66 protein-coding genes, 2 pseudogenes and 1 other annotated feature (1 of these 69 cut by a window edge) are annotated in these 55579 nt (G+C 53.7%); of the genes and pseudogenes, 7 read left to right on the top strand and 61 right to left on the bottom strand.

Annotation, left to right across the window (positions count from 1 at the left end):
* The 20 genes from CLV97_RS13625 to CLV97_RS13530 all read right to left on the bottom strand — a co-directional run.
* Positions 1-266 carry the 5' portion of a hypothetical protein gene (locus CLV97_RS13625; RefSeq protein WP_106346077.1) on the bottom strand. Its footprint begins 49 nt before the window's first position, so 266 of the gene's 315 nt are visible here — the first part of the coding sequence; the start codon lies at positions 264-266; the stop codon falls past the left edge of the window.
* 16 nt (positions 267-282) lie between these two features.
* Positions 283-519, bottom strand: a complete 237-nt coding sequence (locus CLV97_RS13620) for a hypothetical protein (RefSeq protein ID WP_106346076.1) — start codon at positions 517-519, stop codon at positions 283-285.
* Positions 520-554: 35 nt separating this feature from the next.
* Positions 555-905, bottom strand: coding sequence for a hypothetical protein (locus CLV97_RS13615; RefSeq protein ID WP_146130498.1), 351 nt, complete (start codon positions 903-905; stop codon positions 555-557).
* A 5-nt stretch (positions 906-910) separates the two neighbouring features.
* Positions 911-2236, bottom strand: a complete 1326-nt coding sequence (locus CLV97_RS13610) for a Gp37-like protein (protein ID WP_106346074.1) — start codon at positions 2234-2236, stop codon at positions 911-913.
* A gap of 3 nt (positions 2237-2239) precedes the next feature.
* Positions 2240-5218 (bottom strand): phage tail family protein, encoded by a 2979-nt coding sequence (locus tag CLV97_RS13605; RefSeq protein WP_170070538.1) that lies wholly within the window; start codon positions 5216-5218, stop codon positions 2240-2242.
* Positions 5219-5281: 63 nt separating this feature from the next.
* Positions 5282-9628, bottom strand: coding sequence for a phage tail tape measure protein (locus CLV97_RS13600; RefSeq protein WP_106346072.1), 4347 nt, complete (start codon positions 9626-9628; stop codon positions 5282-5284).
* A 169-nt stretch (positions 9629-9797) separates the two neighbouring features.
* The gene (gpG, locus tag CLV97_RS13595) at positions 9798-10175 is read right to left on the bottom strand and encodes a phage tail assembly chaperone G (RefSeq protein WP_146130497.1); all 378 of its coding nucleotides are present in this window, start codon (positions 10173-10175) and stop codon (positions 9798-9800) included.
* Positions 10176-10228: 53 nt separating this feature from the next.
* Positions 10229-10813, bottom strand: coding sequence for a major tail protein (locus CLV97_RS13590; RefSeq protein WP_106346070.1), 585 nt, complete (start codon positions 10811-10813; stop codon positions 10229-10231).
* A gap of 14 nt (positions 10814-10827) precedes the next feature.
* Positions 10828-11193, bottom strand: a complete 366-nt coding sequence (gene gp17, locus CLV97_RS13585) for a tail completion protein gp17 (RefSeq protein ID WP_106346069.1) — start codon at positions 11191-11193, stop codon at positions 10828-10830.
* Positions 11190-11567, bottom strand: a complete 378-nt coding sequence (locus CLV97_RS13580; RefSeq protein ID WP_245891585.1) for an HK97-gp10 family putative phage morphogenesis protein — start codon at positions 11565-11567, stop codon at positions 11190-11192. The genes gp17 and CLV97_RS13580 overlap by 4 nt, the downstream gene beginning before the upstream one ends.
* Position 11568: 1 nt before the next feature.
* Complete coding sequence (locus CLV97_RS13575) at positions 11569-11901, bottom strand: phage head closure protein (RefSeq protein WP_106346067.1); 333 nt, start codon at positions 11899-11901, stop codon at positions 11569-11571.
* Positions 11888-12091 carry a hypothetical protein gene (locus tag CLV97_RS13570; protein WP_106346066.1) on the bottom strand — a complete coding sequence of 68 codons (204 nt, stop codon included), beginning with the start codon at positions 12089-12091 and terminating at the stop codon, positions 11888-11890. Before CLV97_RS13570 ends, CLV97_RS13575 begins: the two co-directional genes overlap by 14 nt.
* 16 nt (positions 12092-12107) lie before the next feature.
* Positions 12108-12395, bottom strand: coding sequence for a head-tail connector protein (locus tag CLV97_RS13565; RefSeq protein WP_106346065.1), 288 nt, complete (start codon positions 12393-12395; stop codon positions 12108-12110).
* 14 nt (positions 12396-12409) lie between these two features.
* Complete coding sequence (locus CLV97_RS13560) at positions 12410-13558, bottom strand: phage major capsid protein (RefSeq protein ID WP_106346064.1); 1149 nt, start codon at positions 13556-13558, stop codon at positions 12410-12412.
* A 2-nt stretch (positions 13559-13560) separates the two neighbouring features.
* Complete coding sequence (locus CLV97_RS13555; RefSeq protein ID WP_106346063.1) at positions 13561-14295, bottom strand: head maturation protease, ClpP-related; 735 nt, start codon at positions 14293-14295, stop codon at positions 13561-13563.
* Positions 14296-14301: 6 nt separating this feature from the next.
* A complete protein-coding gene (locus CLV97_RS13550; RefSeq protein WP_245891583.1) occupies positions 14302-15546 on the bottom strand; it encodes a phage portal protein in 1245 nt (414 codons plus the stop codon).
* A gap of 4 nt (positions 15547-15550) precedes the next feature.
* Positions 15551-17242, bottom strand: coding sequence for a terminase large subunit (locus CLV97_RS13545; RefSeq protein WP_106346062.1), 1692 nt, complete (start codon positions 17240-17242; stop codon positions 15551-15553).
* Entirely contained in the window at positions 17223-17579 is a 357-nt protein-coding gene (locus CLV97_RS13540; RefSeq protein WP_106346061.1) for a P27 family phage terminase small subunit, read from the bottom strand. Before CLV97_RS13540 ends, CLV97_RS13545 begins: the two co-directional genes overlap by 20 nt.
* Before the next feature lie 122 nt (positions 17580-17701).
* Complete coding sequence (locus CLV97_RS13535) at positions 17702-18016, bottom strand: HNH endonuclease (RefSeq protein ID WP_106346060.1); 315 nt, start codon at positions 18014-18016, stop codon at positions 17702-17704.
* Between the two features lie 56 nt (positions 18017-18072).
* Positions 18073-18258, bottom strand: a complete 186-nt coding sequence (locus CLV97_RS13530; protein ID WP_146130496.1) for a hypothetical protein — start codon at positions 18256-18258, stop codon at positions 18073-18075.
* A gap of 89 nt (positions 18259-18347) precedes the next feature.
* Here CLV97_RS13530 and CLV97_RS13525 point away from each other — a divergent pair, with 89 nt between their 5' ends.
* The gene (locus CLV97_RS13525) at positions 18348-18554 is read left to right on the top strand and encodes a hypothetical protein (RefSeq protein ID WP_106346058.1); all 207 of its coding nucleotides are present in this window, start codon (positions 18348-18350) and stop codon (positions 18552-18554) included.
* Positions 18555-18806: 252 nt separating this feature from the next.
* Here CLV97_RS13525 and CLV97_RS13520 read toward each other — a convergent pair whose 3' ends face one another.
* The 23 genes and pseudogenes from CLV97_RS13520 to CLV97_RS13425 form a co-directional block, all read right to left on the bottom strand.
* Positions 18807-19232, bottom strand: a complete 426-nt coding sequence (locus CLV97_RS13520; protein WP_106346057.1) for an ArpU family phage packaging/lysis transcriptional regulator — start codon at positions 19230-19232, stop codon at positions 18807-18809.
* A 312-nt stretch (positions 19233-19544) separates the two neighbouring features.
* Positions 19545-19706, bottom strand: a complete 162-nt coding sequence (locus CLV97_RS18230) for a hypothetical protein (protein ID WP_170070536.1) — start codon at positions 19704-19706, stop codon at positions 19545-19547.
* An 18-nt stretch (positions 19707-19724) separates the two neighbouring features.
* Positions 19725-20039, bottom strand: coding sequence for a hypothetical protein (locus CLV97_RS13515; RefSeq protein WP_106346056.1), 315 nt, complete (start codon positions 20037-20039; stop codon positions 19725-19727).
* A gap of 49 nt (positions 20040-20088) precedes the next feature.
* Positions 20089-20649 (bottom strand): sigma-70 family RNA polymerase sigma factor, encoded by a 561-nt coding sequence (locus CLV97_RS13510; protein ID WP_106346055.1) that lies wholly within the window; start codon positions 20647-20649, stop codon positions 20089-20091.
* A gap of 22 nt (positions 20650-20671) precedes the next feature.
* The gene (locus tag CLV97_RS13505; protein ID WP_211295758.1) at positions 20672-21040 is read right to left on the bottom strand and encodes a Gp49 family protein; all 369 of its coding nucleotides are present in this window, start codon (positions 21038-21040) and stop codon (positions 20672-20674) included.
* A gap of 36 nt (positions 21041-21076) precedes the next feature.
* Positions 21077-21292 carry a hypothetical protein gene (locus CLV97_RS13500; RefSeq protein WP_106346054.1) on the bottom strand — a complete coding sequence of 72 codons (216 nt, stop codon included), beginning with the start codon at positions 21290-21292 and terminating at the stop codon, positions 21077-21079.
* Positions 21293-21297: 5 nt separating this feature from the next.
* A complete protein-coding gene (locus CLV97_RS13495; protein ID WP_106346053.1) occupies positions 21298-21594 on the bottom strand; it encodes a hypothetical protein in 297 nt (98 codons plus the stop codon).
* Positions 21594-21875 carry a hypothetical protein gene (locus CLV97_RS13490; protein ID WP_106346052.1) on the bottom strand — a complete coding sequence of 94 codons (282 nt, stop codon included), beginning with the start codon at positions 21873-21875 and terminating at the stop codon, positions 21594-21596. Before CLV97_RS13490 ends, CLV97_RS13495 begins: the two co-directional genes overlap by 1 nt.
* Before the next feature lies 1 nt (position 21876).
* Complete coding sequence (locus CLV97_RS18225; RefSeq protein WP_170070535.1) at positions 21877-22050, bottom strand: hypothetical protein; 174 nt, start codon at positions 22048-22050, stop codon at positions 21877-21879.
* A gap of 295 nt (positions 22051-22345) precedes the next feature.
* The gene (locus CLV97_RS13485; RefSeq protein WP_245891581.1) at positions 22346-24181 is read right to left on the bottom strand and encodes a DUF3987 domain-containing protein; all 1836 of its coding nucleotides are present in this window, start codon (positions 24179-24181) and stop codon (positions 22346-22348) included.
* A gap of 60 nt (positions 24182-24241) precedes the next feature.
* Positions 24242-24727, bottom strand: a pseudogene (locus CLV97_RS18975) (bifunctional DNA primase/polymerase); the annotation flags it as partial.
* Positions 24728-24751: 24 nt separating this feature from the next.
* On the bottom strand, positions 24752-26368 hold the full coding sequence (locus CLV97_RS13480) for a DEAD/DEAH box helicase (RefSeq protein WP_106346050.1): 1617 nt from the start codon (positions 26366-26368) through the stop codon (positions 24752-24754).
* Between the two features lie 53 nt (positions 26369-26421).
* Positions 26422-26910 (bottom strand): DUF669 domain-containing protein, encoded by a 489-nt coding sequence (locus CLV97_RS13475; RefSeq protein WP_146130495.1) that lies wholly within the window; start codon positions 26908-26910, stop codon positions 26422-26424.
* 5 nt (positions 26911-26915) lie between these two features.
* Positions 26916-27635: an ATP-binding protein gene (locus CLV97_RS13470; RefSeq protein ID WP_106346048.1), complete on the bottom strand. Its 720-nt coding sequence runs from the start codon at positions 27633-27635 to the stop codon at positions 26916-26918.
* Positions 27636-27695: 60 nt separating this feature from the next.
* A complete protein-coding gene (locus tag CLV97_RS13465) occupies positions 27696-27905 on the bottom strand; it encodes a hypothetical protein (protein WP_106346047.1) in 210 nt (69 codons plus the stop codon).
* Entirely contained in the window at positions 27898-28152 is a 255-nt protein-coding gene (locus CLV97_RS13460; protein WP_106346046.1) for a hypothetical protein, read from the bottom strand. Before CLV97_RS13460 ends, CLV97_RS13465 begins: the two co-directional genes overlap by 8 nt.
* Before the next feature lie 51 nt (positions 28153-28203).
* Positions 28204-28551 (bottom strand): hypothetical protein, encoded by a 348-nt coding sequence (locus CLV97_RS13455; RefSeq protein ID WP_106346045.1) that lies wholly within the window; start codon positions 28549-28551, stop codon positions 28204-28206.
* Positions 28552-28605: 54 nt separating this feature from the next.
* Positions 28606-29136 carry a host-nuclease inhibitor Gam family protein gene (locus CLV97_RS13450; RefSeq protein ID WP_170070534.1) on the bottom strand — a complete coding sequence of 177 codons (531 nt, stop codon included), beginning with the start codon at positions 29134-29136 and terminating at the stop codon, positions 28606-28608.
* 13 nt (positions 29137-29149) lie between these two features.
* Positions 29150-29419, bottom strand: a complete 270-nt coding sequence (locus CLV97_RS13445) for a DUF7667 family protein (RefSeq protein WP_106346043.1) — start codon at positions 29417-29419, stop codon at positions 29150-29152.
* Positions 29420-29506: 87 nt separating this feature from the next.
* Positions 29507-29740 (bottom strand): hypothetical protein, encoded by a 234-nt coding sequence (locus CLV97_RS13440; RefSeq protein ID WP_146130494.1) that lies wholly within the window; start codon positions 29738-29740, stop codon positions 29507-29509.
* 5 nt (positions 29741-29745) lie between these two features.
* A complete protein-coding gene (locus CLV97_RS13435) occupies positions 29746-30051 on the bottom strand; it encodes a helix-turn-helix domain-containing protein (protein ID WP_170070533.1) in 306 nt (101 codons plus the stop codon).
* Positions 30052-30070: 19 nt separating this feature from the next.
* Complete coding sequence (locus CLV97_RS13430; RefSeq protein ID WP_106346088.1) at positions 30071-30685, bottom strand: BRO-N domain-containing protein; 615 nt, start codon at positions 30683-30685, stop codon at positions 30071-30073.
* A gap of 222 nt (positions 30686-30907) precedes the next feature.
* The gene (locus tag CLV97_RS13425) at positions 30908-31147 is read right to left on the bottom strand and encodes a helix-turn-helix domain-containing protein (protein WP_106346040.1); all 240 of its coding nucleotides are present in this window, start codon (positions 31145-31147) and stop codon (positions 30908-30910) included.
* A 277-nt stretch (positions 31148-31424) separates the two neighbouring features.
* Between CLV97_RS13425 and CLV97_RS13420 the strand changes: the two genes are divergently transcribed.
* Genes CLV97_RS13420 through CLV97_RS13410 form a run of 3 tightly spaced genes read left to right on the top strand, consistent with a single transcriptional unit; the run spans position 31425 to position 33596 of the window.
* Complete coding sequence (locus CLV97_RS13420; protein WP_170070532.1) at positions 31425-31763, top strand: helix-turn-helix transcriptional regulator; 339 nt, start codon at positions 31425-31427, stop codon at positions 31761-31763.
* Positions 31764-31792: 29 nt separating this feature from the next.
* Complete coding sequence (locus CLV97_RS13415) at positions 31793-32434, top strand: ImmA/IrrE family metallo-endopeptidase (protein ID WP_170070531.1); 642 nt, start codon at positions 31793-31795, stop codon at positions 32432-32434.
* Between the two features lie 16 nt (positions 32435-32450).
* The gene (locus CLV97_RS13410) at positions 32451-33596 is read left to right on the top strand and encodes a site-specific integrase (RefSeq protein ID WP_106346037.1); all 1146 of its coding nucleotides are present in this window, start codon (positions 32451-32453) and stop codon (positions 33594-33596) included.
* 82 nt (positions 33597-33678) lie between these two features.
* Here the strand turns inward: CLV97_RS13410 and CLV97_RS13405 are convergent.
* The 18 genes and pseudogenes from CLV97_RS13405 to hemA form a co-directional block, all read right to left on the bottom strand.
* Positions 33679-33876, bottom strand: a pseudogene (locus CLV97_RS13405) (RraA family protein); the annotation flags it as partial.
* 37 nt (positions 33877-33913) lie between these two features.
* Positions 33914-35308, bottom strand: coding sequence for a UDP-N-acetylmuramate--L-alanine ligase (murC, locus tag CLV97_RS13400; protein ID WP_106346087.1), 1395 nt, complete (start codon positions 35306-35308; stop codon positions 33914-33916).
* Between the two features lie 5 nt (positions 35309-35313).
* A complete protein-coding gene (locus CLV97_RS13395; RefSeq protein WP_106346035.1) occupies positions 35314-36681 on the bottom strand; it encodes a bifunctional folylpolyglutamate synthase/dihydrofolate synthase in 1368 nt (455 codons plus the stop codon).
* Between the two features lie 104 nt (positions 36682-36785).
* Positions 36786-39437: a valine--tRNA ligase gene (locus CLV97_RS13390; protein ID WP_106346034.1), complete on the bottom strand. Its 2652-nt coding sequence runs from the start codon at positions 39435-39437 to the stop codon at positions 36786-36788.
* Positions 39438-39483: 46 nt separating this feature from the next.
* Positions 39484-39721 (bottom strand) — a binding site (T-box leader).
* Between the two features lie 63 nt (positions 39722-39784).
* Positions 39785-39943, bottom strand: a complete 159-nt coding sequence (locus CLV97_RS18220) for a hypothetical protein (RefSeq protein WP_170070530.1) — start codon at positions 39941-39943, stop codon at positions 39785-39787.
* A 130-nt stretch (positions 39944-40073) separates the two neighbouring features.
* Positions 40074-40241 carry a hypothetical protein gene (locus tag CLV97_RS18215; protein WP_170070529.1) on the bottom strand — a complete coding sequence of 56 codons (168 nt, stop codon included), beginning with the start codon at positions 40239-40241 and terminating at the stop codon, positions 40074-40076.
* Positions 40242-40256: 15 nt separating this feature from the next.
* Entirely contained in the window at positions 40257-41381 is a 1125-nt protein-coding gene (locus tag CLV97_RS13385; protein WP_106346033.1) for a phosphotransferase, read from the bottom strand.
* The gene (locus tag CLV97_RS13380) at positions 41378-42709 is read right to left on the bottom strand and encodes a LysM peptidoglycan-binding domain-containing protein (RefSeq protein ID WP_245891584.1); all 1332 of its coding nucleotides are present in this window, start codon (positions 42707-42709) and stop codon (positions 41378-41380) included. The genes CLV97_RS13385 and CLV97_RS13380 overlap by 4 nt, the downstream gene beginning before the upstream one ends.
* 377 nt (positions 42710-43086) lie before the next feature.
* Complete coding sequence (locus tag CLV97_RS13375; RefSeq protein ID WP_170070527.1) at positions 43087-43416, bottom strand: GNAT family N-acetyltransferase; 330 nt, start codon at positions 43414-43416, stop codon at positions 43087-43089.
* Positions 43383-43613 (bottom strand): hypothetical protein, encoded by a 231-nt coding sequence (locus CLV97_RS13370; protein WP_106346030.1) that lies wholly within the window; start codon positions 43611-43613, stop codon positions 43383-43385. Before CLV97_RS13370 ends, CLV97_RS13375 begins: the two co-directional genes overlap by 34 nt.
* A 53-nt stretch (positions 43614-43666) precedes the next feature.
* Positions 43667-44953, bottom strand: coding sequence for a glutamate-1-semialdehyde 2,1-aminomutase (gene hemL / locus CLV97_RS13365; protein ID WP_245891577.1), 1287 nt, complete (start codon positions 44951-44953; stop codon positions 43667-43669).
* A gap of 128 nt (positions 44954-45081) precedes the next feature.
* On the bottom strand, positions 45082-46134 hold the full coding sequence (gene ahbA / locus CLV97_RS13360; RefSeq protein ID WP_106346086.1) for a siroheme decarboxylase subunit alpha: 1053 nt from the start codon (positions 46132-46134) through the stop codon (positions 45082-45084).
* Positions 46134-47114, bottom strand: a complete 981-nt coding sequence (gene hemB / locus CLV97_RS13355) for a porphobilinogen synthase (RefSeq protein ID WP_106346028.1) — start codon at positions 47112-47114, stop codon at positions 46134-46136. Before hemB ends, ahbA begins: the two co-directional genes overlap by 1 nt.
* Positions 47111-48661, bottom strand: coding sequence for a uroporphyrinogen-III C-methyltransferase (cobA, locus tag CLV97_RS13350; protein ID WP_106346027.1), 1551 nt, complete (start codon positions 48659-48661; stop codon positions 47111-47113). The genes hemB and cobA overlap by 4 nt, the downstream gene beginning before the upstream one ends.
* Positions 48658-49584: a hydroxymethylbilane synthase gene (gene hemC, locus CLV97_RS13345; RefSeq protein ID WP_106346026.1), complete on the bottom strand. Its 927-nt coding sequence runs from the start codon at positions 49582-49584 to the stop codon at positions 48658-48660. The genes cobA and hemC overlap by 4 nt, the downstream gene beginning before the upstream one ends.
* 21 nt (positions 49585-49605) lie before the next feature.
* The gene (locus tag CLV97_RS13340; protein ID WP_170070526.1) at positions 49606-50292 is read right to left on the bottom strand and encodes a precorrin-2 dehydrogenase/sirohydrochlorin ferrochelatase family protein; all 687 of its coding nucleotides are present in this window, start codon (positions 50290-50292) and stop codon (positions 49606-49608) included.
* Positions 50293-50306: 14 nt separating this feature from the next.
* A complete protein-coding gene (locus tag CLV97_RS13335) occupies positions 50307-51122 on the bottom strand; it encodes a cytochrome C assembly family protein (protein WP_106346024.1) in 816 nt (271 codons plus the stop codon).
* A gap of 12 nt (positions 51123-51134) precedes the next feature.
* A complete protein-coding gene (hemA, locus tag CLV97_RS13330) occupies positions 51135-52511 on the bottom strand; it encodes a glutamyl-tRNA reductase (RefSeq protein ID WP_106346023.1) in 1377 nt (458 codons plus the stop codon).
* 204 nt (positions 52512-52715) lie between these two features.
* On the opposite strand from hemA, the gene CLV97_RS13325 reads away from it, so the two are divergent.
* Genes CLV97_RS13325 through CLV97_RS13315 form a run of 3 tightly spaced genes read left to right on the top strand, consistent with a single transcriptional unit; the run spans position 52716 to position 55387 of the window.
* Positions 52716-53741: an ABC transporter substrate-binding protein gene (locus CLV97_RS13325; RefSeq protein ID WP_106346022.1), complete on the top strand. Its 1026-nt coding sequence runs from the start codon at positions 52716-52718 to the stop codon at positions 53739-53741.
* Between the two features lie 36 nt (positions 53742-53777).
* Positions 53778-54548, top strand: coding sequence for an ABC transporter ATP-binding protein (locus CLV97_RS13320; RefSeq protein WP_106346021.1), 771 nt, complete (start codon positions 53778-53780; stop codon positions 54546-54548).
* Positions 54545-55387: an ABC transporter permease gene (locus CLV97_RS13315; protein ID WP_170070525.1), complete on the top strand. Its 843-nt coding sequence runs from the start codon at positions 54545-54547 to the stop codon at positions 55385-55387. Before CLV97_RS13320 ends, CLV97_RS13315 begins: the two co-directional genes overlap by 4 nt.
* The last annotated feature ends 192 nt before the right edge of the window (positions 55388-55579 follow it).

Raw genomic sequence — 55579 nt, 5'->3', positions numbered from 1 at the left:
CTCACCCACACTCCCCATTGTCTGTCCTCAAGTCTTTTCACCTTTTCGTTGACTTGTGCCACCTTCTCGTCAACTTGTTCTGTTTTTTGATTTGCTGCCCTCGCCAATTCCAAAGCCTCTCTACTTCTTTCATCTGCTTTGTCTGCTACTGCAACCTGATCCTTGAGGTATCGCATATCCGCTTTGATCTCCTGAAGATTCGCGTCCACCTTTCGCAAAAGCTCATACATCTCCTTTGGAGAGATGGTCACACTGCCATCAGGCAAGCGAATCACCTCCTTATCAGGATTGTTGGTTCGCCCATTCCTCAACGAGGAGATTGTACGCTTTACGGCATGCCTCCTCCTTGGTGGCGGCTGTAATCCCTGTGTCTTGATAAGTCTTCCTCAGAACCTTGTATCCGTTGGTTTCGTCTCCTTCTACCAAACAGGTCTCGTGCAAAATATCATTTTCCAATCCCTCATCAAGAAGAACAAAGGTCTTGTCTGTAAACTCGAATTTTTTCATGCTCACGCTCATTACTCTCTCCTCCTATTGACTCAATAGCCGTTTGCTTAAGTCATTTGGGTCGTTTTTTCTAAGAACAAATAAAAATAAGTAGTGTCATTAAGATGATAAACCACTCGGAAGCCTTGACTGGAAAATTGGTTCATTTCATCTGTTGCGGCTTGATTGTCATAAGGAGGATAGTAGATTTTATACTCATAGATATTGTTATCTCCAGGTTGTTTTCCCATCACAACTTTATAGATACGACCGTGGTAATGTGAACAAGCTACAAATTTATATCCATTTAATCCCTTTTCGTTCAAATCCCGTTCCAAATCTCCCCTGCCCAACCGATATTCAGTGATGTAGTCTTCCCCTTCGCTATAAGGAACCATGGAAAAAACGATATACTCCATGAAACTCACTCCCCGTTTGTTCTTTTTGTCAATCCGTTATACCGGTATTTCAGGTTCTTCACATCGTCAAACAGACGAAGTCCCTTGCTGATGGCTGACTGCTTGCCCACCACCACTTCGATTCGCTCCTGATTATCAGAAACATCGAAGGAAACGGCTCGGACCACATCCGTGGTGGACTGGTGCTTTAACCTGACTGGTACTATGTCGCCAATTTGGAAGTCCCGTCCATACTGAACCGTCGGCGTTTCCTGGAACTGAAAAGAGAAAATGGTTTTCTCTGCTTTTTCCGCAAGTATCGCCCCAATTTCTCGATTCAGGGTCTCTTTTTCCTCATTCCATCGAGAGTTCTGGGAATCGTTGATGTGGCCAGTATATTCCTCGAAGGATTCGATCACACCGTGAAGATTTTTGCTTGCTGTATCTCCGGAATAAGCAAACCGTCGGCTTTTCCCCTGGCCGGATCCGCCCATGAGAATTTGGTTGGCCTCAGGGCGCTGCCTGGTGTAGGTATATGCTGTAATCGTCCCCAAATCAGGCGACATGATCGCATTCGGCTTGGCTTGGGATGTGAGGCATTCAAACCGAATTTTGTATGCCGGACTACCGTCCGGGTTGGTTCCGCTTTGGTATTGATAAGCCGCCATCCTAATGGGATAGCCCTTGTAATCGGAGTAATCGGCTATTCCCTTACATAGCTCAAACAGGTTTTCTCCCCTGCCAGCGCTCCGCTCCTTATTGGGAATCGTATACCCGACCAAGTTATCGCGGGTAGTCAGGAATGACAGCCGGCGGGATGATTGTTCTTGCCCTTCTCCGATGTTATCCCATACAAAAGTGTGGATATGGGTGGAAGCTTTGGCGGTCGTTGTGGTGTCGGACAGGTTCGGAAAATAGTCTGTGTGTCCGCCATTCGCTGTCCCGTCCGTTGTCATGTAAGGGCTTGTCATATATTTCGGGTGAGGCAGGGCCAGATGGTCAGCGATCCATTGGAGATCGCATGATCCAGAGACGATCAGCTTCTCCCCCTCATCGTCGGAGACTATCTCGGTGATCTCCGTCATAGGGCCGCTCAGCAAAAAGTAGCCATTCCTTTCAATGTAAACGCCGCCTTTCCCACCATTTTGGGGATCGGCGGCGATTTTAAGAAAGTGTTTGGCTCCTTCGCTGTTTAGATCGAGTTCCATTTTCCACTTGCTTACCTCATTAAAGTACAGATTGATTTGCAGGCTTTTCCAATGTGGAACCTCGCCGATGAATTGGAGGTCTTTATTCCGGACGCGAATTCGATAATCAGCGGCCCGGTCCGGCATCGCTACGGCTACGGCCACTTTCTACACCCCCCAATACGGCGGTTGAAACTCCACCACGATTTTGGTGTTGGCGTCGGTGCTGCCTCCATCCAGATCGACTACATATTCGCCGGGAGGAATGGAGAACAGTTGGTTTATCGATGGGTCCAAAAACTGATAGAGGTTTTGGCCGTCGTCGAAAATGATGGTTTTCCTTCCGGGCCTAGTGTCCACCACGACGTAGCGGCCAGCCGGGATCGTGAATCCGGTTAGCTTGAACTCGGCATAGATGTTCAGGTCGTTGTTCGGGTCTACCAGTTGGACCTGCGGGTTCGTTATCGGCCCATACAATTTGAAAATCGGCCATGCTTCGGCGTCTCCAGGATTTTTTACCATGACCTCAGTAGGAAAATACCCGGCATTTTCTGGACCAGCTCCATCCACCACGATCCTCTCGCCATACCAGAAAGGATCGAACGCCCGGAAGGAAAGGACAACTTTTTTCCAACTAGGACCTTGCTCCCCCTTGCCTTCTTTTCCGATGATGTCAGCCAAACGACAATTGATATACCTGGCTTCACCTTCCGGTTGCACCTCGACAAGAACCAGCGGTTTGTCTGCAAGCTTGGCAGTCAACTCTCTAACCTTTTGTCGGATCTCGTTTCGATTTGCTCCGTTAATTTGGATAAGAAAATCGATTGGTCTGGGATCTTTAGTAGTAAATTGATGAACCGAACCTGGAGCACCAAAAACCCGATATTCTGCAAAAGAAAGCGGAGCCATCTCAGCCCCGCTTCTATCACCCAAATATTTATATCCATCCCGGTTATCAAAGATAATCAACGGTTGGGGCGGAATGGTAACTACATCCCCCGGTGTTTCCGTCCAGCTCACCGTCAGGTTGTCAATCGTACACAAATCCCGTCCGTGTATAGGACTAGAATCTCCTGCATCCCGCTGGAGTTCAAAAGTGAGGGTGTAAGTTTGGCCTGGTGTTAAATTCAGCGTTTCCTTCCACCACCTACCCCACGGACAAGCCCATTTGGAGCTGACTTTTTTTGATGTAGTCAAATCGATATCGCACCAGTCGAACTCCTTCCAGATTGAATAGTTCACCCAAATTCGGTATTCCTCGTACAGGCGAAGATACCCTGTGGACTTGTCTTTGGACTTGCCGCGCTCCAACTCAACGAAATTCCACCACTCGACCTTAGCGTTCTTCACACCGTTCGGTACCTTGATGATGAAATCGACCGCCGCGTCCTCTTCATTCTTGGTCTTCTCACGCTGCGCCCGGAAGCTGTAGCTTCCCTGGTAGGCGATTTTGGTCGTGCGTACCCAGCCCGCCTCGGGGTACTCGGATTTGCCACCACCGCTTTTGAGCTTGGATGGGTTGTTTACTGTGAAGAATTTGTTGATGGTGGAACTCTCGAAGGTTTCCGTCACTCTAAAGTTATTGGTGGTCGTTTTGATCTCGGTCGTTGGAGCGGTGGCCACGTACAGCAGTGATTTGCTCGGGATGTCGTAATAAACAATTAGATCATCCAGGTATACAGAATCAGTGTAGGAGTACCCCCCGCTGTCATCTTTGGTGTATTTTAACAGGAGTTCATATTCTACACCAGGAGTTAGATCTAATTCTACTGTCTCCCATCCCTGACTCGGTCCCGCTATTCCTTGCCAGATCGTCTCGCCATTAAGGGTAAACTCTCCCACATCTCCATTGGGAGTGGCATCGTGAAGAGCACTGAATTTCAGCTTTGGATTGATGGCGGTGATAGGTACTTTAAACCTGATGGCTGCCGCAGCACTCGCACTGTCGGGAATGGTTGGAGCCCGACCCGCTTCATCAATGCCAGATCCGTCTGCGTCCACGTCCTCAACACCGTAAGAGTAGTAGCCGGATTTACTTTTTCGCTCCGTTACTTTGAATCCATATGAGAACCCGGCTGCTTTATCGATCACAGTGAAGAAAGGGTCCATTTCGGAGGTTTCAAAATCCAAATATTTGACAACCCCTGCCGTCGGCAGTTCAATAGTAGCGGGATTTGTCTCCTCTTCCCAAGTTACTTCAAAATCATCAACGGTAATGCTCTGGCCGTTGGTCGAAGTGGTGCGATAATGCTGGAGAGTGATCGTTTGATATCCTCGACGAATGACGGAGGAAGTTGCATCAGATGCAGTGTAAACTGCCGCTGCGGTCCCGCCGTTGACGGTTATTACTACGTTTCCGTTGACGTAAACTCTTAGCTGATCTGTTGGGTGGGCTCGAGACGCATCCACCCACAGTTTAATGGTGATGTTTTTGGCGTTAACCGGAACGGTATATTTGATTTGTGCGCCGGACCACGTAGCAGAACCCGCAGCCACTGTTTCTGAAGTATATCCATAAACCCCTGTTTCTTTATAGGTGGTATCTTTGAACCATCCTTTAGAGTATGTTGGTGCTACATTTACGACGGAAAAAAAGTCGGTCTCCTCATAATCAGTAACTGTGTTTCCCTCTTGAAGTTGTACATTTCGATACCATCCAGTGCCTCCGGTCATGCCAGGAGTTGCCCGAAAATCAGGTTTCACTCTGGCGAAATAAGCATTGCTTGGAGCAGTCAAGGTAATCGAAACCCGCTTCCATCCCGTCGTGTTGTATGCCGACGGTGATGTTCCTGAACCAGAGATATACTGCTTGTTTTGGTCGTACCACCGAATCAAAATACGCGGGCCATTATTAGTATCTATCTGTCCCTCCCCCTTTACTTCGCACGAAGCGGTATAAGATTGGTTCGGGACAACCGGGATATATTCGCTACTTTCAACTCCCGGGCTGCTGAATTGGGAGGCGTTGCTTGAAAGTACGTTTATAACCTGTGCCTTTTCCCCCTCATCAAAGAACCATTCGGCAACGGCGGTTGCATCCGTCGCTCTTATGAAACCGTCCGCCAAACCGTCACCGTCGGTGTCTCTCGACATCGAAGAATAGGCAAGCAAATTTTCAAACCCTAACTTTTTGGTGGTAGTTGTCATAGTCTCACCTCCCGTCATGCAATAGAAAACCTGCAGGAAAAGGGGCCTTAGGCCCCTTTCCATCTAAGCCAACCTTTCAAGATTTTGTATCGCTCGAATTACTTCTCTCTGCGTTCCTACCGGATTAGCGGCTCCGTTAACAGTAATGTTGTAGATTCTATTGATAACGGGTCGGCTAGTGTTAGCCGTCATTTGTGAAGTCTGCGTCGAAGTTCTTGTTTGAAGTTGATTGAGAGTTGTTTGGGAAAGCATTTCCGCAACCCGTTGGACGTGAGGCAGACGTTTTCTCATGCCCTCTTCATATCCTTGGGCTGCAAAAACCCCTATCTTCATCATCTCGCGGGATGGTGATCTACTATCCAGAGCTCTCTTAATGGCGTTCATGGCGGCCCGTGCGATCTGCTTGGCCGCATCAATGACGCCGTACTTCCCGCTCAGGATCCCTGCCGCAAATCCAGTGGAAACACTCGCCCCCAGTCCATGCACCCCGCTGACTTTCAGATTACTTTTCGCTCCGCTGGCCACAGACGAAGCAGCTTTCGCAGCACCTGCTTTCTTGCTGGCGATTCCTCTTTGGAACTCACTTCCTACCTTCCTTCCACCGCCACCGTCTGTAGCACTCGCCAGCGTTTTCGTCGTTGTTCCCTTAAGTTCGCCAGCAGCTTTTATAACATTCGGTTTGCTGGCATTCAGTCCTTTTGCCATAGAGGTTCCAGCGGCTTTCCCTTCGGGAGTCAGATTCGTCTTTGCCCCATTTTTCAATAAAAACTGGACACCTTTAGCAAACTGCTCAACACTGATTTTGCCGGATGATAAACCTTGTAACAGTGTTTTAACGGTGAATTGCCCTTCGGCCCCCAGATCCACCTTAGCCTTGCTTTTAATGTCTAATCCCAAATCAGCTGCCGCCTCAACTACATCAATGGCCCCGGTCTGCATTCCGAATCGGAGAGTTTGGATGTTTTGTTTTCCTTCAGCAGAAAGATCCACTTTCATCCCGTTTTTGATCTGGGTACGAAAATAGGCATACACAGCATCAAAACCCAACGTCCCATTAGAAAGTCCCTCTGCAAAGGATTGAGCAGTCATTTGCCCGTATCGCCCCAGATCGATTTTCATCTTTGATTTGAGATCTAAACCGATTTTGTCAGCAATTTCTGCCGGGTCCTTCGATCGAAGCCCCTCTACAAAGGATTCGATCGCCTTGATTCCTTCCGGAGTGAATCGGCCTGCTCCGTAGACATTCCGAAGTTGGTTCATGTGGGCAATGGCAACATCCCGGGCGGTATATTGGCCGGATTGTAACCCCTTAATAAAGGAGTTGATGGAAATTAACCCTTCCGGTCCAAGGTCGATCTTAAATCCATCTCGGGTTTCGACGGCCAGAAATTCAGCAGCGATGCGGGCTTTTTTCCCGCCTTTTCGGATTGTCGCAGCAAACCCTTCGACGGATTGCGCCCCAATATCTCCATATTCTTTGATCAGCTTTTCCATCCTTGACTTCAATTCGTTTTGGGTCTTTTCGCTGCTCTCGATTCCCTCTTCAAAAAATGCATCCCAAATTTTCTTCCCGCGTTGTTTGTTTAAAGATTCTATATCACCAATGAGTTGACTTTGGCTCTTGATGATCTTACCAGTATGAACATCATAGAGATAAGCTTCTTCAGACAGACTATCCTGTAGCGTTTTAAGTGCTTCTGCGCGTTTTGACTTGGCTGTAGCAATGAGATCTTGTTCTCCAGCCTCCACGATTTTGAGGATCATGTCATACTGTTCTTTGGTGATCTGACCGTTGGCGAATGCTTCTTCCCAAGTTTTCCTTTGGTTTTTAGCCCATTTTTCGGCAGCTTTAATCGCTTTTTGATATGCTCCTTCAATTTCTTTAACCCATTTCTGAGCCCCTTCGGCGGTAATCTTTCCTTGATTGGCCTGGATCGTTTCCATGAAATTATTCAAATCGCCAACGCGTTTAACAAATGTCTGTGCCCCTTGATCCACATCCTTCAAAGCCTGGTTATATGCTTCGGCAAACTCCTTGGGCATCTTTGATACATCGCCGCCAAACTCTACCAGGCCCTCCCGGATAATCTTATTGGCTTCTTGGATCCGCTTAATTTGAGAATCAATAGCCTTAATCGCCGTGTCTGTTACTCCTTCAACGGCGGGTTCTAACGCTTTGGGGACTTGTTCCAGCAAAGATGCGGCTGCCTTTTGAATATTGATCTTGTCTTGATTCAATTCCGCCGTAATCTTATCTCCCATTTGAGAGAAAATGGCCACGGTTTCATCCACGATTTTTTGGGCCTCTGCACCAGTCGCTGTCCGGAGTTTTGCCAAATTGACAAGGGCTTGGTCTCGGAGATCCAAGAACCCACGGGCTGCCTGCTTCGTCCCCTCTGAAACACCACGACCAAAGCGGATCGCATCCTTCTCCATTTGCTCCATGTCTTTGGATGCCTTATAAGCCCCCGCACTGAAGGTCCCCAAAGCGACTGCTCCACCAACAACTGCAGCCGTAAATGGGTTGCTAATCGCAATGATGCCAGCGACAGCCGCACCAAGCCCCAACATTCCAGCTGTTACGGAGGCAAAAATTCCAATGGCCTCTTTGGTAGTCGGGTTTAAATCACTGAACCATTCAACTACTCCCTTCAAACCTTCAGCTGCTTTCCGCAAAATCGGGAGGAAGGCGGATCCCATTTGAATCTGGAATGTTTCAAAAGCCCCTTTGAGCTCTTCGACAGTTCCTTTTAGGTTATCCATCCGGGTTTGTGCCACTTCCATTGCTGTGGTCTTCGACATTTCCCGGATCATTCGCTTTACGCCCGATGCTCCTTCCTTGAAGGCGATTGTTGCAGCCCGTACCGCATCGGTGCCAAACATCGTTTTCAAAGCTTGATTTCGCTGTTCATCCGACAAGTTCCGGAGCTGTCGCCGGAGAATTTCGGCTATCTCCGCAAAAGATTTCACTCGGCCATGAGCATCGAAAAATTGGTTTCTCCCGTCAGCGGTGATGATTCCGAGCCGCTTCATCTCCTTCGCCGCCGATTTGGAGGACGGCGTTAGGTTGAGCAGCATCGTCTTCAGCGAAGTTCCGGCGTCGGATCCCTTGAGCCCGTTCTGGGCAAAAACAGCGAGAGCAGCAGCTGTATCACGGAAGGAAAGACCCGCGCTTGATGCCACTGCTGATACTTGAGATAGACCATAATTCAACTCTTTGATATCCGTTGCCGATGCATTGGCGGCTCCGGCCAAAATGTCCGCTGCTTGAGCCACCGAAAGATTGTCCTTCCGAAAAGCGTTCAACACTGTGGAAGCGATCTGCGCCGCTTCAGCCAGGTCGATTTCCCCTGCAGCAGCAAGGTTGAGCGCTCCGGCCAACCCACCATCCAAGATCTTGGCTGTGCTCACCCCTGCTTTTGCTAGCTCCTCAATTCCTTGTGCAGCTTCTGCTGCAGAGTATTTGGTTTCGGCTCCCAGTTCCAAAGCTAATTGCTTGAACCGTTCCATTTCCTGCGCTGAAGCACCAGTGACAGCTTTGACACTCGACAGTTGGGCCTCAAAATCTGCTGCTTTGTATACCGCCGATCCGAAAGCCACTGAAAATGCAGCGGACATCACCCCTAAAGCAATTCCAGTATCAATGGCCTGTTCCCGCACATGAAATAAATTCTGTCTAAAACGGGTCCACAGTGGCCCCTGCCGGTTTAACTGCCCGGTCAATTGACGGAGGGAACCCTCCAAATTGGCGAGCGTTGCGCGGGCTTCATTGAGCCGGATGGCAGCTTCTTGGGTTGCTTGCGCATTCTGCCCCAAATTTCGAGCAGCATCCTTATAGGCCAGTGATAGAAGACTGACTTTTTTCCTCTGAAGCTCGATTTGTTGCTGCAGGTTGCCGATTTTCACCCGAGCGAGATCATTGGCATTTCCAAACGCCCGTGCTTTAGCTTCTGCTGCCTGGTACTCTGAATGAGCCAGGCGCATTTTTTGATCCAGCTGGTCCAGGGAATGGGTGAGGCGTTGATGAAGCTGAGAAGAAGACCCCAATTGACCGTTCAATCGCTGGTGCGCTGCTTGCATATTAATGAGTGCAGCCCGGGCTTTGTTCAATTGGGTCTCAAGCCTTTGGGCTTGTTTCGATTCCGCGCCCAGCTTCTCCACCGTCTGTTGGTGGGCTTGGGCCAAAAGGGACACTTTTTGTTTTTGGAGATCAATCTGCCGACCCAACAGCTGAGACTGGAGTCTAAGCTGATCTTCGGATTTTCCGAACGCCTTCACCTTGGCCGCGCTTGCATCAAATTCACTTTTGAGCAGGCGCAGTTGCTGGTTGATTCGGGAAACAGCCTGGTTAAATCCTTGAGAATCCAGTACCACTTCCCCTTTTATTCGCCCTAAGATTTCCTCGGCCATACTTGTTCACCCCTTCCCTAAAAAATCCCCAGCTGATCGATGTATGCCATTTTCGATTGATGTTTCTTTCGCTGCTCATAAACGACCAATCGCATGTAAAAGGCGATATCCATCTGGTCAATTTCGTGCAATTTCCAACCAGATTGGAGGAGATTCAGATACAGCTCATTCAGGACTTTTTCCGGTGAGGTTTCTTTTTTTGGGTAGGGTTTCCCACATTCAACTCCTGAAGCGGTCCCGTAACCTGGCTAATAATCCGGTAAACAATCTCCCAAGATTGATCCACTACCCGCCGTGCATCTGTCCCCCGTTCATATTCCTCAACGGTAAACTGGTTGCCAAACACTTCCGTGATAAAGTGGTAGAGCTCATCCAACAGCTCCTCTTGTTCTTCTAGAGTCGCACCTGTCTCGGAATCCATGACCTTTTTCAGGAACTTCTCTCTCTTATCGGATATCAAGAGCGCTTTTCGAAAAAGGTACCCAGAAATAAAGTCCTGCGTGTAGGTTTTCGTCTCCCCATTTAGCCGAAGCGTGATTTTCAGCATGTTAAAACCCCCCATTTTAAAAAAGAAATAGGGCCGAAGAATCGGCCCTATTATCAAGTACCGCTGCCGCCTCCCGGTTCAACAACAGCGTCAAACCAGGTGCTACCCAGAGTAAAACTTTCATCTGAAGAGTCGCCTGAAATCATCCAGAGATCGTCGAAATCCCGTTTAACAAAGGTTCCTTGGATGGTCGGGTGTTGGAACTCGACGTTTTCCCCTTTAGTAGCCAGATTAATCTCCACTGGTTGGAACTTACCCTTATACAGCCAGACATACAAGTAGGAGCCATCCGCCTTTTGGCTCCGAAAACCAAGGGCAACGTAAGGCGCCACATCACCCGCACTTCTAACAAGCAACCCGTTCTGGTACGTATGCCCCAACAGCACCGCTTGTTTATCCAGCGGAATTTGCGAAACCTCCAATTCCACCTCGATCCCGCCGAGCGAACTGGCGGTTTCGGTCGGGCCGTCATCGGCATAATCCGTCACCGATTCCACTTGCGGCGTAACCCGCGCCGTCACAGCCGGAGCCAGTTTTTGAGGTGTGTCATAAGTGACACCAGTAGCGTCATCCTTGGTCAACAAGGCAAAATACAGGTCCTTCAAACCCACAAAAGCAGAAGCACTCGGTCCAGGCATGGTTTAACTCCTCCTTAGATCAGAAATTTTCCGCTGTATCTCAGTGCTTTGTGAAAGACTTGAGTGTCGTCTTCAAATAAATCAATGGCAGATGTACGGTAAAAGCCGAGCTCCTTCATAGTCTCATCTACTTCCCGGGCAATCGGCGATAGTTGACCCGGGTTTTTAGCCCAGATGGAAATTTGAAAGGAAACCCGGCTGGACACCGGCGTATCGTCATGATAGTCCTCGTCGATGTTGTTCAACTCAAAATAGGTGATCCGGGGGAACTCTTCGGCATTCGGTGCAACCATGAAGTAGATCCGAGGCCCCCCAAGCAGAGAGATCAACTCCGAATTGTTGTCCAATGCTTGAATGACAGTAGGTTTGAGGTTGATCACAACCCTATCCCCTGCCTCAACTTCTCAGCCATCGCTCTCAGTACGCGATTTCGGGACTCCACAACACTGGGCTCCACAAAGGGCTTTGGAGACATTTTGGAAGTCCCGAACTCCAGAAATTGAGCGTAAAAAGATTCTCTCCCTGGCCCCACTTCAATTACTTTGGCACCTTCTTTCTGTTTAACGCGGCCCATCTGAATGTTGTCCTTAAGGTGAACCCTCCGCTGTTTGTCTGAAGGCCCGGGAGCATTCCGGCTCATCGTTTCCTGGAGCTCTTCCGCTCCTGCCCTCAGAGCGTTGTTTTCTACCCGCGAAGCCCGATTCCCCAGCTGATGGAGCCTTCGCGTCATCTCATCAAAGCCGGAAATTTTCATATCAGCCACCGGCCACCACATCCTTTGCGATGATATGAAGCTCCTGATGCCGACCGGCAATGTCTACTACATGCACAATATTATATTGCTGACCACCATAGGAGATCCGCATGTCCGGGGTGATGCCGATTCGATACCGGATACGAAACAGGGTGTACCGTTCCGCATTGATGGCCGCCGCTTGCAAAAACTCCTTCCACCGGATGGACATCGGCTCAACCGCCGCCCAGACAGTCACGACATCTACCCAAGTTTCCAGGACGTTTCCTTCTGGATCCCGAATAGTGGTTTTCCGTTGAAAAGTAATCCGGTGGCGAAGATCACTGATCCGCATCGCCTTTACCCTTCTTTGTCTTCCCTTTGGGCTTTTCGGCGGTCTGTTGATTGATTTCTCCCCCGATGAATCCCTTTTTCCGGAGTTCTTCCACCCGTTCGGCGTCGTCAGTTTCGTATGTGCTCCCCGTTGGATAGTACACCCGGGTGTTTTTGTCGATGAACTCCGATGTAACACGGTACTTCTTCAAAGTTAATCACCTCACTTCATCCGGAGGTCGTTCCGTCTGGTGCGCTGTAGTCCTTCAACTGAAGAATGATACTCTCCAGCGCGAAATTGAACCGATCTATCCGTACCGCCGGATCCCGGTTCTCGTAGTGGAGAGCGCAGTAGAGCATCACAGCCAGCTTGTACAGGTTACTGTTCGACTCGGGGACCCCCGCGTTGGCCAGGTACTCCTTAGCGCCTTCGACGAGGAGAGTGAGGATGTCATCATCCTCACTCCCATCAATACGAAGGTATTTTTTCAGCTCATCCAGCGACAACTCCAGCATGGTTCATGCCCCCATTATCCTACAGGCACAACCTTGGCGCGACGGAACGCGGATTTGAGCAGGATGTGTTGATCGATCCACGCGGTGATGACAAAGAGATAGTCACCCGTGTTGACATCTTTGTCGGTATCGTAAACCAGCGGGCCGTCGTAATTCAGGTGTACGTAGTTGAAGTCACCCACAATCGGAGTAGTCGCGGAGTCGCTGAAGACAACCGGTTTACCGATGATGCTCTCCGGCGGAGCATTGAAGAGCACAGCGGACCCGTTGGACAGCGTTTGGAGGATCCGGACATAATCCGCGTAGGTCATGCACACCCGAGCATTTTCACGGAAATCCTCGTGCAGATCGGCGATGGCTTGAGTAATGGCTTCATACAGATCCGCACCGGAAACTTCCTTGATGTTGTTCTGGGTGGAGTAGAAAGACATATGCTCCTCGCCAGTAGCTGGAGTCGTCGCAAAGGACACCTTTTTCTCTTTAGCGGCCAAACCGGAACGGAGCGCATTCTCCACGTAATTGACCAAGTTGAGATCGGAACCGTGGAGAACCGTATCCGAAATGGTTGCTTTTACCTTGAACTTGTGCCGACCAAAGGAAACCTTGTCCCCTGTGAGCGCCAGTTCCTTAGCGGTTTCATCGTCTCCGATAAAGGCATCATCGTCCAACGTATAGGCGATTTTCGGCACTTCCAATCCCCGAATGTTGGACATGCGAATAACATCACGGAGAGGGTTCCGCGCAAACGGCTCATAGACCAACGCATCGGTCATGGTGGTCGGCAAGAGCTTCTCCCCGCCGGAGGGCTGCGGTGCAGGGAGCGCCCGCAGGACATTCATCGCTTCTTCGGACATCGGTCGATTCTGGATAGCAGCGCGAATCAGTTCCGCCTTGGCGGCAATCAGTTTTCCTTCCTCGTTTTCCACTACACTGATGGGGTTCTCTTGCTTGATTTTGGCCTGTTGTTCCTTTTCCACCTTGTCATGCTGCTCTTTCAGCAGTTCAAACCGCTGCTGCAAGTCAGCTTTTTTGTTCTTCAATTCTTCGATTTCTTCCTTTGTGACAGCGGGATTGGCCGCCTTGTCCACCAGCTGCTCCTCGACGTTTTTCAATTGATTACCAACAGTAGCGAGCTTTTCTTTTAGATCATACAGGGTAGGCATGTTTACAAACCTCCTATCAATTTGTCAATTTGCTCAATGTTTTTCTTGGATTCCACAATTAACTTTTGTCTTTCTTCCTGACTCAAGCCGCTTTTTTTGGCACTTTGCAAGGCTTCTAACAGCTCTTTCGGCGTGTTCTTATACCTGTGGAACAACTCTGTATCCGCGATGGACGCTGCGATTCCCTTCGCCTCCACCACTTCGTCACAGAGCCCATAATCAGCACACTCTTGAGCGGTCAGCCAGGTTTCATTGTCCATGAGTTCGGAAATCTTCTCCAAACTCAACCGGCTTCCGGCTTTGCTCAGATAGGCTTCGATGATGGATTCCCTGATTTTATCCAGATCATCGGCCATTTTTCTAAGATCTTGGGCATTCCCAATGGCCAACATCCAAGGATTATGGACCATCATCATCGCATTTTTAGGCATAAAAATAGTGTCGCCAGCCATGGCCACGACACTCGCAATACTTGCAGCCAAACCGTCAATATGGATGTTCACCTGGGCTTTTTGCCGCTTCAAAATAGAGTAGATCGCCTGCCCTTGGAAGACGCTCCCGCCCGGGGAGTTGATATATACGTTAAGCATTTTGATGTCCCCCAGGGCTTCCAAATCTTCTTTGAAGCTCTGTGCTGTTGTGTCAGTATCATCCCACTTGTGCGGTGTGATCTCGCCGTAAATGTAGAGTTCCCCAGTGTTATCCGCCACGTTTTGGACTTCCCAAAATTTTTTCATCGTTGTTCACCTCCTTATTATCACCTCCTCTCGTTCCTGTTCCGGTTGCCCTTCTCGTTGATCAATCGGTGTTAGATCTCGACTCATATATAGTTTGTCACCGCCTTTCATCGGTGGTAGTTCTTCATAGGCGCGGACCTCGTTTGGTGTGAACCATCCGGAACGAATGCCTTTAAAGTAGAAATCTCCTCGGGTTTTGATGTCTCCACGCAAAAGAGCGTTCACGTTGAATTTAAATCCTAACCCTCGTGAACGCTGCCGCTTGGTCAACAGTTTTCGGTTTAATTCTTGCTCATATTGCCGGACAATTGGAATGAGCGTTCCCTGCACAAACTCCAGCGAAAGCTGTTCCATACTGGAGTAGCTATGCCCTTCCGTTTCGCCCAGCATATGAACCGGCATGTTGAAGACAGTAGCCACCCGCCCCCGGGTGATCTTTTCAACTTCGAATACCTTCGTGTCGATGATGTTCCGCTCAATCGGGGTGATCTCCATCCCGGATTCTTGGATGATCACACCGCCATTGGCTTGGTAGAACTCCTTGAAGTTGTTGAGGATCTCAGCCTTTTTTTCTTTCGACACATTAGCACCCAACTTTAGGATGAACGACGCCAGAATAGCGCTGTTCATCTGTTCCAGGCTAAATGTCCGGACTTTCCCGTCGTAATCCACCGTGTTTTTGAGCACATCAATCGGACTGATCCCCTTGTACCCGACAGAATGATAGGCAAGACTCTGCCCAACCGTCGGAATGTGTTTGACGTGGATCATGTCCATGTTGTGGACAAAATACCGGCCTTCGTCCCCTTCAATTTCATACCATAATTCGCGAGTTTTCTCCTCGATAACGGGTTCCACCCGTGACGGATCCAGAGGTAAGAGGGCCGCTACTTGATAGAGATCATCATATATTTTCAACGCGTATGCATTTCCATGGGTGTTCCGGCAGACTTCCATCGTCCGGATAAAATCAAAGCTGGTCATGTTCGGATTGGGCGAGTTCGCCAGTAAATCCGCTATCGGGTTATTGACAGGGGTATAATCCTGATATAGCTTGAGCGGCAGGCTGGCCATCGCGTTCGACAGCCGAGAAACCGCCGCAAAAATAGTTTCCACCGTCGCCAGCGTGTTGCTTGTTTTGCCGGCAAAGATATTGCTCGGAGAAAACCATTTGGTAAAGTCGTACCCCAGCCCGCTGTATCTTCCCGTTAAAACGTTCCACGCCATTTTCATCCGCTGAATGAAACGCAACTTATCACCCCCTTAACAAGTCTTGGATCGACACAAATTCCACCTCTCCCGCTGACTGCGGCTCCACCATCCGCTTCATCACTTCGGTGTGAGCATTAAGCCAGGCGGCGAATCCGTCAATTTTTCGGTATCGGTTCTGTTTGGTCGGCAACCAGTTTTCATTCCGGTCTTTGACTAGCTTCACGTTGTTCAAGTGCCACCGAAAGAGCTTGTTCCGGTTGTAAATCACCTTTCCATCCAGCAAAAGCTCCTTGATGTCCTTAAGAGCCGGACTGAGTGTCAGCGCTCCCTGCCGTACCACCTGCGTCTGAAAACCGTATGTCTGCAAATCCGCCACGAGGCGGTAAGCATTAGCCGGATCGTAAGTGATCAGATCAATGGTGTAGTGTTCCGCTTGCTCCACAAACCAGTCGAATACCAGTTTATAGTCCACATAGTCCCCGGGGCAGATGGTCAGCCATCCCTCCTCCTGCCATTCCCGGTAAGGGAGCTTTTCATTATCCAAATTAACCTTCCGCTGCGGGACGAAGGAGTGGGGTAATACAAAAATCCGCCCATCATCAAGCGGGAACTCCAAGCAGACAGATGTAAAGTCCTCCGTTTCGGAGAGGTCGAATCCCCCGACACAGTTTCTGCCAGCCAGCTTTACCAGATCCATCACACCATCATTCCGTTTGATCACCTCGAAATCGACGAAGGATTGTTCATCCGACTGGACAAACAGATTCAGCCGTTTGGTGATGAAGTCGTTTCGTTCTGGTGGAATGAGCTTCCGGGTGTTCCACTCCTCAATCATCGTCTCCAGATCGATGGTAACACCCAGATTTGGGTTGGCTTTCACCCAGTTGGCCGGGTCCTCAATATCGTCTTCCTCATCAAGCTCGGCCATGAAGTAGAAGGAGCGCTCATCCTGGATCACACCTTCCAGCACGTCAGCTGCCTTCTCGTAGTAGTCCATGAGCGGACCGTCCAGTTGGTATCCCGCCGTCGTGATGTAGAGAATGAGCGGCTGAGAGCGAGCCCCGGTACTGTTTTTGATGACGTTGATCAACTTGTAATCCTTGTACTCGTGGATCTCATCGAAAATCCCGAGATGACAGTTAAGACCATCTAGTTTCTCGCTGTCGGATGCTTGCGGCTCAATTTTGGAAAATGTTTTGTCGAAGTGGATGGCATCTCTGAGCACCCGGAAGTGCTTTGACAGAAGCGGCGATGCTTTGACCATCTTCTGACACTCATCGAAAACCACCCTAGCCTGTTTCATGCTGTTGGCCAGGAGATAGACATCCGCGCCTTTTTCTCCGTCCTTGGAGCAGCCATAATTGGCCAAACCGGATACCATCGTCGATTTCCCGTTCTTTCGGGCAACAAAAATAAGCCCCTCCTTAAACCGTCGGAGCTCGGTGTCTTTATGGACCCATCCGTAGAGTGAACCGATGATGAAGTGTTGCCACGGCTGTAACTCCAACCGCTTGAAATTCCCCTTGGATGGTTTGCAGAACCGCTGGATGAAATAGATCGGGCGAAACCCTTTTTCTTCGTTGAACACCCAGGGGAAATCCTCCGTCCCTTGATGTTCCAGATCCCGGAGATGACGCTCGCACGCCTGCCGCACCTTCTTTGAGACGACAATACGACCAGCAACAGCATCCCGGGCGTATTGGGTGGTGAGCAGATTAGAATGCTTCGAACTCATCCACCGTCACCGCCTCCGTGACCTTCTTCTCGGAGGCAGGCGTCAACTTGAGCTCGGCTTGAAGCTTCCGCTGCTGCTCGACGATCTTCAGAATTTTGTCCACCGATTTGTTTTCACGGAACATCTCCTGAGTTCCATTTTTGAAAAGTTCGACCACACCGCGATCCTTAATGTCATCCATGTGCTCCTGTTTAAGCTGTTCCAAGAGGACTATGTTATCTACTATCATGAGAGTCCGGTCATTCAGGTTGTTCTCTTTTTCTAATTCCTGAATGAGGATCTGGAACAGCTTTTTAGCCTCTCTATGCTTGATGATCTTCTTCGGCTTGTAATTCATTTCACCACCTCCCTCCCGCAAAATCACCCCCCTCGCGTGAGAATGCCCGGCGCGGTCGAAACGAAGGGCCGCCGCCGGTCCCGGGTGATCGGCCTTCCAGACTTCGAGGGAGGGGGGGATCCTCAAAAGGCCACAGCTTCATCGTTTGGAGCGGCCCGAATGATTCTTGCCTTGCGCCTCTTCTCCACTCCTCCCCCACCCCTCCCCTTCTCCGGATGTAGGCGGTTATGGCATGAAGCACAGACGCTTTCCAGGTTGCTTTCATCAAATGCTTTATCTGGGTTGTCTTTTAGAGGGTCAATGTGGTGTACCACAAACGCAGGCGTCAGCTTCCCATTTCGAAGACACCGCTGACATAAGTAATTGTCGCGAGCCAACACTGCCTCACGACATTTTTTCCATGCCGTGGTCTTATAAAATGGATTGGTTTTTTTCATCTCAGATCCCGCCTTGATTTAAAAAGAAAAGCGCCCAAACGGGCACTTTTATGTATTCAATCCATTATTACTTCTATTGAAAATAGATCCTTGAATTTCTTCTCGATATCTCCTGCATAAATCCTTCCATCTTCGGTATTCTTGGAATCAAGTTCAGAAAAGAATAAAGAAATCTCCTCAAATGTTTTCGGTGCTTCTTGTACGATTGCGGTACCATCCTTAAACTTAAATACCATCTTCAAGTTCATCCCTCCTACCTACATATTCGGCAGTAGATGGTATTTTCCTTCATGCGATAATATTGAAAAGAGAACTGAAAGGAGGAGTGAACATGGACGAAATAAAAAACATGCTTCAGATTCTCTTGACTAATCAACAGCATTTAAATACTCGGATGAATCACTTAGTAGAAAAAATGGATTGTCTGGAGAGCCGCATGATATCTTTTGAGGATAAATTAGATCAGATGCTTACTCGTTCATTGCAAATTTCTTCTTCGGTTTCTTGCCAAATAATAGACCGCCCCGCCGATCATTGACTCACCCCCGGCGATCGGACTACCTCCGATCCTTCGGCCCATCCAGATTTGGCATCGGACATCGAAGACTAGGGGGTTTGCGGGCAATCCCCAGATTTGTGAGGAGCAATCGGGGCACCTACATATTGACGGGTTTTTTGATGAAATCACAGACCGATCACGCTCCTCGCTCACTACCATTCTACTACAGAAAAGCGGGCATATGTTCCCGAAAATGTCCCTTTTTTGTCCCTTTTTTGTCCCTCTTTTGACTCACCTAACCAACGATATCAACCCGGCCACTTCCGCATATATCTCCAAAGCGCTTTCCTTAATCCGGTAGAAGGTGTTTTTTACAATCCCCATTTCCGCCTCGATGTATTTCCGATCTTTCTCCTCAAAGTACCACAGGCGGACCAATTGCCTTTGCTCATCGTTCATCGCAGACAAGGCATTCTCTACCCGGGAAACCCGCCGAAGCAAGTAGGCCCGCTCTTGCGCTAATCGGGAACGGTTTATCGTCATTTCGAACGTCGGGTCATTGATCTTCCCGGAGTGGCCTACTGGCTGATCCGATGTACCCGATCCAATGGATACATCGGCCAAGAGGTCGTCGATCTCCTTGATTCGGGCTTTCCATCGCTTATACTTTCTAAGATCAGACTCGATACCTGCTTTCAGCGTTGGATCGATGGCCACCCGTCCCCACCCCCGTGGTATAATGTGTATAGATTCCCTCGCTAAACCTCGTCCCCACGGGGGCGGGGTTTTTATCTGTAATTCGCCCTTTTTATGCACCATCAAATAGTACTGCGCATATTTATTTATCTGTGGAAATCAACTTTCCACCTCCCCATCCGTGCAGCTGACACACAACCGCCTTGACCAATTTGGTCAGGGCAGTTGTGTTTTTGATTGATCCCTCATTCCTCTCTTTTTATCCTCCAGTTAAACCATGCCACCAGCATCCAACAGATGCCGGCCACGGTCGCGATCTCCAGCCAGAACAGATCAGCCATCGTCTTTATGTCGTCTCCTCCTTCCCCGCCAGGCCAACAGGACCAAGGCGACAATCGCCGTGATCGCCAGGGCCACCAGGCCAGCGGCGGCCCCGACGAAAACCAGAATCAACCGGACGAATAATTCCGCCATGAACCAGAGAAGGTCAGTCATCCATCCATTCATCCTCCTTCACCCTCGCACGGGTGGCTTATCAGGGTATCGTATACCAAGCGGTTTTTTTGGCTTCTCCACTTTGTCTGCCTCTTCAGCGTGCATTAGTCGCTCCCGCACTTCCGCCACGATGATATCCTCCGGAGAAAGGACTAAATAACCGATCTTTGCCGGGTCCATGAAAACGATGTGACCGTTTTCCTCGTAGGTGGACAATGCTTTTTCGACTTCTGATTGTTCATAGAACCCCAGCAGTCGAAAGGGTCCGTGTTTTTTGTCAGAAACCAACACGGCAAACATTCCTGGTTCCATTGCCTGTCTGATACGGTGCATCCCTCTGCCGCCTCCTCACCTATTTCCGTTGTCCTTCTCTTCTCAATCATCATGCCATCACTTCATCCCTCAATTTTTTGAGTCCCTTTTTGATCAGACGGTTCACCTGGGCTTGTGTCACCCCGATAATCGGTGCAATTTCACGTTGCGTGTGTTCCTGGTGTCCTTTCAAACCGAAGTAGAGTTCAATGGCCTTCCGTTGTTTTTCCGGTAACTTTGGAAGTATTGTTTCAATGAATATGCGGGCTTCCGTAGCTCTCAAATCCGCGTCATCTTGACCAATCATTTCATAGAAACCCTTGTCCTCCATATCTTCCGAATCTCCGTCCATATATACCAGTTTGTAATCCCCTTTTTTCTTCCGTCGTTTCTCTTTTTGGATAATTTCCTTATAGATTTGTTGGCTGATAACGGTAATAGCATAAGTAGAGAATTTGGTTCCTCTCGTTGGATCGTATCGTTGAGCAGCTATCACCAAACCGATCTTCCCTACAGAAACAACATCGTCCTTGCCTACCAGTTTTATAAGATCAGCGTAGTATTTGAATACTACGTAATATACCAAGCGTATGTTTTGGGAGATCAACTGTTCCACATAGTGACGATTCATGGTTTCCTCTCCTTCCGTTTCATCAATCGACGTATCCCTTTTCCTTCAAAAGCGGAAGTTTTTCTGCCGCCCGCTTGAAGGCCCAATACCGTCCCTTTTCCTTGTCATAAAGCGATAGATCCCAAACGGCAGAAAAACCAATAATCTCGAAACCGTTTTTCAACGTTACCAAACAAACCGTCGTTCGCTCTCCCATTTTCCGAAATTCGACCTTATCGAAATGCTCAGCGAACTCCGGATTTTCTTCCAGAATCGTTTTCCAGTCCATATTCCTCATCCTTTCTTCTCTGGTAAATTCGATCTTCAATCCATTCAAACAGTTTGTCGCCCAATGTAACCACCAGGACCGCAAGTCCACCGGAGCCAAAAACAAAGATAACAACGGCTCCAATTCCCATCGCACTCCAAGTCCACACGTCCATGGCTTTCATGCCCCCTTCCGGGCATCCCGTAAGATCTCCATCAACAGATCCGGGTGCCAGGGCTCCCAACCCTCACCGGTATCGATCCACAACCGTTTGACTGTTAGCGGATCGATCCGGAGTTCCCGGAACCGATCGGCCACCATTTTTGGATCCCGGGCGGAGAAAGTGGCCCAGCGTTCTTGGCCGGCATAAGTCAAGTAGTGGACCCGGAACCACATCGGCCTCATTCCTCCCCGATCAGCTCCATCAACTTTCCGATTGGCAAGACCACCAACCATTCCCGCCGGTCGGCTTTTATGGCCAAAGCATCAATGCCTTCCTGATCCAGCCACTGATACAGGGTTTTGAACCCGTTTTTCCTGGCCTTGACCTCGAATTTCAGCCCAAGTCCGGCCACATCGCCGGTGTGTTCCTGGCCAGCGTGTTTGGCTGCTCCGGATAGCGGGATTCTCGTTCCGTTGATAAGACGGGCGAACTCTCTCTCACGTCGCGATCCTTTTGCCTTTTGGCTCCGGCCCATTATTTCCGCCCCCTCCGCACAATCTCAAAATGTCGGCTGAAATATTCGTTGTTGTCTCCTTCGACTGCAATAAAATGTCTGTATCCTGCTTCGTTTTTCGGCACGTACAACGCCCGTCTAGGGGTTTGGTTGGGGAAGGGACAGAATGAACCGATCCGCGTGGGATATTCCTTTCCTTTGATGAAGGCCACAACTTCTTTTTCCTCGTCCTCATAAGATGGAATAGATAAACCCTCAACACACCGCACCCGGGTTGCTGTTCGGATCTCATCCCATTCCATTTCAAATCATCCCCCTGTATTTGAGAATTGCCTTGGTCAGTTGAGCGTAGCGTTCCAAAGCTTTCTGTTTGTAGTCGTCCGGTTTCTGCTGGAACTCCGGACTTTCAATGTATTCGGCCCCCTTCCGGATACGGGCCAGGATTTCTTCGTATTCTTTGTCATTGCGGATTTCCACAGGTCGTCACTCCTTTATCGAATCGTTTGTCACCGATTGTCACCGGTTGTCACAGGGGGTGTGACATCGTTTTTCCGCGTCGTTATGCGGTTTTTGGCCGATTGTCACGTTGTCACAGCCTATAAACACAGGAATGAGAAAATAGATAGATAGAGAAAATAAGTTGGAACGCATATTTATCTATATAGGTGTGACATACGTGACAATCGCTCTGAATCCCAGTAATGACGCGGGTTTCAGTGATTTTTTGGGGTGTGACAATCGCGTGACATTCGTTGACAACCGGTGACAATCGCTAGATGAAGAGTTTGAACACAGCTGTTCTCCGTCCACCGTTTGGCGGAGTCGTATACTCGATTCGCCCATAACCGTGGTCTTTCAACTCTTCAAACAGCGCCTCAACCTCAGATGCTTTCTTACATCCTCCAACCCGCTTCCGCTGGGCGTCTCGTTTTGTTACTTGTCCACCATGCCGGCGGATCCACTCGACAACCTCTTCAATTCGTTTGTCAACGTGTGACTTGCCCAGTTGCTGATAGGCTTTTCGGATGTGCGACTTGAAGTATTTAATGAACTGAACCGCACGGTTCAGGCTAATTTCGTCCACTTCGCCGTCCTCTGCTTCACCGCACACTACCCGGACCATGTGGAGGATCAAGGCAATCCGGGCCAGCTGGTTCGGCATCTTGGCCCACGGCCCGCGAAGCCGGCGGGAAAAATCCGGGTCTTTCATCTCCCGGATATGGATCGAATACCATTCCGCCCACCACTGTTTTGCTGCGTTCGTCAGCTGCAGAATCTTCGGTTTTAACTCACCGTTGACCATTTCCGGTTTCAAGTTGTATAACCGGTCGAATACCTGGGCATAGTCCTCCTTGGCCTTGGGCGAGATTCCCGTCCAGGTCCACTCTGCCGGGTCCTGAGCATCCGGGTAACCCAGCAAAACCCGATGGATGAATCCATCCTCGTTTCCGTTTTCGTCTTCCAACTCCGGGAGAATATCCGGCGGGATATTTCCCGTCACCGCGACAAATGGTTTCGGGATGAACAGCGGTTCCCCGCCGTCCCGTACCCGGTTCACTTTGATGTCAGAGCCGGACCACAAGGAAAGATAATGCTCCCGGTCGTCTCCTTTTCCGCCCTTATATTGGTTCATGGACCGGATCCAGCCGGATAGTTCATCCACTTTGAGAATAAGGCCGCGATTGTTGTTTTTGAGCGCCCGGAGAAGCGCCTCCAGTGTCGCCTGGGTGACGTACACTTCCTCCATCTGCGGTTGCTCCGGTTCTTCCGGCGGTTTCTCGTCCTTTTTCTTCTGCTTCTTCCATTCCGCCATCTCTGCATGATATCGACGCATGGCCATTTCGTACTCTTCCATCAGATTGGCATAGGTCCGGGCATGTTCTTTTTGAATTTGTAAGATCGGTTCAAATGCGGCTTCCAATGCGGGGCTTTTCCCCGTTCCGGTGTCCGCCACCAGGGCAGTATACAAGTTGGGCTGTTGCCTGTACCCTGGTTTCAGTTCGATCACACGGGTATTGCCAATCGCTCCGCCCAAGAGAGTTAGAGCATGGATCCCAGGATAATCCGGCGGGAGTCCCATGGATTGGGAGACTTCCGTCAGGAACTGCCGGACTGGATCCGGAAATAGATCTACCGGGAAGGGTTCCACTTTGGGCTTTTCAGGCAAGGGAATGGGTTCCACCTCAATTTCGGTCGGTTGTTCCTGCCCCTTTGGCTCTTGTTTGGTTTTTTGTTCCTCTGCCCACTTCCGGGCCTTGCCAATGGTCAACTGATAGTACAGCGGATGTTTTAAATCGTCTCCGGAGGCCATCCGATGCTCCAGAAGGAAATCGGCGATTTCTTGATCCGTCCACCCGTTGATGGCACAAATATTGGCCATCGCCAGATCCCTTTCCGACGGACTGGGAAAGGCCCGATTTTCTTCGATGATGTCTTTAAATTTCGGGGAGGAATGAATCAGCTGCTCCAGTTTTTTGAGATCAAGCGGCTTCCCTGGTTTCAGTTCGATATTGATTCCATCCAATTTGATTCCGTCCAAATCCGCCTTTTCCCGGGTGCGGATTACTTCCCGGATTTTTTCAATCAGCCATCCCGGGGGATCGGCCAAAGGAATATCTTCAGGGGATCGGCCTGGTGCCCAGCGGTAACGCCGCCCACTCTTGTGGAGACTCCCGGGGGCGACGGATTGGCCGCCGTCACCCCGGATATCGATGTTCATCCCAATTTTTTTGACGCTGTTCGGGATGCTCATCCCTTCGGGAATTTTGTACCAAAGTTGCATCCCGCCTCCCCCGGTCTGCACCTGCCACGTGGCGGGGAGGATGCCATGTTCGGCAATCCATTCCTGAAGTGTTTGCATCCCTTCCTGGCCATCTATGTCCAAGGCGAACATCCCGTTTACTTTCCCCATCGGAACGCCGACATTGGCATGTGGGTTCTTCGCCCACAGTTGCCGAATGATTTTCGGATTGTCCGTGCTTTTCTTCACCCAATCACTGGCTATAGGGTGTTTTCCTATGCTTTTTTGACACTCGGGTCTGCCGCACGAGCAACCCTGATCGGTCGGCCAGTGTAAATGAATAACTTTGATTCCGTGGGAAGCCAGCCGCAATGCTTCTGCCAGTGGTGTTGTCTCGGATATGTTTACGGCCATCTATTTTCACCTCCCCGTGGGGCCTCAACTCCACTGCCGGATATTCAGATCCTTTCTCACAAACCCGATGGTAATCAGGTCCGACGCTTTTCCACGACTTAGAGGGTAGGGGATTTCACCGAGCCACGGTTTCAGCCACCGCAAAACGCGCTCTTGATTGGGTGTAGCGGGATGCCTTCTCCAAAAGGCATCATGTTTTACCAGGCCGATTTCTGCGCTCCGGCGCAGATAATCCTCAGCAACCCCCTGAGCCAACTCCAGCCAGACCGGAGCTTGCGTCAGGTATTCATCTGGCTCGTCCCGCTTGGATACTTTCGCATGATATCCGCCTTCTACGGGGAAAATCACAACCGTCCCCGCGCTTCCGGCGGAAAGGGCATAAACATCTGGGGCTACTTTCAGCCATTTGATCATTTCCTTGAACTCTTGCAGCTCGTTTTTCTCTACGTCCAAAAGAGACCGGAGGCGGTCCACTTCCGTGTTGCGTTTTTCTTCTTCTTCGGCCAGCGCCTCCGTGATCGTCTTGCCGGATGGTACATCCTGCAGCCCGAATAAGGTCGGGGCCGTAACCAGCTTGTGCCGTTTGGAAATGCCGGTCACGTCGAGAATCAGACAGTGGTCTTTCCCGGGGGCCTTCCGGGTCCCGCGGCCAATCATCTGAATGTACAGTGACCGAGATTTGGTCGGCCGGGCCACCACCACGCACTCCACGGTTGGTTCGTCAAAGCCTTCCGTCAGAACCATGCAGTTGACGACCACCTGAGTCTCGCCGGTCTTGAGTCGCTTCAGGATCGCCCGCCGTTCGTCTGTCGGGAGATCACCGGAAATCCACTCCGCGGCCACGCCTTCCACCTGCAGGGCGGCAGCCGTCCGCTTTGCCTGATCGACGCTGACAGTGAAGACGATTGCCTTTTTGCCTGCGGCGTGCTCGACGTAGGCTTCCGCCACGGCTTGGGCCACGTTGGCCCGGAGAAGGGCTTCGTCGAGTTCGGTCTGGTTGAAGTCTCCCGCCACTGTGTGGATCTGGTCGAGGTCGATATTCAGGGGAACCCGCTCTACTTTCAGGTCCACCAGATAGCCGTCCCGGATCGCCTGGAGCAGCTGATACTGGTAGACGATCTCTTGGAATACGCTGTCCAATCCTACACGGTCTGCTCGTTCTACTGTTGCCGTCAGTCCGACCACCGGCGGGCCGTCCGGCCGGAAAGCGCCTACGGCCTCCAGCGTCTTTTTGTAGGTGTGGGCGGCGGCGTGGTGACATTCATCCACCACCACCAAATCCTCCGGTCCGAAGGTCGGCAGCTGATCCAACCGGCGGTGCAAGGTTTGGATGCTGGCGAAAACACATTGGGCGTCCATCTCGTTGTATTTGGCCTTGACAATTCCTGTGCTGGCCTCCGGCCAAACAGCTTGCATAGTTTTTATCGGCTGGGTGATCAATTCGTCTCGGTGGGCGATCCATAACATCCGGCCGTTCCGCTTCCGGCCATAGTCCAGACCGGTGATTGTCTTACCGCATCCGGTCGGGAGGTTTACAACACCGCGGCGTCCGCCGTCGGCGTAGAAATCATCCAAGGCTTTGTGGGCTTCCAATTGATAAGGGCGCATTTGGAGGGTTTTCTTTGTCTCTGTGAGGGTCAATGTAACCACCTCCTGATGTTTGGGGAGGGGGGCCGTCAGACCCCCCGGAGATTTTAGAATGGAAGGTCGTCATCCGTAATGTTCAAAGGTTGGGTGTCACTGTATCCTGTGAAAGAACCTTTCTCGGAACCTGTCTTTTCAATCTGTTTGTTGATGTACACGTTCCGGTATTGGTTCCCGTTGTTTACTCTTTTGGTTTTGATGTTGATCTTGAGTCGCCGATCGAGAAGGAGCGGGAGGTGTTCCTCCAGTTGAGTGATATCCTCCAGGTCCAGACCAGCCCGGAACAGATCTTTTTTCAGCCACTGGATGTTGTCCACATGGTCCAGCATGTTGTACTTCCACTCGTGGCGTCCGGCAAAATTGCCTTCTTCGACGACAAATTCCCATTCCAACATCGGACGGCCGGATTTGCTTTCTTTCAGTTCCACCCGTTCCACCCGGACGATATAATCGCCGTCCGGAAGTTCATCGAAGGTATCCTCCGTGTCCGCTTCTTTGTAGGCTTCTTGAAATTGCTTGAGATAGTTTTTCCAGTCCATCAGAATCACTCCTTATTGGGATTGATGGTTTCGGTTTGATGTTTGCCGTAGAACGCATTTTTGAAGGCTTCAAAATCGAGAGGAACAACCGGAGGCAGCCGTTTGGTTCTATCGCCTGCCTCCCAGTTCTCACTAGGTTTCGTCCGAATGATCCGCACTTCTCCATCATCGGTGACGATGGTTTCGGCATAGAGGATCATATCTACCCATCCGAGAATGATCTCTCTGCCGGTTTTAGGAATGGTCGGCACTGCTTTGGTGATCGTCGATGTCCGGGTTTTGACTTCGATCAGGTCCACATGACTCGTCATAACCAATCCGTAAGGGAGTAGCGCCAATTTCCGAAGAACCCTGAAAAACTCGTCTCTGACCATCGCCCAGCCTTTTCCATATACAAGATCGGATTCGTGCATAATCCCGAGTTTGTTCCTTACGTATTCCGAACAGGCTTTCCACAGGTTGTCCACCGTGTCGATGACGATGGTTTTGAAAGGATGGCCTCCTTGTTGTATCTCCGCGCAAACGTTCAAGAAAGTTTTCCAATCCGGTATTTTCACCTCGTAGACCTCCAGGGCTTCCAGCCCCGGTTCCGTAGCCAGGAAAAGCGGATTGTCCATTTGGGAACAAAAGGTGCTTTTCCCGATCTTCCAAGTGCCATATAATAGGATTGAGTAGTCTTCCAAACGCTGTTTGGGCTTCCGCTTTTCAGTAGGAAGGAGCGCCAATGTAACCACCTCCTGAGATTGGGTGGCCGGGGGATTCACTTCCCCCGGCTTTTTGTTGGTTCAGATTTCGATCCGCTCCAGCTCCCGGGCGTAAACAACCCCCAGACAATCGGTTCCGTACTTGGTTTCAGCGGGATCCTCGCCCGGGTGGACCCAAGTCACCGTGAATTTTTCCGGCTTTTGCCCTGGAAGATGGACCACATCGCCACGCTTCAGATTGGTCAGCGGACGGCGGACGTAACCGTTGAAATCGTAGCGGGCTTTAATCATCGACCTCGACCTCCTCATTCAGGACATTCAGGACAAGAGATCCATCCCACTCGACTTTGAAATATCGGGTGAATCCATCGAAGCCGATCAGCATGATCCGGCAAAGGACTTTTTCTCCCCAGCGGAACGAGGAGACGAAATTCAGCACGCTTTCCGATGCGTCGAACACAACCATTCTCTTGAACCACTTTTCAAGGTCGTCATCGTACTGCTCATAGCAGACGATCCATTTTTCCGTTGTTTCCATGCTTCAGTCCCCCTTTGGGTTGGCTGCGAGCGCACAAAGCGGATAAACTCTTCACGGGTCATTCCCTCGCAATTGATAACACCGCTCATTCTGATCGCTTCTTTGTTGGGCCGGGCCACCGGAGTGGCCCGGTTTCGGTTCACTTGCGTATTCTTCTGCCAACCGCCTCAATTCTTTTCTGATATACTTTGGTGGCCCATAGTATCGGGGATCTCCCGGCCAATCAAAGTCCTGTTTCTCGGGGTTCCACGTCCCACAACTACAGACCATCTCATAAGTATCCAGGGCCTCTGCTTTTAGCTCATCGTCGCGATTCACATAAATTGTGAGCCGCCACTGGCCACGATTGTTTTTGCCGCGTTTGTTAACCTTGGTTTCTTTCAGCACGATGGCTTTCATTTCGCTCCCCTCTTTGTTGTGGCCGGGCCACCGGAGCGGCCCGGGTTTCATCGTTTACTCCACCTCGATTTTGAACTCGGTTTCCGGCATTACCATCACGCCTTCTACTCGTTCGCCGTCTTCGGTGTAAACCCGATCCCCTTGGATCTTGGCTACTTTTTTCAGCTGCTGCTTGTTCGGCTCTTCCTTAATCCGGACCAGATCCGGTCGGTGTTGCTTGAGCCACCGGAGGAGATCGTCCTCCCGATAATGCCATTTGTTCCGCGTCACGGATTTCAGGGTTCCGACCGGTCGTTTGATCGTCTTGGCTTTGGGGTTTTGCCGGAGTTGTTCGCGGTGATACTCCTGCAGAAGGGCCTCCATCCGGTTCATCGTGTCCAAATAAGGCTTACTGACTTCTGCCAGCCATTCATTGGCCCGGACGATCATGTCGTCTCGCTGGCGGGTGTATTCATCGACAATCCGCTTGGCTTGGGCGTATTTCCGAAGCGCCCAGTCGGCTTTCTCCGGGCTGTCGATCTTAAACTGTTCATCTTCCGAGTCTTTTGGATCGGGGAACAGGAAGTCTTCCAGTCGGATGGCCATCATTCATTCCTCCTCAGTGTTTTAAATTGAGAATCTGATAGGCCCTCATGGCTCGGTATTCCAGCGACTTTTCCTTATCGCCCAGCAATTCTGCCGCATCAGCCTGCATTTCCAACCAAGCGATTTTATCGGCAAGTTTGGCGTTGGCTTTCAGGCATTCACAGAGATTCCGCCAGTCTCCCGGCCCCATCAGGTGAACATTCAGTTCCAATCCCTTGCCGCCTTCCTTGCCGAACTTGCGCCAGATTTCTGCCAGTCGAGTCTGAAAGGGGTGCAGCTTCACCCCGATCGCCTCCCTCTGGTGTTTCGGTTTCTCCCCACTCGGACCAGAGGTTGTTGTGGTATACTTGGAGCAACGAATCCTTTTTTTTCAGTGGCCCACCAATCTGAGGTGCGGCCTTTTTTGTTTGATCGGGTCGTGATAGCCAATCCGGTATAGCGCTGCCAGAGTGGGCAACATCGGACCGATGATTGTCGCACCGCTTTTTAAGACCACCCGGACCATCGGGCCGTCTTCCACAAAGCCGGTTACCAACTCCACTTCGGGGATCGGAGGACGGTAAACGTTCCAACCGATCCTTTCCAGGACATCCGTCATCGACAAAGGAATCACTTCCTTTCACATTGCTGATCCAGCCAGCGCTCCAGTTGTCGGCGTGGGATCAACTTCCGGTGATCGATAGTAATCACCGGAAAATCGGGGCGGTGAAGGAGATCGTACATCTTGGATCTCGATACCCCCAGGACCTTCGCAGCCTGGCCCACACTGTAGGTCAAAGGCTGTGGGTTTCCATCGATCCCTTGTGCCAGTCGGATCACCTTCTCGTTTAGATCGGCAACCGCCTTGAGAAGTTGGAGAACAGCATCCGATTGCGGGTCTTCATGTTGATTGGGCAATGGTGTGATAGCGGACATCAGGACCACTCTCCTCTGATCAGTTCCATTTCCTCTTGACTGCGTCGGATACGGAAAAATCCAGCCCATATTCATTCCGCATCCACATGAGGTTGACGGTATCTTCCAAGATGGCTTGTCGATCTCTCAGCATCTCCGGTGTCATTTCACCTTTTTTGATCATCTTCGGGAAACCGAACTTCGTGGACACGACCTTGTTCGCGATGGTGTTGGCCTTGATGTAGTCCACTCGATCTACGGACTTCATCCTGGCCACCTGGGCCATCATTTCCTTTTGGTGTTCCTTGTCCAGCATCCGGAACACCTGAAAGCCTTCCAGGCCGGTTTGCTGGCGGAGTTCTTTGATGATTTTGTAGACCCAGATTTCGAACTCTTCGGCTTCAGGGCGATCAGAACGCATGATGACTTTGTAGATCCCGGTTTCGGAGATGATCGTAACGTTTGGGTTTCCGCGACGATTACTGTCCGTTAAGCGGACTGTATTCTTTTGGTAGTCCTTTAACATTCGAACCATGTGGGGTACGTGGTTATACCCCAACGCCTTCGCCACATCCTTCGCAACCGCCCACCACTCGCCGTCATGCCAAACAAACCGGATCTCGTGGCCGTTCCACTTTTCGGTCTTGACGTTCATTTGTTGCCTCTCCTCTCGCAGGAATCTGTTTTCCGCCAGGGGTGTCCACATTCCGGACACCCTTCTCATCCGGATTGAGGGTTCCGCGTTATCTAATTGTCAAAGTTCGTGCGAAGCCAGCCGGATGACGGGAAGCCGCCATTACGCTTTACCGCCGCGTCCCCAGCCGACCGGCGCTCACGCGCCCAGGGGTAACACAACAACAGGTTCGCGTTTTCAGCTTTAATCGGGTATATCGGATTCGGTCCTGGTGTTTTCAGAGCCAAGAGTTACTTTGAACTCCACATCAATCCCGAGTGCTTCACAGGTTTTATTGATTGCCGTTTCGTTCCATCGGCGCCTCCCGGCTAGTAGATCGCGGATATATTGGCTGCAGTATCCGGTTTCGCGTGCCAGGTGGCTTGGTTTCATCCCCATTTGCTTCATCCGTTCCTTGACGACAGGACCGAATTGGAACTTCATCTTTTCCTCCCCCCTCATCCGCGATTTGCTGTACTGATGCAACTCTTGGCTTTAATGATATCCGCTATTTGCTTTATTCACAACCTCTATTTAAAGCTATATGCGTTATTTAGCGACCAAAATCCTTCGTTTCCCGTCCTCAATCTCGCTTTTGCTTCAATTAGCTTTATTTTTGAACAAAAATAAAGCTATGTGCTTGTTGCACATAGCTTTATTTCGTGATACGCTTCAAGCGGATAGCTTTTTTGGAGGAAAGAAGAAAGGAGGGGGGGACAACGTGAACCGAATCAAAGAATTAAGACTCGAAAGGAGACTCAGCGGGCCAAAACTCGCCGACATGTTGGGGATCTCAACTCAATATCTCTACGATCTTGAAAGGGGAGAACGCCGTTTAAATGATGAATTGATTCGCAAATTGGTAGAGATTTTTGGGGTTTCCGCTGACGAGATCTTAGGGCTTGACAAGTCAACAACCCAAGATGATCAACCCGATAATGAGGTATTGACCGAAGAAGAAAAACAATTTTTGGCGGCGGCTTCCTATCTTTTCCGCAACGGGAAAAAATTGACCAAAGAAGAGCAACGGATCCTCCTTCAATTGAGGAAGAAAAAATAACATAAGAGATGGGAGGGTTGTGGAGAGTAATGGCAAGAGAATCTTCCTATTTGTCTTTGGTGCCTGATTTTGCGACTGCCGTAAAAAGAGCCCATCGACTATTGAAGGAAGAAGAAATCAAACGCTTACCTGTGGACCCTTTTCAAATCGCTCGGAACAGGGGTTGGGGACCGATCCCTTATTACTACAATGAATCCCCAGATAGTAGCTTGAAGTATGGCTTCATTATGCCCAATGAAGACGGAGACTACAAAATATATTTCAATGAATATGCGAAGAACGAAGAACAAAAGCGGTGGACAATAGCACACGAGATTGGTCACATGGTTCTCCACATAGGGAAGTATGACTTCAGTCAAATCCACAAAGATGAAAAACTCTACGGAAAATTGGAGGTTGAAGCGCATTACTTCGCAGCGGAATTGTTGGCCCCAATGGCTCTTTTGAAAATCATGGGAGTCACCAGGACCCATGAGATTGCTTCAGTCTGTGAAATAAACCTTGATGCAGCTGCCAAAAGAGAAGAACAGATAAGGAAGTGCAGCCATTTTCCGGTTTTCAAGCGGGCACGGTGGTGGATGCGTCTTCAATTCGACGAATATCTCCAACCGCTTGGATTCAGGAAAGAAAATCTTATGAGGGAGATTCTTGATCCTTGGCAAAGTGGATAGAAAGGAGGGACAAGCTTTGAAAGGACACATCCGCAAACGGGGTTCAAAATGGTGTTTCGTCCTGGATATTGGTCGGGATCCGGAGACGGGCAAACGACGACAGAAGTGGTTCAGTGGGTTTGCAACCAAAAAGGAAGCCCAACGGGCTATGGTGGAAAAGATCGCAGAACTTAACCGAGGAGAATACATCGAACCGACAAAAATAACCGTCAAAGAGTTTCTCGAAATGTGGTTGGAAGATGAAGTCAAGCCGAATCGTAAGATCACTACTTACGATATATACCATAGCGTAATTACTAATCACCTCATTCCGGGAATAGGGAACATACCTCTAAATCAACTCGGGCCTATTCACATCAATCGACTGTTAAAATCGTTGCTGGATAGGGGCATTTCTTCTACATCCGCTAAATACAGTGTCCGGACGTTAAAAGTGGCATTAAATTGGGCTGTCAAAATGCAATTGATCCCTAAAAACCCTGCTGCAAACATCCGGGTTTCTACTGGCCCATCCGGAGCCGGGATGAAGGTATGGACGGATGAAGAAGTGAATCAATTTCTGCAAGTAGCCAAGGAAAGCAAATACTATCCCGCTTTTTACCTGGCGATTACTACAGGTATGAGAATAGGGGAATTGTTGGGCTTAAAATGGGCGGATATCGATTTTGATCGAGGAACAATCAGTATCCGACGGACCTTACAACGAACCAGCGCAGGATTAAAACTGATCGAACAAACAAAAACCGCCAAGAGCCGGCGGCTCATCAGTATTTCCCCATCCACAGTGGAGGTTCTAAAAAAACACCGGGTTCAACAAAAGAAGGAAATGATCCAATACAATTATCGTGATGTCTATGATCTTGTGTTTACCACTCGAACCGGAAAGCCGGTTGAACCCCGAAACCTTCGGGAGTATTTTTCTTTCTTAATCAAAAAAGCAGGGCTTCCACCGATCCGGTTCCATGATCTGAGACATACCCACGCAACGCTTTTGTTGCAACAGGGAGTCCATCCAAAGATTGTTTCGGAACGGTTGGGTCACTCGTCGATCAGTATGACCCTTGATATCTATTCCCACGTGATTCCCTCCATGCAGAAGGAAGCAGCGGAAATGTTTGACCAGATCATAGCGGTGGAAGCCCGAGATAAGAAGAATTGTTAGCAAAATGTTTGCAAACGGAACAGGATAGAACTTGATGTGGGAAGAAACGCTTGATATCGAAGCGTTTTTATAAAATGTGTTTTTTATCGTCCTTTACCAGCACGGTTCCGGCGGGAACCGTCTCGATCATTTCCTTCACCAGCACGTTGTCTTCAAAAACGCGGACGGTGGCAATCGGACCGGAAAACCGCTTCCTTCCTCCGAAAGAAGTGAAGATGTCCTCGCATACAGCAGCTTGCGACGCAAACTGATCGCACAAATCGGTGGTTTTGAACTCCATGGCCGCCTCCTCTCATCCGTGCTTTACCGCTGACGGATCAACTTTCCTTACACACCCGGGCGCGCTCTTCCAGCTTGGACACGAGATCCTGGGCCGCCCGCCAGATGTCCCCGGCGCCCATGGTCATGACCAAATCTCCCGGGCGGATCCGCTCCAGCAGGGTGGCCACCACGTCCTCCCTGGTGGGACGATACAGCGTGTTGGGATTGCTGTTTTGCCGGACGAGCTTCGCAAGCCGCTCCGACGTCACACCCGGGATCGGCTTCTCGCCGGGAGGGGAGTAAATGTCGGTGATGATCACTTCGTCCGCCTGATCGAAGGCCCGGCTGAACTCCTCCATCAAAAAGTAAGTCCTGGAAAAGCGCTGCGGCTGAAAAACGGCGACAATGCGCTTCCCCATCGCCTTGGCGCCGGTGAGGGTAGCACGAATTTCCGTCGGATGGTGGGCATAATCGTCCACCACGGTGATCCCGTCCACCTCACCGATCAGCTGAAAGCGGCGTTTGGCTCCTTGGAACTGACCGAGGGCCGCGGCAGCCTCCTCAAAGGAGAGGCCGACCTCCAGACAGACGATCAGGGCGGCCAGGGCGTTGCTCGCGTTGTGGCGGCCGGGAACCTGCAGCGTCACTTCCCCCAACTCTTCATCCCCGCGCACCACCCGGAAGCTTACCTGCCTGCCGTGGCGCCGAATATCGACGGCATTGTAGTCGGCGGGCTGGTCAATGCCGTAGGTGATCAAGCGGTTGCGGTGTTCACGGGCGATTTCCCGCAAATGGGGATCATCCAGGCACAGAACGGTGAGGCCATCCGGTTTCACCTGGCTCAAAAACTGGCGATAAGCCTTTTTCAAGTTTCTGAAATCTCCATCGTAATTTTCCAAATGATCCTGTTCCACATTGGTGACCACGGCGATCGCGGGATAATATTCCAAAAACGTCCCGTCACTCTCATCGGCTTCCGCAACCACGTAGGAGCTGTTTCCCGCTTTGGCGTTGCCGTCCAGACCGAGAATCTCACCGCCGATCACGTAGGTGGGATCTTTCCCGCACAGCTCCAGGGTTTGCGCGATCATCGAAGAGGTGGTGGTCTTACCGTGAGCTCCGGCAACGGCGATTCCAAACCGGTCGTTCAGCAGCCGGGCCAGCATCTTAGAGCGATGGAGGACGGGAATTCCCCTCCGCTGCGCCTCGACCCTTTCCACGTTCTCCTCCGGAATGCTGGAGGAGTATACGACCAAATCGGCCCCCTCCACATGGGAGGCATCGTGGCCGATATGGACGATCGCCCCCCGCTCCAGCAACCGCTTAATCAACTTGTTCTCCGCAACATCCGAACCGGTGACCCGGATGCCCATATCGAGGAGGACGCGGGCGATGGCGCTCATCCCGTATCCGCCGATCCCGATAAAGTGCGCGTGCCTGATCCCGTTCACTCGCCTCACCAACCTTGTTCCTTATTTGTCATCAGCATGTTTCGAACTTCCGAAACCAGAAACAGCGACCCGGTGACGAGAATCATGTCCCCGTTCCCCGCTTCCTCTCTCAGACAGCGAAGCCCCTCCGCCGCCGTCGGCGCCTTCTGCAACCTGATCTCCGGCGCCGCCCGCCGGACCGCTTCCGCCAGCTGCTCCACCGGCAGCGCCCGGGAGATGTCCGCCCGGGTCACCACCACGGAATCGGCCAGGGGAAGCAGGGGTTTTATGATCTCGTCCACCTCTTTGTCCGCTGAAACGGCCAGCATGAGATGAAGGCGGTCATATGTATGCGAGCGGCGAATCGCCCGAACCGATTCGGCCAATGCCCGTGCCGCCTCCCGATTATGCGCCCCGTCCAGCCAGATGTCCGGCTCATCGGCCGCCTTTTCCAATCGTCCGGGCCAAACCGTGGCGGAAAGTCCCGCCCGTATGTCTTCATCCTCCAGCACGGTGGCGTAAAATTGACGCAGCAGCTCCAGGGTCATCAGGGCGACCGCCGCGTTTTTCACCTGGTGCTCTCCCGCGAGGGGAAGCTGCAGATCGGACAGGGTCCGGTACACGTTTCCAAACCGGAAGCGCTGTCCACCGGGCCCCGATTCCAGGGTTTCCGCCTGAAAATCGCGATGCAGGAGATAAAGATCGCTCTTGTTTTCCTTCGCCCGCTCCTCAATCACCCGGATGGCGTCCGGATTTTCCGTCCCGCTCACCACCGGCACGCCCGGTTTGATGATTCCTGCCTTTTCGGCGGCGATTTCACCCAGCGTGCTCCCCAATAAATGTATATGATCCAGGCCGATGTTGGTGATGACGGAAACGAGGGGAAACACCACGTTGGTGGAATCAAAGCGGCCTCCCAACCCCGCTTCCCACACCACAAACCAGGGCACCGCCTCCCGGGCGAAATAGCAGAGGGCCAAAAGCGTCCAAAATTCGAAGGGGGTGGGTTTCCCCACTTCCCGGTCCATCTCCTCCACCAGCGGACGCAGGTGTTCCGCCCAGCGGACGAAAGAGGAGTCCGGGATGGGACGTCCGTCCACGGAAATCCGCTCATTCCATTCCGTCACATAGGGAGAGATAAACATCCCCGTCGAATACCCGGCTTTCCTCAGAACCTGCGCGATCATCGCCGCGGTGGATCCCTTTCCGTTAGTCCCCGCGATATGGATAAACTTCAGGCGCCTTTCGGGATGCCCCAGCCGCTCGAGAGCCCAGTTCATCCGTTCCAGCCCCGGCTGAATGCCCGAGGCGCATCCCTCTTCCATCCACCTGAACACGTCCTCTTTGGTGACAAACCGCTGTTGAGTCATCTTGCCCTCGATCCCTTTCCTCAAGACTCCAAACTGCGTTTACCTTTTCATGATAACGGGGATCTTTCGGCCGATCAAGAAAAGAGGGGTGACGTTTTTAGGAAAAAAGGGCAGGGAGGTCCCGCTCCCTACCCTTTCAATTCCCGCAGGCGGGCCAGCACCTTCTCCCTTCTCTCCCGGTATTCCTCCCCTTTCCGTCTTTCCCCTTCGACGATGTGGGCCGGAGCCTTCTGGACGAACCCGGGATTGGAGAGCTTCTTCTCCACCCGCTCCACTTCGTAATCGAGCTTTTTCAGCTCCTTCTCCAGGCGGGCGATTGTCTCCTCGATGTCGATCATCCCCTCCAGGGGGAGAAACACTTCGGCACCGGACACCACCGCCGTCATCGCCTTGTCGGGACGGGTGACGTCGGGGCCCGCCGTCACCTTTTCCGCACCGCACAAGCGGCGAATGGCCGACTCGTTGTCCCGGATCGCGGCATAGGCCTCCGGTTCGGTGCGGATCAGGAGGGTGACCTGCTTTTTGGGCGGAACCTCCATTTCTGAACGAATGTTGCGCACGGACCGGATCACGTCGATCAGGATCTGCATTTCCTTGACCGCATCCGGAGCCTGGAAAGCCTCGTCCGCCTCCGGCCATTCCGCCACCGTGATGCTGGGGCCGGTTCCGGGGAGCTTCTGCCAAATTTCCTCCGTGATGAAGGGCATGAAGGGATGGAGCAGACGCAGGGCGCGGTCCAGCACATGGCAGAGAACCGCCCGGGTGACGCGCTTGGCCTCCTCATCCTCCCCGTAGAGGGACAGCTTGGAGAATTCGATGTACCAGTCGCAAAACTCATCCCAGATAAAGTGGTACAGAACCCGTCCGGCTTCACCGAAGTCGTAGCGGTTCAAGTGACGGGTCACCTCGTCGATCGTTTCGTTCAACCGATGGAGGATCCAGCGGTCGGACACCGTGAGGGAACCCGTCAAGGTCAGATCCTCCTCCCGTGCCTCCGCCAAATGCATCAGCGCAAAGCGGGAGGCGTTCCAAATCTTGTTGGCGAAGTTGCGGGCCGACTCCACCCGCTCCCAGCGGAAGCGTTGATCGTTTCCGGGGGTGCACCCGGTGGACAGCATAAACCGCATCGCATCGGTCCCGTATTTTTCAATCACATCCAGCGGGTCCACGCCGTTGCCCAGGGATTTGGACATCTTGCGCCCTTCCGCATCCCGGACGATCCCGGTGATCAACACCTCTTTAAAGGGCTTCTGTCCGGTAAACTCCAGGGCGGTGAAAATCATACGGGCCACCCAGAAGTAAATGATGTCGTAGCCGGTGACGAGCACATCCGTCGGATAGTAGCGGCGCAAGTCCTCGGTATCCTCCGGCCAGCCCATGGTGGAAAAGGGCCACAGGGCAGAACTGAACCAGGTGTCCAGCACGTCGGGATCCTGCTCAAGGGATGTGCTTCCGCAGTGGGAGCACTTGTCGGGGGTCTCCCGGGAGACGGTGATTTCGCCGCAGTCTCCGCAGTGCCACGCCGGAATGCGGTGACCCCACCACAGCTGGCGGGAAATGCACCAATCCCGCACGTTCTCGATCCAGTGGAGATAGATCTTTTCAAACCGCTCGGGGACGAAGCGGACCCCTTTTCCGCTCTTGGTGTCGGCGATCGCCCGCTCCGCCAGCGGCTTCATCTTCACGAACCACTGGGTGGAGAGGATCGGTTCCACCACGGCGCCGGAACGCTCGCTGTGCCCGACCGAATGCACATGATCCTCGACCTTGACCAATACGCCCGCCTCTTTCAGGTCCTTCACGATCCGCTTGCGGCATTCAAAGCGGTCCAGCCCCTTGTAGGGACCGGCGTTTTCGTTCATCCTGCCCTCTTCGTCCAACACCAGGACCTGCGGCAGATCGTGGCGCTTACCGATCTCAAAGTCGTTGGGATCGTGGGCGGGAGTCACTTTGAGCGCGCCGCTGCCGAATTCGGGATCCACGTACTCGTCGGCCACGATCGGGATTTCCCGTCCGATAATGGGCAGAATCACCGTTTTTCCCACCAGGTGCTTGTAGCGGTCATCCTCGGGATGGACCGCCACCGCCGTATCCGCCAGCATGGTCTCCGGCCGGGTGGTGGCGATCTGGATGTGCCCGCTGCCGTCTTTCAACGGATACCGCAGGTGATACAGCTTGCCCGGCACTTCCTTGTGAATCACCTCGATATCCGACAGGGCGGTGCGGGCTTCCGGATCCCAGTTGATGATGTATTTGCCCCGGTAGATCAACCCCTTTTCATACAGGCGCACGAACACTTCCCTGACGGCCCGGGACAATCCTTCGTCCATGGTGAACCGCTCCCGGGAATAATCCACGGACACCCCCATTTTTCTCCATTGCTCGCGGATGACCCCCGCATAATGCTCCTTCCACTCCCAGACCCTCTCCAGGAATTTTTCCCGTCCCAAATCGTGGCGGGAGATTCCCTCCTCCCGCAGCCTGGCCTCCACCCGGGACTGGGTGGCGATACCGGCATGATCCATCCCCGGCAACCACAGGGCGTCGTATCCCTGCATCCGTTTCCAGCGGATCAGGATATCCTGCAAGGTGTTGTTCAAGGCATGGCCGATGTGCAGGTTCCCCGTCACGTTCGGCGGGGGAATCACGATGGTGAAGGGGGGTTTGGACGGATCTTTTCCGGCTTTGAAAAAGCCCCCCTCCAACCAGTAATCGTACCATTTTTCTTCCGTCCGTTTGGGATCGTAGGCGGAAGGAAGCTCCGTCCTTTTGTCCGCCATCGCTTACATCCTCCTTTGCTCGTTCAAAAATAAAACTCCTTCCCATCCAAAGGACGGAAGGAGCACTCCGCGGTACCACCTTTGTTCACCGGATCACAAGTCGATCCGGTGCCCTCATTTCCCTCTAACGTCGGGAACCGGTCCAGCCTACTACCCGTTCGCGGGATTCGGCAGGACTGCTCAAGGGCGACCTTCACCGGATTTGCCTGAAGGGCCTTGCAGCCTGGGGGCCCTTCTCTCTGAAAAGGCATCCACCGGTTACTCTTCCCTCTCATCGCACTTATCGGATTCAATTGGTAACAATTATTTTACAACGGGAAACGCTCCCCGTCAAACAAATTCATCCTTTAGGGCATGCGAAACGCTTCCTGCACACTCTCCCACATCAGCGACGGATTGGCCAAGAAGGCCAGCAGCAAAACGGTTACCAGCATCATGACGCTGAGAAAAAGGATGAACAACAGGCCGCGGTAGGCGCTTCGCATCAGGGACTTTACCATACCCACCGGATCCGCCCCCCTTTGCGAACCTTTTTCTATTTATTTTGCTCTTTTCTCGACAGCTTGTCCAGCCAAAACGAAAAATTTCCCCGACATTTTTCGATCTTTTGGGGAACAAAACCAGGATTTCCCCGATTTATCGAGCTTTTCCGCCGATCGGGAGCGACAAGATGTCGAGCTCTTTCTTATAAAGAAACGGAATTTCCACCCGATCGGATTCATCAAAGTTCGCGGGAAGGAAAAATCCTGCGTTAAAGAAAAAACAGGCAAAGCCTTTGCCTGCAGAGGAATCGCCCGCCTCCATTTCTCGACCGACCTTTCATCCGGCGTTTCCCTTCTTGCCGGCCCGTGATTGAACCGCGGCAACGGCCGCGTTCTCTTTGGCCGCGGAACCCTTTCCTGCCCGTTGATGGGCCGATCGTTTCGGCCAGAGTTCGCCCAGCGTTTCCCGCACCCCGCGGAGCCGGTCCAACTCCAACCGCAGGCGCCGGACCGCCTCGGCTTCCGCAATCCCCCCGGGCTTCCGGTATTGACGAAGGAGCTCGCCGATCCCGTCGGGATATGCCAGATACAGGGCGAGGAGCTTTTTCTCCTTACGAGAAAGTTTTCGTTCCTGTTCATAAACCTCCAGAAGGGAAAGAATCCCGCTTCCCCCTTCGGAGGGGTCCGAAAACTGCCGGAAAAACAGGGCGAGGTCCCTAACCGGGCTGTCAACCCGGGCGTGATCCCAATCGATCCAGATCCAACCCCGATCCCCTTTCAGGATGTTGTGGGGGTGTATCCTGCCGTGGCAAAGGGTGTAACGGGGAGGGATCCCCCTTTCCGTCTCCACAAACCGCTCCATCCCCCGGACGGCAAAAGAAAAGGCCTTATCCAGCAAATCCGCATGATCGCTCAGCATCTGCTCGAAGGGAGAGGCAAACCCGCGGGTCTTGAGTTTGCTCCGGTATTCCTGGATCCTTTCCCTGTGACCCCTCCACCTCTCGACCAGTCCCGTTCCCGCCCGGTACCGAAACTCCTTCCCCCTGTCCGCGGGCTTTTCCAGAAGCCGGTGGAGCACAGCCAGTTGCCGGATCAACTCTTCCGCAGGCGCGTCGCGGGGATCGAGAACCCCTCCGGACCAGCGCGTGGCGTACCACGCTCTCCCCCGCTCCTCCAGAAAAGGACGTCCTTTTCCGGTGGGAATCCAAGGCAGAAGCGCGTCCCCCCCTTGTGATCGGGCCTCTTCCACCGCCTGATGCAAAAAAGAAAGCTTCTTCGCCGAACAGGAAGCTTTTTTCAGAGCGAAAGTCCCGTCCTCCGTCTCCACTCTCCAGGCCCCCCGAACCCTCGTCACTTGGACGGGGTTCCATCCATAACGGGCGATGACCCGGCGAAGAAGCCCGCTTCGGAAATTCCGGTAGGGCTTAAAAGAGGTTTTCCCCTTGCTTTCCTGAACCGTCATTGGGCCGTTTTGCGCTCCTCTCCGGGAATGTATACGATCTGTCCCTCTTCCAATTGTCCGGACTCCAAATCGTTCAGCCGAAGAATCGAGCTGGCCGAAACGCCATACCGATCGGCGAGGGACTCCAGCGATTCTCCCTTCTGGACGATCACCATCCGCATCTTTACAAAGGTATCCTCTTTTTCTCCGAGGAACTGCCGGGCCCAATGGAGTCCTTCCTCGCCGGTCCCCTGTTCACTTTCCCGAACATCCGTTGAAACCGTTTCCTCTGCGGATTCCGCCGATTCCTCCTCCGATTTCCCCGCCTCTTCGTCCCAAGTCTCTTCCTGCGCGGAGGAATCCGCCGCGGCCCGGTCCGGACCGAACTCGTCGGGGGACGGTTTCCGGAGCAATTTTTTGGCCAGTTGAAACGCCTCGTCGAAATCCTCTTCTTCGGGTTGAAAACCGAACCGCACGCGGCTCAACGGGTCGCGTTCGGCTGCCTCTTCCCGGTCGCGCACCCTTTTTTCCCCTTCTTTGTCCGGCACTTCCGCGCCCGCGTCCTCTCCGAAATCGATGTCGTCAGGGGAATCCGGAGACCATTCCGCGGGAGATTCTCCCGAAGAGGAGGATTCAACCGCGAACGGATATGCTCCATCCTCCTCGGTGCGGCTCTCCGCCCAGTCCTCCCCCACATCGCCGGCGGCGGAGGACTCCTGCGGAAGGGATTGAATCTCCGCGGCTCGCGTGTCCGGTTCCTCCCGCTTTCCGGCCGGCTCTCCGCCGTAATCCACATGAATCAGGTGCACTTCGCCCGGGGATTCCTCCTCTTCCGCATCCATGCCGCCTCCCCTTTCGGACAAAACGGAGGATCCGGAAAAGGAAACGACGCTGTCCTGGTAAGCCTCATCTTTTTTCGGATCGGACAACAGGCCGTCGATGGCCAGGACCGCCTCGATCTGCAACTCGAAGGGGGACAACACCTGATAATCGAAGGATTCCACCTCCGCGGCGATGCGGTCGACATCCACCCGGTCGGAAGGAAGGGTGATCTCAACAGGGATCACAAAGGCGATTTCATCCATGTTCTCCCCTTCCTGCCGGACTTCCGGAGCCTGCTCATCCCCGCCGGCCGCTTCTTCTCCTGTGTCGACCGCATCTTCCTCATCCCCGACATATCTTCCCGCCAGCCTCAAATAGCCGTGAATCCTGAGATGGGTCTCCTGATCCTCGATTTCCACGTCGGGGTACAGATCCAGTTCAACCAGCGTTTTGATCCCCGGCTGTTGCGGATGCAGGCGGACCTTTTCCGATATGTCGAACCGGAGCTGCTGGTATTCGCGATCCACCAAAGGAAATCCCTCCCCTTTCACGCGTTGATAGCCACCGCGATCCGTCATCCCTCCCGGGGACGCGAATCTTCTGCCTCACCCGACATCCATCCTGCAAAGCTTCAGGGCCAGACGATGATGGGAAAGATGAAGGCCGCAATCATTCGACTGTAATCTATCTATATGCGTCCGGAAAAAGGATATAACCGCTCGTACCGGCAGGGGGACTTCCCCGGATTCCGGTCCGCCCTGGTGCCCCGGTCCCCGGGATGGAGGAGACTTCACCGAAACGCCCGAGTCGTGACAATGAACGAAATTCCGCACAAAAAGAAAACGGGGATCAACCAGTCCCCGTCTTCTTCACGCCCCTCGTTCAACCCGGTAATGATTCCGATTTACTTGCGGCCCTCCTGCAAATCCTTCAAAAACAACACCATGTAATCCTCGTCGAGAACCCGACCGTTCACTCGCATCGAGCGCGGATAGGTTCCGTACTTTTGAAAGCCCAATTTTTCATACAGGGCTTTGGCCGGTCGGTTTTCGGACACCACAGTAAGAGTGATGATCTCCAGCCCGGGAAGGGCTTTCACCCGGGTGATGAGCGCCTCCATCATCCGGGTGGCAACGCCTTTACCTTGGTAATCGGGGCGGACATGCACGCCCCACACATGACCCCGGTGGCGGGTTTTTATCAGCGTTTGCCGGACAAAGCCGGCGATTCCCACCAGCGTTCCATCGTCAAAGCCCCGGGCACAAAGTCATCCGAACCGTTCCGCTCCCGCAGAAAGGCGGCATTTTCCTCCACGGATCCCGCCACTTCTTCGGGAGTCCGGTAAAAAGCCTCCGGATACGTCTGGAGAGCCTCCCTGTAAAGGTGGTGAAAGGCCTCGGCGTCCCGTTCCGTCAGGATTCGAAATTCCATCCGATCACCTCCTGGTTCATCGCGATGGAAAAAGGCACGGCGCCGGGCCGTGGTCACAACCGCTTCAACGCGTTGCGGTTGGCTTCAATGGTCCGCTCGATGTCCTCCATCGAATGGGCTGCCGAGACGAACATCCCCTCGAATTGGGACGGAGGAACGAAGATGCCCTCTTCCAGCATCAGGCGGAAATAGCGGGCAAACCGTTTGGCGTTTGATGCCCGGGCTCCGTCATAGTTGATGACCGGATCACCGGTGAAAAAGAGGGTGATCATCGAACCCACCCGGTTGATCTGATGCGGGATACCCGCCTCCTCGGCGTTTCGGCGGATCCCCTCCTCCAAGCGGGCCGCCTTTCGCTCCAACTCCTCATACACCTCCGGCTGAAGTTCCCGGAGGGTGGCCACACCGGCGGCCATCGCCAGCGGGTTTCCGGAAAGGGTCCCGGCCTGATACACCGGCCCCGCCGGCGCAATCATCTCCATGATCTCCCGGCGGCCGCCGTAGGCGCCGACGGGAAGGCCGCCGCCGATCACCTTGCCCATGGTCGTCAGGTCGGGCGTCACCTGAAACTTGCCCTGGGCCGAATGGTAATCCACCCGAAATCCGGTCATCACCTCGTCAAAGATGAGCAGGGCACCGTATTCGGAAGTGATGCGGCGCAATCCCTGGAGGAAGCCCGGCTGGGGCGGCACCACTCCCATGTTCCCGGCCACCGGCTCCACAATCACCGCGGCGATGTCGTCTCCGAACTCCCGGAAGACCAGCTTGACGCTTTCCAAATCATTGTAGGGAACCGTCAGCGTGTGACGGGCGGTCCCTTCCGTCACCCCCGGGCTGTCGGGCAACCCCAAGGTGGCCACACCGGAACCCGCCTTGATCAGCAGGCTGTCGGCATGCCCGTGATAACAACCCTCAAACTTGACGATCTTGTTGCGCCGGGTGTATGCCCTGGCCAGCCGGAGGGCGCTCATGGTCGCTTCCGTCCCCGAGTTGACCATGCGCACCACTTCCACCGAGGGAACCCGCTGCACTACTTCCCTGGCCATCTCCGTCTCCAGTTCCGTGGGCAGCCCGAAACTGGTTCCCCTGGCCGCCGTCTCCTGAACGGCCTCCACCACCTTCGGATGAGCATGCCCAAGGATCAGGGGGCCCCAGGAACAGAGGTAGTCGATGTACTCGTTCCCGTCCACGTCGAAGACGCGGGAACCCCTTCCCCGCTCGATATACACGGGATTCATCTCAACCGAGCGAAAGGCACGGACAGGACTGTTGACCCCGCCGGGGATCAACCGGACCGCCTCTTTGTATCGGGTTTTGGAGCCTTCAAAACCTTTGTGCAAAAAAATCCCTCCTCCTCGGGTATTGTATCGAATCAGAGCGCCCTTGTCGGCAAGAATGCCTTCCGAAAAACCGCAAAAGCCGGCATCCCGGATGAGGAGAACAGGATACCGGCCCTTTGGAGCATGCGTCAAATCCCGAACCGCCGGATCACCTTCTCCTCCCATTCCTCCATCTCCGGGGTGAAATAGGTGACCCGCGTCTTCTTGTATTCCTTGGTGGAATAAAGAACATCCCGTTCGCGGATGCCCGTCTCCTCCTCGATCGACTGGAGAATCGCTTCACATTCTTCCTTCGTCCGACCGTGGACCATCGTGAAAATGGAGTAGGGCCAATCCGGATAAGTGGGGCGCAGGTAGCAATGGCTGACCGCCTTGAACGAGGCCATCTTCATCCCGACCTCGTCAGCCTGCTCCTCCGGAACCGCCCACACCCCCATCCCGTTGAAGCGGAATCCCGCCTTGCGGTGGTGAAGCACCGCGGCAAAGCGGCGCATCTGCTTCCGCTCGAGCAGATCCCGGCCAGCCCGCAGCAATTCATCGGTGGAAACCCCGATATTTTCGGCCAGGGCGTCAAAGGGACGGGGCTCGATGGACAGATCCTTCTGCAGCTCGCGGATGACGGCGATGTCGAATTCGGACACGGTCTGAGCCGCCCTTTTCCGCTCCTCGTATCCGTAAGCGGGCTTGGCCTTCGCCTTGCTCGTATCCTCTTTTCCGGTCATGTCCAGCTGAACGCCGATCTTGAACAACTTCAAGGTGGGCATCAGGCGCACCTGCTCCGCCTCCGCCATCTTTCCGAGCAGCTCCACCGTCTTTTCCAGGCCGAGGCGGCTGTTGGGGGGCACCGCGATGGTAAACCACAGGTTGTAGGCGTGGTTTCGCTTGTAGTTGTGGCTGACCCCCGGGTGATCATTGATCACCCGGGCCGCCTGGTCGATCCGCTCCTCGGGGATCTTGGCGGCCACCAGGCTGGACTTGTACCCCAGGGAGCGGGTGTCGAAAATGGCGGAGATCTGCCGGATCACGTCCCCCTTGAGGGCACGGACCCGGTTCAGCACCTCCTCCTCCGTCGTCCCCAGCTTGTCGGCCAAGGCTTGATAGGGACGTTCCACCAGCTCGATTCCTTCCTGCAATTCATTGAGAAGCCGCCTGTCCAAGGCATCCATCTCTTCCACGGCCATCAGTCGATCCCTCCCCGCAGCCAGCGGGCTGCATCCTTCGCGTGATATGTCAAGATCAGATCCGCACCGGCGCGCTTCATTCCCGTCAAAAGCTCCATCACGACACCCCGCTCATCGATCCAACCCCGCTCGGCGGCCGCCTTCACCATGGCGTACTCCCCGCTGACGTTGTAGGCGACGATGGGCAGGTCAAAGCGCTCCCGGACCCGGCAGATGATGTCCATGTAGGCCAGACCGGGCTTCACCATCAGAAGGTCCGCCCCCTCCTCCACATCGGAGGCCGCCTCACGCAACGCTTCCCGGACGTTGGCCGGATCCATCTGATAGGACCGCCGGTCGCCGAATTGGGGAGCCGAATGGGCCGCTTCGCGGAAAGGACCGTAGAAGGAAGAGGCGTACTTCACCGCATAGGAGAGGATCGGCGTATATTCAAACCCGGCTTCGTCCAGTCCCTGCCGTATGGAGCGGACGAAACCGTCCATCATGTTGGAGGGGGCGATCATGTCGGCCCCGGCCCGCGCCTGGGAAACCGCCGTCCGGGTCAGCAATTCCAAGGACTCGTCGTTGACGATCACTCCGTCTCTCACCACGCCGCAGTGGCCGTGATCCGTGTACTGGCAAAGGCAAGTGTCGGCGATGACGTACAAGTCGGGATACCGTTCCTTGATGCGGCGGATGGCCCGTTGAACGATGCCTTCCTCCGCGTAGGCCTCGCTGCCGACAGCATCCTTTTTCGACGGCACGCCGAACACGATCACCGACGGAATGCCGAGATCGACCAGCTGGGACAGTTCCTCCTCCATCCGGTCCACCGAAAAGTGGAACACCCCCGGCATGGAAGGAACCTCCTCGCGCACGTTTTCCCCCTCCACGACAAACAGCGGGGCGATCAGGTCGGTGACGTCCAAACGCGTCTCCCGGACCATGCTGCGAATGATTCCGGTTTGACGCAGCCGACGATGGCGCCTGAAGGGGTTCATCGGGATCCCTCCTCTAAAAAGGTCCTGTGGGGCAATCGCACCAACACATCCACCAAACCGTCGATCGTGTACTCCGACGCGACGGCATCCACCCGGAGGCCGAGCTCCTCCGCCGTCCGTGCGGTAATCGGACCGATGCACGCGATTTGCACCGATTCGATCAAAGACCTCCAATCCTCCCGCGCCGTGCGGATGGCTTCGACAAAGTTGCGAACCGTCGAGGAGCTGGTAAAGGTGATCACATGAATCGCCCCTTCCTCCAGCATCCGCGCCACCTCACCCGCGTCTTCCGTTCCGACGCGGGTGTCGTAGGCGTCCACCTCCGTCACCTCCAGGCCGCAACGTTCCAACTCTCGGGCCAGCACCTTCCGCGCGATATCGGCCCGGGGGAGCAACACTTTCTCGCCGGCTTCCACCCGGGAAGCCATCGCTTCAGCCAGGGCTTCCGCCCGGTACTCCCCGGGGAGGACATCCACTTGAAGCCCCTTGTCCAAAAGCGCCTCCGCCGTCTGGGGGCCGATGGCCGCCACTTTCGCCTTGGCCATCCGGCGGATGTCCAGTTTCAGCTCGCGAAGCCGGCGGAAAAAGTGTTTCACTCCGTTGGCGCTGGTAAACACCACCCAGTCGTAGTCTTCCAACCGATGGAGCGCCGCATCCAAGAGATCCTGCCGAGCCGGGCGGGTGATGCGGATCACCGGAAACTCGATCGCCTCCCCGCCGAGGACTTCGATCCGTTCCGACAGGGCGCTCGCCTGACTGCGCGCTCGGGTCACCAGCACCCGCTTGCCAAACAGGGGTTTTCTTTCGAACCACTTCAGGGTCTCCCTGAGCTTCACCACCTCGCCGACCACGATGACCGCCGGGGGCTGGAAGCCGGCCTGCTCCACCCGCTCCGCGATATCCGCCAGGGTGCCCGTCAGGGTTTGTTGCTCGACGCGGGTTCCCCATCGGATGAGGGCGACCGGGGTGTCCGGAGAGCGGCCGTAGCGGATCAATTGCTCGCGGATGAAGGGAAGGTTGCCCACACCCATCAGAAAGATCAGCGTCTCCGCGGCGCGGGCGAGATGCTCCCAGTCGATGGAGGACTCGGTTTTCTCCGGCCGCTCGTGGCCGGTAACCACGGCAAAGGAAGCATTGAAATCCCGGTGGGTGACGGGAATCCCCGCGTAGGCGGGAACGGCGATGGCGGAAGTGATTCCGGGAATCACTTCAAAGGGAATACCCCGCTCGGCCAGGATCTCGGCCTCTTCCCCTCCCCGGCCGAACACGAAGGGATCGCCCCCCTTCAACCGTACGACAGTCTTCCCTTCCTTCGCCTTGCGGACCAGCAGTTCGTTGATCTCCTCCTGCGACAGGGTGTGCCGGTCCGGGCGCTTGCCCACATAGATCCGCTCGGCTCCCTCGGGGGCATATCCCAACAGGCGAGGACTGGCCAGCCGATCATACACCAGCACCTCCGCCCGCCGGATCATCTCAAGCCCTTTCACGGTGATCAAACCGGGGTCTCCCGGCCCGGCACCGACCAAATAAACCGTTCCCACGCTCATCGCTCCACCTCCGCTCGCACCGCAGACAAGATCTCATCCGCTCCCTGCCGGAGCAGCTTTTCCGCCAAACGGCATCCCACTTCTTCCGCTCCGTTCCCCTCCTGACGATCCCGCAGCACCCGGCGGCCGTCCGGAGAAGCCACCAGCCCATCCAGGAGAACCTTTTCCCCCTCCACCTGCGCATAGGCGGCAACGGGCAGATGACATCCTCCCTGGAAGGCGTGGAGAAAGGCCCGCTCGGCCCGAACCGCCTTCTCGGTTTCGGGATCGTTGATCCGCCGGATCAGGCGAAACACGGACTCATCCCCCCCGCGGCACTGGACCGCCAAGGCCCCCTGTCCCACGGCGGGCACCATCTTGTCGACCGCCAAAACCTCCGTGATCCGGTCCTCCAGGCCCAAGCGGGAAAGGCCCGCCCGGGCCAACACGATGGCGTCAAACTGGCCCTCCTCCAACTTGCGGAGCCGGGTTTCCACATTCCCCCGGACCGGCTTCACTACCAGATCGGGGCGGCGTACGAGCACCTGGGCTTGACGTCGAAGGCTGCTGGTGCCCACAACGGCGCCGGCGGGAAGTTCATCCAATCCCGCTCCGGAGCGGGAGATCAAACAATCTCTCGGATCCTCCCTCGGGGTTACCGCGGCGATCGCAAGGCCCTCGGGCATTTCCGCCGGCAAGTCCTTCATGCTGTGGACCGCCAGGTCGATCCGTCCCTCGAGGAGCGCCCCCTCGATCTCCTTGATAAACAGCCCTTTCCCTCCCAACTTGGAAAGGGTGACATGGAGAATCCGATCTCCTTTGGTCAGGATCTTCTCCACCCGCCACTCCCAATCCGGTTGAAGCTTTCTCAACCGGTCCATCACCCACTGGGTTTGGGTCAGTGCCAATGCGCTTTGTCTCGTTCCCACACTTACGGTTTTCACGCTATTCCTCCTATGGATTCCTCACCCGTTGATCCCTGCCGCGGAATCCGCCGCCACGGCCATTTCCTCCAGGATGGTCCGATCCACCCATTCCTCCATTCGCCGGCGCACCAGCTCCGGATCCTCCTTGCAGAGGCGTATCCACTCCTCCTGTACCAGCCGGGCCATCAGACGGTAACGGAGCGTAGTGTCGTCCACCTCCGACTGGATTCGCTTCCTCATTTCGACGAGCAGATCGAGAAACACTTCGTATTCCGGCCCGTATTCCGACTCCAGACGCCTCCGGATCTCCTTTGCGAGGGAGGGGCTGGCTCCGGCGGTGGAAACGGCGATCGTCAGCTTCCCCCGTCGAACGGCGGAAGGGACGATGAAATTGCACAGGTCGGGACGGTCCACCACGTTGATCCACTGCCCCCGAGCCCGGGCATCCTCGTACACTTGCCGGTTCACCGCCTCCTTGTCGGTGGCGGCGATCACCAAAAAGCAGCCCTCCCCGTCCTCCCGGCGGTAGGGACGGAAACGGCAGTCGATTTCCCCGGCCCGGAAGCGATCCATCAGCCCCGATGTCAAGGAGGGGCTCACGACGACCACATCGCCGCCGCCGGCCAAAAGGGAGGCCACCTTCCTCTCGGCCACCGTCCCGCCCCCCACGACAAGGCAACGCCGACCGGTCAGATCGATCATCATCGGGTAAAGGTGTTGTGTCATCTTTCTTCGCTCCTCTACAACCATCGGTGGAAAGAAACGCCGGTTCCGGAAATCCACATGTTCAACAAGACGGTAAAAAAAGAGAGCAAATTCCACCAGGCCAGCCTGCGCCCCCGCCACCGGCCCGACAGCCGGAAATAAAGGTGCAAGCTGTAGGCGGTGAGCACCAGCAGGGATCCGGCGATCTTGGGATCGTACCACGGCGTTCCCGGAACCCTCTGATGAAGCCAGACCAGTCCCAAAATCATCGACAGGAGCATCAGGGGGACGCCGATCATCACCCATCGATGGAAAAAGGAGTGCAAACGGTCCAGACTGGGCAGGAGGCGGAGCACCCGATTCCATTTCTTCCGCTTCAGCAGAAAGTTTCCAATCAGGTAAAAAGCCGCGAAAACCGCGGACAAGGAAAAGGCGGCATACGCCACGAACGCCATGGTGACGTGGATGAACACCAGCTCTGACAACAGGATTTCCGATACCGGACTTCCGGAATCCCTGGCGACGAACAGATTGATCGCCATCACGGCAAAGCTGATCAGATTTGCCGAGAAGACAAACAGATCCATCCGGTAAACGGCGTTGATCACCAGGGTGAGCGTGATCAGGACCCAGGAATAGAAAAACAGAGCATCAAAAGAAGTGAGTGCCGGAAACCACGACGACAGGCGAAACGCGAAAAAAAGACTTTGGGAGAGCCACACCGCCACCAAAAGCCCCAGGGCCAACCGGTTGGCCCTTCGGTTCGGGTAGAGCAGGTCCGAGAAAGAAAAGAGCAGGCTGAGCGCATATAAATAAATGATGAAATCGATAATCCACCGCTCGGTAAACACGACGGCTCCCCCTTACGAGCGCGTAGGGAGATCGGTTCCGGCGTAAGCGGGCCTGCCCAGCCGGGAAGAAGAAAAGCGGGCTACAAGCATTTCTTTGTCTTGGGCGGTTTCCTCTTCGGAGGACAGGCGATCCTCCAGGGCAAACAGCTGGACGAACAACTCCAGCGCTTCTTCCCGGTCCGGTCCCGCTGCCATCTCCTTGATCCGAAGGATCGGATCGCGCAACAGCTGGTTGACGATGCTCTTCGTGTGCTTCCGGAGCACCCGCCGCTCCCGCTCGGTCAAATCCGGAAGCTTTCGCTCGATGCTTCGCATCGTCTCCTCCTGAATGGCGATCGCCTTTTCCCGTAGGGCGGAGATGAGGGGTACGACACCAAGGGTTTGGAGCCACTCCTGGAAGCGGACGATTTCCTCCTCGATCCAGGCTTCCACTTTCTCCGCCTCTTTCCGCCGCAGGACGAGATTGGCCTCCACGATTCCCTCCAGATCGTCGATGTTGTAGAGGTAGACCTGTTCCAGTTCATGGACCGAGGCTTCCACATCCCGCGGAACGGCGATGTCGATCAAAAAAAGAGGGACTTGGCGGAAGCGGACCGCTTCGGACACCATCTCCCGACGAATCACCACATCGGAGGAACCTGTGGATGTGACCACAATATCCGCTTCACGCAGGGAGTCGACCAACCGGTCGAAGGGGCGGGCCTCCCCGTTGAAACGCTTGGCCACTTCCGCGGCCTTCTCCAGGGTGCGGTTGGTCACGATCACCCGGTCGGCCCCCGCCTCGTGGAAGTGCTTTGCGGTCAACTCCCCCATTTTTCCCGCTCCGACCAGCAGCACCGTCTTCCCGGAAAATCCGTCGAACAGCTTTTTCCCCAGCTCCACCGCCGCATAGCTGACCGATACGGCATTCTGACCGATTTCGGTCTCGGCGTGAACCCGTTTTCCGAGAGTGACGGCCTGTTTGAACAGGGTATTGAACAGCGTTCCCGTCGCCCCGTGCTTTTGGGCGGTCAAAAAAGCCGATTTCACTTGGCCGAGAATTTGGGTCTCTCCGATGATCATCGAATCCAGCCCACACGCCACCAGAAACAGATGGCGCACGGCTTCCTCATTTTGCTTCACATACAGGTGGTCGACGAATTCCTCTCTCGGCACGCCGAACCACTCTTCCAGAAAGGTTTTGAGATAGTACTCCCCCGTGTGAAGCTGATCGCAAACGGCGTACAATTCCATCCGGTTGCAGGTGCTCAAAATCGTGCATTCCAGAATGCTTTTGGTATGACGCAGCCGCGTCAGCGCCTCCTCCAGATCTTTATCGGAGAAGGCCAGCCGCTCGCGCAGTTCCACCGGAGCCGTTCGATGATTCAGCCCTAACACCATGATGTGCATCAAATCACCCCGATTGCCGGGACAAAAGTGACAAATCCTGATGAGAACCTTCCCACAAAAGGTGTGATCTTTATCATTCCCGTTTTTTCAGTCTATCCCCATTATAGCACAGGCCATTCCGGCAAAAAGTCGACACCTTTGAACAGATTTTGAATCCGGGGCATACGATGACATTAGCCCAGTTCAACAAAGGAGGACGAAGCCATGCCCATCCTGTCCCGCAAATGGGTCATCGCCGCCGCGTTGGTCATCGGCTTGGCGGTGATCGGTGGGATCGTAAAGGCCCTTCTTCCTTCGGAAGAGAATCAATTGGAAACCCTCCGCGTCGTAGAGGTGACCCGCTCACCCTTCTACGCTCCCCAATACGTTGCCCTGTCCAAGGGATTTTTCGAAGAGGAAGGATTGGATATCCGGCTGTCCAACGGATTTGGCGGAGATAAAACGATGACCGCCCTCTTGGCCGGGGATGCGGACATCGTTCTGGTCGGCGTCGAGGCGGCCATTTATGTCAACGCCCGCGGAGCGTCCAGTCCGGTCACCGCCTTCGCCCAGTTGACACAAACGGACGGCTCCTTCTTGGTATCGAGGGAACCGATGGAGGACTTTCGCTGGAGCGATCTTCGCGGAAAAGCCCTGCTCGGCCAGCGAAAGGGGGGAATGCCCCAGATGGTGAGCGAATATGTCCAGCGCAAAAACGGCTTAAATCCCCACAAGGATGTAGAGATCATTCAAAACGTGGACTACAAAAACCTGGGAAGCGCCTTCGCTTCCGGAACGGGCGATTTTGCGCAACTGTTTGAGCCGACCGCTTCCATGTTGGAGAAAGAAGGAAAAGGATATGTCGTCGCCTCCTTTGGAGTCGACAGCGGAAAACTTCCCTACACCGCCTACATCGCCAGAGCCCAATTCATCGAAGATCATCCCGAAGTGATTCACCGTTTCGTGCGAGCCCTTCATCGGGCACAGCAGTGGACTTTGCGGCATTCGCCCGAAGAGATCAGCGATGCCATCTCCCCTTATTTTACCGATACCGACCGCGAAGTTCTCATCCGGGTTGTGAAGCGGTATCAATCCCAGGAATCCTGGGCTCCGGATCCGATCATCGAGCAGTCGGAATACGAACACCTGTTGGAAGTGATGCGCCAGGCGGGAGAACTCCCCGGCAACATCCCATATGAGAAAATCGTGCGCACGGACATCGCGGAAGCGGTGACCGGGAATCCAGATTGACGGACGCAAGAAAGTGCTCCGGCAGGGGGAATTGCCATGACACCGATCGATGCGATTGAAATCGATCATGTGACCAAGACGTATCTGACAAAGCGAGACGAACGTCAGGCGCTGGGGCCGATCACCTTCAATGTCACTTCCGGCGAGATGGTGGCCGTCGTCGGACCCAGCGGATGCGGCAAAAGCACGCTTCTCTCCCTGATCGCCGGCCTGATGCCGGTCACGTCGGGAGAGATCCGCCTGTTCGGAGAGCCCGTGAAGGGACCCTCCCCCCGCATCGGTTACATGCTGCAACGGGACGGTCTGCTGGAGTGGCGGACAGTGGAGGAAAACATCGCCCTGGGGCTGGAAATTCGGGGGCAGAAGACCCGAAAAAACCTGGAACACGCCCGTTACCTGCTCAAGGAAATGGGATTGGCTTCCGTGATCCAACACTATCCTTCCCAGCTTTCCGGCGGAATGCGGCAACGGGTCGCCCTTGTGCGAACCATGGCCGTCCAACCGGACATCCTCCTCCTGGATGAACCGTTTTCGGCGGTCGACTACCAAAACAAACTGCACCTGGAAAAGCTCCTCGTCTCGATCCGCAGGCAGCACAAGATCACCACGGTGCTCATCACCCACGATCTGGAGGAGGCCCTGGCCCTTGCGGACCGGATCATCGTCCTCTCCCGCAGACCGGGGCAAATCCGGCGCATGATCACCTTGCCCGAGGAGGTTCGCAAGGCCGATCCCCTGGATGCGCGCAGCCATCCCCTGTTCAGAAACCACTTCAACGAACTGTGGAAGGAGTTGGAACAGCCATGACAAATGGGGCGATCAAAAGATGGCTGGAACGGGGAGCGGTGTCCCCCCTGCACGCCAAACACCTGCGACGGCTGCGGATTAGGGAATGGAAAATCGCCATTTACCGGACGGCCATCCTCCTCCTTCTGATCATCGGATGGGAATGGGCGGCCCGGGAAGGGGTGATCGATCCCTTCCTGTTCAGCAGTCCCGGTCAAATGTGGGATCTGGCGGTGAGTCTCTCCGCCTCCGGCGAGCTGCTGAATCACATCGCGGTCACCCTCGTGGAGACGCTGATCGGATTTTCCATCGGGACGGCGGCCGGCACCGCCCTGGCCACCCTAATCTGGGCCTCACCCATGCTCTCGCGGGTATTGGACCCTTACCTGGTGGTCCTCAACAGCATGCCCAAGGTGGCCCTGGGACCTCTGTTCATCGTCACCATCGGCGCCGGTTACGGATCGATCATCGCCATGGGCGTTGCCATCACCATCATCATCACCGCGCTGGTCATGCACCAGAGCTTCAAAAGCGCCAATCCCGATCATCTCATCCTGGCCCGCGCCTTTGGGGCGACGCGCACCCAGCAGTTCATCAAAATCATTCTGCCTTCCAGCATCCCCGATCTGATCGCGGCGATCAAAGTCAACGTCGGCCTGTCCTGGGTGGGGGTCATCGTCGGCGAATTCCTCGTTTCGAAGGCGGGCCTGGGATACCTCATCATCTACGGATTCCAGGTGTTCAACCTGACCCTCGTCATGTTGAACCTCTTGATCGTGGCGCTGTTGGCGACGCTGATGTACCTGGCCGTCTCCCGGGTGGAAAAACATCTCCTGCGGCATCGGGAAACAAACGGATAAAAAAGCAGCGAGCCCTTTCGGAGAAAGGGCTGAGATTGATGACAAACCCCCTGGCTCTTTTCGCAAGAAAAGCGCCAGGGGTTGCATGTTTATGGGAAATAAACAGATAAAGGAAATTAGATTTGGTAAATTAGGCGGATCACAAAGCCTTTTCCTCTCTTCGAGAGGAGCAAGGCCATTTTTTTGATGTTT

This window comes from Planifilum fimeticola (genome assembly GCF_003001905.1).
In the GTDB taxonomy this organism is placed as follows: Bacteria; Bacillota; Bacilli; order Thermoactinomycetales; family DSM-44946; genus Planifilum; species Planifilum fimeticola.
The sequence above is the reverse complement of the archived record's forward strand: the minus strand, read 5'-3'. Positions and strand labels throughout refer to the sequence as shown.

What these genes read in the sequence shown, in the direction of transcription:
- CLV97_RS18215 (WP_170070529.1), bottom strand. Translation starts at nt 40,241, where the DNA reads ATGGAGGCGGGCGATTCCTCTGCAGGCAAAGGCTTTGCCTGTTTTTTC.
- CLV97_RS13555 (WP_106346063.1), bottom strand. Translation starts at nt 14,295, where the DNA reads ATGAAAAAATTTTGGGAAGTCCAAAACGTGGCGGATAACACTGGGGAA.
- CLV97_RS13575 (WP_106346067.1), bottom strand. Translation starts at nt 11,901, where the DNA reads ATGCGGATCAGTGATCTTCGCCACCGGATTACTTTTCAACGGAAAACC.
- CLV97_RS13455 (WP_106346045.1), bottom strand. Translation starts at nt 28,551, where the DNA reads ATGAAAGCCATCGTGCTGAAAGAAACCAAGGTTAACAAACGCGGCAAA.
- CLV97_RS13525 (WP_106346058.1), top strand. Translation starts at nt 18,348, where the DNA reads ATGGACGAAATAAAAAACATGCTTCAGATTCTCTTGACTAATCAACAG.
- CLV97_RS13535 (WP_106346060.1), bottom strand. Translation starts at nt 18,016, where the DNA reads ATGAAAAAAACCAATCCATTTTATAAGACCACGGCATGGAAAAAATGT.
- CLV97_RS13435 (WP_170070533.1), bottom strand. Translation starts at nt 30,051, where the DNA reads ATGTCCGCTATCACACCATTGCCCAATCAACATGAAGACCCGCAATCG.
- cobA (WP_106346027.1), bottom strand. Translation starts at nt 48,661, where the DNA reads ATGAGCGTGGGAACGGTTTATTTGGTCGGTGCCGGGCCGGGAGACCCC.
- CLV97_RS13430 (WP_106346088.1), bottom strand. Translation starts at nt 30,685, where the DNA reads ATGAACGTCAAGACCGAAAAGTGGAACGGCCACGAGATCCGGTTTGTT.
- ahbA (WP_106346086.1), bottom strand. Translation starts at nt 46,134, where the DNA reads ATGGCCGTGGAAGAGATGGATGCCTTGGACAGGCGGCTTCTCAATGAA.
- CLV97_RS13500 (WP_106346054.1), bottom strand. Translation starts at nt 21,292, where the DNA reads ATGTGGTTCCGGGTCCACTACTTGACTTATGCCGGCCAAGAACGCTGG.
- CLV97_RS13490 (WP_106346052.1), bottom strand. Translation starts at nt 21,875, where the DNA reads ATGGAATGGGATGAGATCCGAACAGCAACCCGGGTGCGGTGTGTTGAG.
- CLV97_RS13385 (WP_106346033.1), bottom strand. Translation starts at nt 41,381, where the DNA reads ATGACGGTTCAGGAAAGCAAGGGGAAAACCTCTTTTAAGCCCTACCGG.
- CLV97_RS13340 (WP_170070526.1), bottom strand. Translation starts at nt 50,292, where the DNA reads ATGACACAACACCTTTACCCGATGATGATCGATCTGACCGGTCGGCGT.
- CLV97_RS13540 (WP_106346061.1), bottom strand. Translation starts at nt 17,579, where the DNA reads ATGAATTACAAGCCGAAGAAGATCATCAAGCATAGAGAGGCTAAAAAG.
- CLV97_RS13465 (WP_106346047.1), bottom strand. Translation starts at nt 27,905, where the DNA reads ATGATTAAAGCCCGCTACGATTTCAACGGTTACGTCCGCCGTCCGCTG.
- CLV97_RS13605 (WP_170070538.1), bottom strand. Translation starts at nt 5,218, where the DNA reads ATGACAACTACCACCAAAAAGTTAGGGTTTGAAAATTTGCTTGCCTAT.
- CLV97_RS13370 (WP_106346030.1), bottom strand. Translation starts at nt 43,613, where the DNA reads ATGGAATTTCGAATCCTGACGGAACGGGACGCCGAGGCCTTTCACCAC.
- hemA (WP_106346023.1), bottom strand. Translation starts at nt 52,511, where the DNA reads ATGCACATCATGGTGTTAGGGCTGAATCATCGAACGGCTCCGGTGGAA.
- CLV97_RS13580 (WP_245891585.1), bottom strand. Translation starts at nt 11,567, where the DNA reads ATGAAAATTTCCGGCTTTGATGAGATGACGCGAAGGCTCCATCAGCTG.
- CLV97_RS18230 (WP_170070536.1), bottom strand. Translation starts at nt 19,706, where the DNA reads ATGACTGACCTTCTCTGGTTCATGGCGGAATTATTCGTCCGGTTGATT.
- CLV97_RS13460 (WP_106346046.1), bottom strand. Translation starts at nt 28,152, where the DNA reads ATGGAAACAACGGAAAAATGGATCGTCTGCTATGAGCAGTACGATGAC.
- CLV97_RS13320 (WP_106346021.1), top strand. Translation starts at nt 53,778, where the DNA reads ATGACACCGATCGATGCGATTGAAATCGATCATGTGACCAAGACGTAT.
- CLV97_RS13475 (WP_146130495.1), bottom strand. Translation starts at nt 26,910, where the DNA reads ATGGACTGGAAAAACTATCTCAAGCAATTTCAAGAAGCCTACAAAGAA.
- CLV97_RS13615 (WP_146130498.1), bottom strand. Translation starts at nt 905, where the DNA reads ATGGAGTATATCGTTTTTTCCATGGTTCCTTATAGCGAAGGGGAAGAC.
- CLV97_RS13315 (WP_170070525.1), top strand. Translation starts at nt 54,545, where the DNA reads ATGACAAATGGGGCGATCAAAAGATGGCTGGAACGGGGAGCGGTGTCC.
- CLV97_RS13515 (WP_106346056.1), bottom strand. Translation starts at nt 20,039, where the DNA reads ATGCACCGTATCAGACAGGCAATGGAACCAGGAATGTTTGCCGTGTTG.
- CLV97_RS13560 (WP_106346064.1), bottom strand. Translation starts at nt 13,558, where the DNA reads ATGCCTACCCTGTATGATCTAAAAGAAAAGCTCGCTACTGTTGGTAAT.
- hemB (WP_106346028.1), bottom strand. Translation starts at nt 47,114, where the DNA reads ATGAACCCCTTCAGGCGCCATCGTCGGCTGCGTCAAACCGGAATCATT.
- CLV97_RS13325 (WP_106346022.1), top strand. Translation starts at nt 52,716, where the DNA reads ATGCCCATCCTGTCCCGCAAATGGGTCATCGCCGCCGCGTTGGTCATC.
- CLV97_RS13600 (WP_106346072.1), bottom strand. Translation starts at nt 9,628, where the DNA reads ATGGCCGAGGAAATCTTAGGGCGAATAAAAGGGGAAGTGGTACTGGAT.
- CLV97_RS13545 (WP_106346062.1), bottom strand. Translation starts at nt 17,242, where the DNA reads ATGAGTTCGAAGCATTCTAATCTGCTCACCACCCAATACGCCCGGGAT.
- CLV97_RS13415 (WP_170070531.1), top strand. Translation starts at nt 31,793, where the DNA reads ATGGCAAGAGAATCTTCCTATTTGTCTTTGGTGCCTGATTTTGCGACT.
- CLV97_RS13565 (WP_106346065.1), bottom strand. Translation starts at nt 12,395, where the DNA reads ATGCTGGAGTTGTCGCTGGATGAGCTGAAAAAATACCTTCGTATTGAT.
- CLV97_RS13590 (WP_106346070.1), bottom strand. Translation starts at nt 10,813, where the DNA reads ATGCCTGGACCGAGTGCTTCTGCTTTTGTGGGTTTGAAGGACCTGTAT.
- CLV97_RS13495 (WP_106346053.1), bottom strand. Translation starts at nt 21,594, where the DNA reads ATGGGCCGGAGCCAAAAGGCAAAAGGATCGCGACGTGAGAGAGAGTTC.
- CLV97_RS13450 (WP_170070534.1), bottom strand. Translation starts at nt 29,136, where the DNA reads ATGGCCATCCGACTGGAAGACTTCCTGTTCCCCGATCCAAAAGACTCG.
- CLV97_RS13425 (WP_106346040.1), bottom strand. Translation starts at nt 31,147, where the DNA reads ATGAAGTTCCAATTCGGTCCTGTCGTCAAGGAACGGATGAAGCAAATG.
- CLV97_RS13390 (WP_106346034.1), bottom strand. Translation starts at nt 39,437, where the DNA reads ATGGCGGACAAAAGGACGGAGCTTCCTTCCGCCTACGATCCCAAACGG.
- gpG (WP_146130497.1), bottom strand. Translation starts at nt 10,175, where the DNA reads ATGCTGAAAATCACGCTTCGGCTAAATGGGGAGACGAAAACCTACACG.
- CLV97_RS13620 (WP_106346076.1), bottom strand. Translation starts at nt 519, where the DNA reads ATGAGCGTGAGCATGAAAAAATTCGAGTTTACAGACAAGACCTTTGTT.
- CLV97_RS13510 (WP_106346055.1), bottom strand. Translation starts at nt 20,649, where the DNA reads ATGAATCGTCACTATGTGGAACAGTTGATCTCCCAAAACATACGCTTG.